Below are 54,423 nucleotides of genomic sequence, written 5' to 3'. Positions count from 1 at the left end.
TTCGGCGACAGTTCAGACGAGTATTCGCTAAGGCCCGCGCAGCGGGCCTTTATTTTTCCACCCGAACTGACGCGATCGGTCTACTGCCGACGAGAGAAATCGATATGCTATTCTTTTAACTGGCGCGATGCTGCTGTTATTCCTTTGATATTTTGTGAGGGGTCTGAATGACAGACGAGATGAGTTACGATGCAAAACCGACCTCAGCGCTAACGGCGGAAGTGGCTCAGATGCTGGTTGCTCGGGGCTGGCGGCTAACCACGGCAGAGTCCTGCACCGGGGGCAATCTGGCGGCGGCGCTCTGTGCTCAGGCGGATACCGCGGCGTTTTATGATACCGGCGTCGTCACTTTCAGCGATGAAGCCAAACGAAACGTGCTGCAGGTTCGTGCGGAAACCCTGGCGGTACACAGCGCCGTCAGCGAAGCGTGCGTCCAGGAGATGTCGGCCGGTATTCTGGCAATGGCTGACGCCGATATCGCCATCGCCATCAGCGGCTACGCGGGACCGGAGGGCGGGGAAGATGGTACCCCCGCCGGCACGGTATGGTTTGCCTGGAATTTTCGCGGCCAGACTGAAACCAAACGGATGTGCTTTGCCGGCGACTGTGAGACCGTGGTGGCGAAAGCGGTACGATATGCCCTGGCGGCACTGAGCGAAAAGCTTGCCCACTGGCAATGACGATGCCCGGGTGCGCGTCCTTACAGGTCCGTTGCCTGGCGCGCTACCGGCCAGCAGATCTCCCCGATGCCGTTAAGGCAGGGTCGGGAAAAGAGAAATCCCTGAAACAGGCGAATGCCTACCGACTGCAGCCAGCACCACTCCTCAATGGTTTCGACGCCCTCGGCGACCACGGTGATGCCGAGATCTTCACAGCAGCGCACGACCGAGGCGACAATCGCCTGTTTGGTGCCGCTAATATGAATATCGCGCACCAGCTCCGCATCCACTTTGATTTTATCAGGCTGAAAGCGGGTCAGGAGCGACAGACCGGAGTAACCGGCGCCAAAATCGTCGATGGCCAGTTTCATGCCGGCCACGCGCAGCGCTTTGAGTACTTTGCGGAACTGGTCGAAACAGGAGATAACCTCCGTCTCAGTCACCTCGATCAAGACCTGTTCTGGCCTGAGACCTGCCGCCAGCAGGTTGTCCATCAGCCAGCCTACGGCGTCAGGATGGTTATACAGCGAGCCTGGCAGCAGGTTGACCGCCAGTTGCTGTTTGCCGAGCGGAAGGCGGGCGGCGAGAGAGAAGGCAAACGCTTTGCTCTCAAGGTCGAAACGGTAGCGATCTTCCGCTGCAATGGCGGCAAACATTTCCACGGGTGAGCCGCCGGTTGGGCTGCGGATCAGGGCTTCAAAGGAAGAGACCCGCCTTTTGGCCGGCTCGACGATGGCCTGCAGGGCGAACTGGCAGGGCTGATCCGTCAGGTTGCGCGGCGAGGCATTGCCCACTGCGGGAGTCATCGACCAGCGAGAAGGCTGCAGAGACTCGGGCAGGCAATAGCGCCCGCCGTCGGCGATAAAGGCGCTAATCAGTCTGAACATGCGGTCATTGATCGGCTCAGTTTCACCAAAGGTGCTGAAGCGCAGGATCTCTTCTACCGCAGCATCATTCTCATGATAGCGGAGATCCAACATCCGCATACCGACGTCCCGAAAACGGCGATAGGCCGAGTAGTCGCGCATCAGCTCCACCACGTCGCGATGGCGGGGGTCGCATTGTATTGCGCTGAATAACGACTCGAGGATTTCCTCATTTCCTTCCAGCACCTGGAAGAACTGCTGGCCATTAAACAGCAGAATGCCGGTTATCCCGAGGGGCATATTTTTCCCGCTGGCGCGATGAATAAGGGCGTCAAGATCGATCAGTGGCCAGGCAGGATCAACCTGGCTGCGGTAAATCAAGGTGGTTAGCATAGTCATTCCGTTCGCTGTAGCAGAGCCCGATGGCCTGTACAGAGCGAAAATAGGGAGGTAGGGCCATACCCTCAAGGAGGAGGCCAGCATTTTCTGACATTCAACCAACCGTGATGTCCGCTACGCGGAACGGGAGATTCACATGGTGATTCCCTCCACTCTACAGGGAATCGGATGTTTAGCTATCTTTTTCTCAATATCGTTGCTAAAAGACAATAACAGGCCATACATTTCTTCTAAAACTCGGGGGCGGAGACTGAACTTAGCGATTAAATAATGGCTGTCAGGAATTATCCTACCACGCTATGACGTGTTCTGGAAAAAAAGAAATGAGCTTGCATGGATAATATGAGGTCAATATTATCTACGCCAATCAAATTATTTTTATTTTTCGAGGTTGTCATGGGTGATTTGCTTATTGTTTTATGTTTGATTTTTTGCCCCATTATTTCTTTGTGGAGCGGTATTTCCTATATTAAAGAGAGGCGTAAAAGACGTTATGTCTTCCGTTCCAGAAGATAATGAGTTAGCATAATAATATTTTACGAGGTTAACGTCTGGCGAGTATCTGGACAAGATTGTTGAATTGCTGACGACTCTTTAAATGGAACTTATTCATAATGTTCTTTTTATGCGAATGGATCGTTTTGTGACTAATTTTTAGTACAGTGGCAACTTCATGCGGACTCAGGCCAATGCTGAACGCGTAGATGACTTTGGTTTGCGCGTCGCTCAATGACTTACAGGGACAATTTATGCAGCGACGCAGACGATTAAAGGGAGAGCCATGCTGTTCCGTTAAGGGGCGTTGAATTGCATGACCTATCACCTCCTTAAGAAGATGAACGGCGGTGTGCGGGTGTATAAATACCGCATGCTTAAAACAGTTGGGTAAGTGATCGATGACGGTAACCTCTTCATCATTCAGGAAAATAAAAAGTTGATAATTCTCTGTAGCGTGCTGTAAAAGTTCATGGCATAAGTACCATTCTCCCGCCACCATTTCCGTGAATATGACATCGGCTTGTGCAATCGACGCCGGCTTCCATTGCTGAGAAAACTGATAATGCGATCGCTCGCACGCCTGCATCGTTTCATTAACCAGTTCGGCAATCGCAACCCGCAGATAGTGATTTTTTATATTGAACAAAAAATTCGTCATATAACTTCCCTGTTGGGTATTAAAATGATATCAGGATAAATTAAAACATATAATGGCAATGCGCCGAATATTTTTAGACGAGATAATCTAAGGGATGTTTTACACTAATGCAATAATCGCTGGAGAAAGTGGGATAACGGCAGATGAGCATACGAAAGTTCCTAATAAACAAAACGTTAAGCATATGTCTGTTAGGGTTTTTCACTGATAATTATTTTTTTATTTTTGCCGTGCATAAAAAGCTTAGTGCTGTCCGCCGCCTGTTGTTAAAATTAGAGGAGGATAAGACTACAGGAAGTATGCGGTATCTATGAAACAGATGCTCTATTTAAAAATGCTGGCGTGGCTGGAAGATAATATCTACTGTAACCCGTCTATCGATGACCTGGCGCAGTATATGGGGTATTCGCGCCGGTTTGTCTATGAGGTGTTTTATCAGTATGGTCAGTTACCCATCGGGCAGTATATCCGGCTGCGGCGGTTGACCATCGCGGCGGTGAGTCTGCGATTAACACGGCAACCGATCGCCGCCATTGCCTGGCAGTTAAGCTATGACTCGCCGCAGACTTTTTCCCGGGAGTTTAAGAAGCGCTTCTCGCTCTCGCCACGGGAATACCGTTGCGCCGTGCACTGGGACACGGCTTTGCTGTTAAAGAAATTCGACCCGGAGGGTGAGAGCCTGCCTCAGGCCCGTTTCTGTTCACTGCCCGAGAGGGTCTATCGTGGCTCTCCAATGAAGTATGAGCTGCGCCTGTCGGATATGGTATTGCAAAGCACGTCGAAGACGGCTGTCAGACAAAAGGTTGACCGTTTTTTTACCGCCGGCGGTGGCCGTCTCTCTGTGTTATCCGATTATTATGCGGCGAGTAACAATGAGCTTAACGTCGAGGTTAACGCTTTTGTCGGTTGTCATCGGGAGCGAGGGGCGCTGCCCGCGCTGACGACGAACAGCACGTTGACGACAAGGCCTGGGCTGTATGTTGGCGTTGAATTCTATGGCAGTTGGGCGCGTTACGCCCGTTTATCCAGCGATCTGTATATGGAGTTGCTGCCAGCGCTGGGAGCAAGCCGCCGGGAGGAAGTCGACATTGAATGCTTTCTCGAGCGTCATACGGAAGGTGGGCCAGCGGCGGAAAGGCGCTATCGCGTACGCTATTTTATTCCGGTGACGCTGTCTGGTGAGGTGACAGCGCGGCCAGCGCCCGGCTAACTGACAGATGACAAATAAAGGTGGCCCGGTGGCCACCTTTCACGAATATCACAACACAAACCACAGCAGCCAGGTGATCAGAAAGCCCGTCACCCCCATGATGGTCGTCAATACGGTCCAGGTTTTTAACCCGTCCGGCACCGAGAGCCCGAGATAGCGCGTGACGACCCAGAACCCGGCATCGTTGACGTGCGATAACCCGAGCGAGCCGAAGCAAGTCGCCAGCGTTACCAACACCAGCTGAATCGGATCCAGCCCGATGACCGCCTGAGACAGCAGACCGGAGGTGGTGAGGATCGCCACGGTGGCCGATCCCTGCGAGGCCCGGAGTACCAGCGAGAGCAGGAAGGCGGCGGGCATCAGCGGCAGATGAATTGTCTCCAGCGCCTCGGCTAAGGCATTGCCGATACCGGAGGCGACCAGTACGCCGCCAAAGGCGCCGCCAGCGCCGGCGACGAGGATCACATCCGCCGAAGAGGGGATCGCGCTGCCGGTGACTTCGCCCAGCTTTTTCAGGCTCATCCGCCGACGGATGCCCAGCGTCCAGCTGGCCAATCCCAGGGAGATCAGCAGGGCGACCGGTGGGGTACCAATGACGGTCATCAGCTGGCGAACCGCGTTTTCCGGCAGCAGCAGTGCCTGACACAGCGTCCCGGAAACAATCAGCATAATGGGCACCACGATCAGTCCACCGATAACCAGCGCATTCGGCGGTGGCAGACGGGTCTGCTGCGCGTTAACGGAGAGGTCCGGCACTTCAGCTGTTTGCTGCTGTTCCAGCACGTTAATCGACAGATGATAATGGCGCCGATTGATAAACCGGGCGACAAAATAACCCACGATACCAACGACTATCGATACTCCAATCCCCGCCAGCATCAGCCAGCCCACATCGCTATGCAGAATGCCTGCCGCGGCCGCTGCGCCAGGATGGGTGGGCAGCGCGACGTGCACGGTTAACATCACTCCGGCCATCGGCAGGCCAAACTTCAGCGGCGACACGTGGGCGACTTTGCTGAAGCCGTAAATTAACGGAATGATGATGATAAAGCCGACTTCAAAAAAGACCGGCGTGCCGAGAATAAAAGCCACGATGGTTAAGGCGGCAATGGTCCGTTTTGCGCCCAGTACGCCGGTCAACGTTTTCGCCAGCGATTCGGCGCCGCCGGACATTTCAATCAGCACCCCCAGCATTGAGCCCAGAATAATAATGCTGGCGATGTGACCAAGCAGGCCGCCCATGCCTTTTTCAATGGTGGTAATAATTTTATCTGCCGGAATACCGGTGGCGAATGCCACCAGCAGGCTGACGATCAGGAGCGCCACAAAAGGATGCGCTTTCGCTTTGATCACCAACAGGAGCAACAGCACTACGCTGGCTAACGCAATAAGTAACAGCGCCGATGTCGACATAGGTTTGCCTCGGGTATTAACAGGTGTACAGAGAGTTATTTTTTTAGAAAACGGTGTTTATTTTTTCCGGTAGGGCGAGAACCACCCCAGCCCGGAAAGCGTGTCTGCTCGGGGGATATATTCGCAGCCGATCCAGCCGTCATAACCGGTTTTATCCAGTAGCGCATAGAGCCACGGATAGTTTATTTCGCCCTCATCCGGTTCATGACGGTCGGGCAGGGAGGCAATCTGAATATGGCGATACTGGCCGGCATATTCGGTAATGAGATGGCTTAAATTGCCGTCCACCTTCTGCGCGTGAAACAGATCTAACTGCACCGCGACGTTCGGCCTGTCGACCCGTTTCACCATCTCCAGCGTTTGATATTGGCTGTGGTAGAGATAGCCCGGTTTGGTCTGGGGATTCAGCGCTTCGATGAGTATCCGCTTGTCGTGGCGGGCAAAGCACTCCGCCGCGTAGCGCAGATTATCGATAAGCACGGCCTCGCAGGCTGCGCGATCCATCCCCGGCTGTACCACGCCGGCCATGATATGCACCTGCGGGCAATCCAGCTGGCAGGCATACTCCAGCGCCAGCTGGATCTGCTGGCGGGCCTCGGCGCTTCTGCCTGGCACCGCGGCGAGCCCCCATTCTCCGGCGTTGACGTCGCCGGGTGGGGTATTGAACAGCACCAGCTGCAGCTGGTTCTCCTGCAGGCGCTGTTTAATTTCTCCGGCCTCATACTCATAGGGAAACAGAAACTCCACGGCTTCAAAACCCGCGCGGGCAGCGGCGGCGAACCGGTCCAGGAACGGCAGTTCGGTAAACAGCATGGTTAAATTAGCAGCAAATTTTGGCATGGTTTTATCTCAGTTCATCCACTTCGTCAGTGGTCAGGTAGCGGATCTCACGGTTGCCGAGGGTAAATATCAGCCGCGCGGTCTCTTCCAGCTCTTCGGTATTGTTGGTGGCTTCGCGCAGCGATGAGCCGGTGACCACCGGACCGTGGTTGGCCAGTAAAAAGGCGTTATAGCGGGGCGCCAGACCGGCCAGCGCCTGGGCAATACGGTCATCGCCCGGCCGGTAGTAGGGAACCACCGGGACGTCGCCGACACGCATCACCACATAGGGGGTAAAGGGACGAATACAGTTGTGCGGATCGAGCCCCTGCAGGCAGGAGAGCGCGGTCAGATAGTGGCTGTGCAAGTGGACGATCGCCTTGCAGGCCGGGTTGTGCAAATAGACCGCCCGGTGAAAAGTGACCTCTTTCGACGGTTTGTCGCCGGAGATCCATTCACCTTGCAGCGTCACCACCGACAACCGCTGCGCCTGCAGTTCGCCGAGGCAGGAGCCGGTCGGCGTCGCCAGCAGATTGCCGTCCGGCAGCAGCAGCGACAGATTGCCGGCGGAGCCGGTGGCATAGCCGCGGCTAAACAACGAGGCGCCAATCTGCACCATTTCATCTCGCAGCTGTTGCTCAGTCATGACGAAACTCCTGCTGGGCACGGGCAAAGAAGTGGATATCGCCGAAGTTACCTGACTTCAGCGCCAGGGAGAGCGGCTGGCGAGTGTCACGCACCCAGGGCACGCCGGGGGAGATGGTCGGCCCAATATGGAACGCCTCGACCCCCAGCGTCTGCGCCACAATGCTCGATGTTTCCCCTCCGGCCACAATAAACCGGGTAAATCCTTTCGCCTTCAGGGCGGCGGCAAGGGCGGCAAACAGCTGTTCCACCCGTTCGCTGCTGGCCTTGTCGCCATACTGCGCCTGGATCCGCTGCAGCGTTTGCGGCTCGGTGGTGGCATAGATCATCGGCGCCAGCGGCGCATCGCGCTGCGCGTCCACCCAGTCAGTCAGCGTCCTGACGTAGCTCTCCAGATCGGTAAAACAGGCGCTTAAGTCGACGGCGCGGGCGGGGGCCTGTTCACGATAGGCCGCCACCTGGCTGTTGGTCATCACCGAGCAGGAGCCCGAGAGCACCACCGCCGGGCCGGTCAGCGGCATGCCTGCCTGAGCGCTTTCACCCCTGGCGCCATGACGCTGTGCCCAGTCGCGGGCGAGGCCGATGGCGAGACCGGAACCGCCGGAGACCAGCTTCATCTCTCGCAGCGCCACGCCCTGGGTGAGCAAATCCTGTTCACTGAGGGCGTCGAGCACCACATAGCGCACCGCCGGATCGCTGATTGTCGCCAGCGCGGTGGCGACCGCCTCCGGCCCCTGGTCGACGATCGGCCAGGCAATCAGCGCGGCTTTTCCGCGCCCCTGGCGCTCAATCAAGCGGCCCAGGTGCGCATCCTCCATCGGCGTCACCGGATGGTGGCGCATCCCGGACTCATTCAGCAGTTGCTCGCCGACAAACAGATACCCCTGATAGACCGTGCGGCCGTTCACCGGCAGCGCCGGGGAAATCACCGTCCGCGTCTCACCCAGCTCGGCCAGCAGGGCATCCAGCACCGGGCCAATGTTGCCCTCCGCAGTGCTGTCGAACGTGGAACAGTACTTGAAGTAGAATTGCTGACAGCCCTGGGCCTGCAGCCAGCGCAGCGCGGCCAGCGACTGGCTGACGGCGCTTTCCGCCGGGCAGGAGCGGGTTTTCAGGCTGATGACCACCGCCTCGCTGGTCAGCGGAAGATCGCGGGTCGGCACGCCATTCAGTTGCACCGTCGGCATGCCGTTGCGCACGAGGAAGCTGGCGATATCCGTGGCGCCGGTGAAGTCATCGGCAATGACACCAAGCTGCATGTTATCTCTCCTCACTGTTTGTGGCCCGGCAGGGTGATGCCGTTGAAAATCTTGATCACCGCGCTGTCATCTTCCCGGCCGAATCCGGCATTGCTGGCGGAGGTGAACATATTTAGCGCGGTGGTGGCGAGCGGCAGCGGGAAGGTCAGCGCCCGGGCGGTGTCATTCACCAGACCGAGATCTTTGACAAAAATATCGACGGCGGATTTTGGCGAGTAATCGCCATCCAGGACGTGCTGCATGCGATTCTCAAACATCCAGGAATTACCCGCCGCGTGCGTCACCACGTCATACATCGTCTCCAGCGGGATCCCGGCGCGGGCGGCAAGCGCCATCGCTTCGGCGGCAACAGCGATATGCACCCCAGCCAGCAGCTGATGAATAATCTTTACCGTCGAGCCAAGGCCGATGTCGCTGCCGATGCGGTAGACTTTGCCGGCCACGGCGTCCAGTACCGGCGCGAGGTGGGCAAAGGCGGCATCGCTTCCGGAGGCCATCACCGTCATGTCGCCAGCGGCCGCTTTCACTGCGCCGCCCGATACCGGCGCGTCAAGCATCAATAGCTGGTATTCCGCCAGCGCCACGGCTATCGCCTGGGCATCGGCGGAGGCGATGGTGGACGACACCATCACGACGGTGCCGGGCTTCAGATGGGCGGCGAGGCCGGTTTCGCCGAACAGGATCCCCCGCACCTGGGCGGCATTGACCACCAGCAAGACGACCGCATCCAGGTCAGCGGCGAAAGGCACCGCGCTGGGGCCCGCGCCTTTGGCGCCCGCCGCCAGCAGTGCGCGACAGTTGTCGGGGTTGATGTCAACGCCCCAGGTGTTCAGGCCCGCCTGCAGGCAGGCGCGGGCGGCGCCCATGCCCATTGAACCCAGTCCAATCACGCAGACGTTAGTGTGTGCAGCCATGATGGTCTCCTTGTGAATATTCGTTAATTAATGTGATTTAATGATAGAATAAAGCGTTATCATGTGAATTTATGTGAGAGCTATCACGAATAACCTACATGAATATAAAAAATTCACAGGCGGAAAGAGGCTGCACAACGGCGATTCTTGCCCTAAAATAGCGTAAAAACAGCGGCAAAGCGCGATAACAACACAGGGTGTCGCCAGGTCCGCAGCCCGAGTGGTGACGCCTGGTGTGAAAAAATGGTAAGGGGAGAGCGGTGATTCCAATAGAACGACATCAGCGTATTTTAGCCCTGGTGGAGCAGCGTGGGGCGGTAAGCATCAATGAGCTGACGGAGATCCTCGGCGTGTCCCATATGACCATCCGTCGGGACGTCAGTAAACTGGAGGAACAGGGGCTGCTGGTCAGCGTCTCAGGCGGCGTGCGCGCCGTCAGCAGGCTGGCCACGGAACCCAGTCATCTGGTGAAAAGCACGCTGCAGAGCGAGGAGAAACAGGCGATTGGCGCGCTGGCGGCGAGTCACATCGCCAAAAACAGCTGTATCTATCTCGATGCCGGGACCACTACCCTGGCGCTGGCGCGGGCGATCCTCGACCGGGATGATCTGCAGGTGGTGACCAATGATTTTGAGATAACCCAACTGCTGATCGATGCCAGCCAGTGCGGCGTGATCCACACCGGCGGCACGCTGTGCCGGGAGAATCGCTCCTGCGTGGGCGAATCGGCGGCGCGAACGTTACGCCACCTGGCTATCGATACGGCCTTTATCTCCGCCAGCGGCTGGGACAGCCGCGGTATTTTCACCCCTGATGAGAACAAGGTTACCGTCAAGGAGACCGTCAGCCAGGTCAGCGCGAGAAGCATCCTGCTGTGCGACAGTTCGAAATACAATCAGGTGGCCACGTTTATGGCGTTACCCTTGACCCGGTTCACCACTATTATTACCGATCGGCATCTGTCCGATGCCGCCGCCAGTCATATCGCCCGGCACGCCTGCGAGGTGCTGCGGGCCGGCTAACGCACGGTACCGCCGGGTTAGCGTTGCCAGTGCTCGATCAGCGCTGCGCCGATCCCGGCGATATGTTGATTACGCTCGGCCATGCTCGCCGGGGTATCCCGCAGATAGATCACCACAATGCGCTCCGGTTTGCCGTCCGGGCCGAGCAGGGCGACAATGCCGCGCGCACCCCGTTCGCCAGCCCCGGTCTTGTCGGCGATAAACCAGCCCGGCGGCAGCACGGCGCGGATCAGCGGGCCGGCAACCCGATCGTCCACCATCCACTGCAGGAGTTGCTGTTGCGAACGGGCGCTCAGATGCTGCGCGGTCAGTAGTTTGCGCAGCGTGGCGGCCATGCTGGCCGGGGTGGTGGTGTCGCGTGCGTCGCCGGGAAGCGCCTCATTCAGTGCCGTTTCCCAGCGGTCAAGACGGGTGACGTTGTCACCGATCTGGCGCAGAAAGGCAGTTAATCCCGCGGGGCCGCCGACGGTGGCCAGCAGCAGATTGCCAGCACTGTTATCGCTCAGGGTGATGGCGGCGGCGCAGAGTTCGCCGACCGTCATCCCGTCGGTAAGGTGTTTTTCGCTGACCGGGGAGTAGTCCACCAGATCCTGCTGGCGGTAGTGGATCCGCCGATCCAGTTGTTCGACCCCTGCATCCACCCGCGCCAGCACCGCGCCGCACAGCAGCACTTTAAAGGTGCTCACCATGGGAAAGCGTTCATCGGCGCGCCAGGCGGCCAGCGTGCGGCCGCTGGCCAGATCCATTTCCACCATCCCCACGCGGCCCGACAGCTGGCTTTCGCTTTGTTTAATCTGCTCAAGCGGCTGTGGACCGGCGTCTACCGCCAGTGGCAGGGTGGCTAACAGGGAGATAACACACAGGCGAACATAACGCATAACCGCAATACTTCCTTGAGTGAGGGCCGATAAAGGCGAGCAAAGGAGCGACAAATAAGAATAACCCGGCGTTTTGCTGATTCACAATTCCTCTTTTTTCCTTCATCATTTGTCATCTTTTATTTCGAATAATCAATATTTAGCCCAGCCTCAGCACGCTATTTTTTGACTCAAGGCCGCGATGAACTATAAGAAAGTACGTAATGCCGCACTCAGGCTGGCGCCGTTTGTTGACGACAATGCCCGCCGGACTCCGCGGTTCGCCAATGATATACGCCATCCCGGGAGGAACTGGTGCACCCGATAATTAAGGTCATGCTGGTGGGAGGTAAGGCCGACGGGCTGTTGGTCAGCGTCGCCGATGACGCGACCGAGGTCTCGGTGACGCCTGCGCAGTACGGTGCGCTATCCGGGCAACCGCTGAGCTATCGTATTGTCAGTCAAACCATTGACGATGAACGCTATTATTTTGGCGTCTTCAGTGAAGCCCATCAGGATAGCGACAAGCTGACGCGGGTCGCCCTGACCCGTGGAATGAAAAAAATGTTCTGTTAAACCCTGCCCGAATGAGGGCGTGAGAGGGTATCCCTGGCGCCGCTCTGCTACTGTGGCAGCCTTCTATTTCCAGGGCAGGACCTATGATGATTCAGTACATCCGTATTCAAAACTTTCGCTCGGTCAGGGATATCGCGCTGGAGCTCGGGCCGCTGAACATTGTCTTCGGCCCCAACGGCTGCGGCAAATCCAATATTTATAACGCCATCCACCTGCTGACCGCCGCCGCTGACGGCAAGCTGTCGGGGTTTATCAGCGAAGAGGGCGGTCTGGAGAATATGATGTGGTCCGGGGAGCGTTCGCCCGTTGATCGTCATCCCCGCCGTCTGCAAATCGCCTGCCGGACCGACAGCTTCGATTATGAGCTGCAGATAGGCTTCCCGGAAAAATTGCCCTATCCGACGCAGTTCATGCTCGATCCCATCGTTAAAGAAGAGAACATCTGGCTGGCCGGCTACTCCCGCCGGCCTTCCTCCCGCGTACTGCAGCGTAAGAATCAGGCGGCGTTTCTCGTCGATGTGACGGGGGAGAAAAGTACGTTCACTGAGAGCATCTATGAAAACGAGTCGGTGTTCGGTCAGCTCGGCGAACCGCATCGTTTTCCCGAGGTGTCGCGGGTGCGGGAGACCCTGCGCCGCTGGCGGTTTTACCATGAGTTCGCTATCGGCCGCCATTCGCCGCTGCGTCAGCCGGCCGTGGGGTACCGTTCGCCAGTGCTCGACAGCGATGGCCATAATCTGGCGGCCGCCTTTCAGACCATTGTCGAGATCGGCGCGGAAGAGATTTTGCACGAGATCCTCGCCGACGCCTTTCCTGGCTGCCAGTTTTACTGTGAAAACGAGCAGTCACGTTTCGCCCTGAAAATGCGTCGCGAGGGGATCCGCCGCCCGCTGCTGGCGGCGGAGATGTCTGACGGTACGCTGCGCTTTTTGTGCCTCGCCGTTGCGCTGCTCAGCCCGCGCCCGCCGGCCTTTCTGGCGATCAATGAACCGGAGAACAGCCTGCATCGCGACATGTTGCCCGCGCTGGCCCGGCTGATTATCGAGGCCTCGCGCTACAGCCAGATCTGGCTGACCAGCCACTCGGCAGAGCTGGCGGAGCTGATTGCCGCCGGGGCGCCTTGTCAGCGCTATGCCCTGGAGAATCGCGGCGGGGAGACGCGGATTGTCGAGTGAGTCCCGTCGTCCCTGACGGGAGCCGGAGTCAGGCGGGGGTCTGCGTCCCCGCTGCTGGCAGCAGATTTTTCCCGCCCCGTAAGGTAAAGAACGAGAGCAGGGTGAAGCTCAGGGTGATACACCCGAGGATCAAATAAGCCTGATGGAAGCCGACGGTGTCGTACATCCGGCCGACCCAGGCGGAAAGCACCACCCCGGAAAGCTGTTTCGACAGGTTAAAGCCGATCAGAAACAGGGTGGCCGAGAGCCGCGGGTTAAAGGCGGAGGAGATATATTTAAAGGTCCCGACCAGCAGGAAGGGGATCTCAAACATATGCAGCATCTTGAGGATCACCACCTCCACCGCCGATGAGGCAAAAGACGACCCGAGAATACGCACCGACATGATCATCCCCGCCGTCAGCAGGGCGTTTTTGGCGCCGATGCGGTTAACGATGGCCGGGGCGCAGAACATAATTAGCGCGTTGAGCAGCTCGCCGCCAGTGGTAACAAAGCCAAACACTTCGGTACCACGCTGCGGGCTGGCGAAAAAGCTTTTGAAAAAGTTGGCGAACTGCTGGTCAAACACGTCATAGACGCTGGCGACGCCGATCACATAGACGATAAAGCCCCAGAAGCGCGGCATACGCAGCAGCTCTGCCGCCGTGCGCAGCGAAAAGGCCTGGCGATTGGCGCCCAGCGCTTCGATAACCTCGGCGCTGTTGCTGCTTTCCGGTCGCGACAACCAGAGCAGCAGACCGAGCACCAGCGCAAAACCGGAGGCGATCCAGAAGGTGATGTTGGGATCGATGCCGAACAGCACGCCGGTTATCGAGGCGCACAGCGCCCAGCCGACGCAGCCTGCGACCCGCACTTTGCCATATTCAAAGCGGTTGGCCCGGCTGACGCGTTCGATATAGGCTTCCACCGCCCCGGAGCCGCTGGAGAAAACAATCCCCAGATAGATCCCGCCCGCCAGCGCCCCGGCGATAATATTCATTTGCAGCAGCGGTGAAAAAACGAAAATAAAGAACGGTGCGAACAGAATTAACAGCACCGTAATAGTCCACAGCAGATGTTTGCGCAGGCCGAGCTTATCCGACATCAGGCCAAACACCGGCTGAAAAATAATGGCGAATAACGAAATAGACGAGAAAACGATCCCGGTTTCCGTTTTGGTTAAATGGTTAACGTCCGCCAGCCACACCGGAAAAAACGGAAAGTAGGCCGACATAATGAAATAGTAAAAGAAAAAGAACAGCAGGAAATAGACAAAATTATGCCGTTCTCGTGGCGCCAGTTCAGAGAATTTCATCACCATGATCCCTTGCTATTCTGTTTGTAGGGTGGGGGCTGTCGCCCCCACGGATTAAAGGCAACGCAAAAAGACCTCGTACTGCCAGCGCGTTTGACTCAGGAGCCACTGCGGTAGCACGCTAGGGGTCCAGGAGTCATCGCCGCCCACCCCCATATGCAGGCCGTCGAGGGTGATCCACACGCCGTCTTCGGCCTGCATCTTGTGCCAGTGGTCGGTCTCCATCAGCTGACGGGTACTCCACGGCTGAACGGAGAAGTGGAAATGACCGCTGACGTGCCAGCGTCCCCAGTCCAGCGCCTGGGTATCACAGCGCAGGCCGTTTTCCGTCGGGAAGATGTAGGGCGTCGTCATCGCCGCCAGCGGCTGCTCCCAGCGGGCGAAGCAGGCGCTGCTCCGCCGGTCGGGGTAGTTCTCATGCGGCCCCAGCCCCAGCCAGCTCACCGGCGCCTGCTGATCCGCCACCTGGAAGTGCAGCCCGACCCGCGGCAGCGGCGGCAGGGTTTCTGCCCGTTCGCCGTCCACCGCCAGCCGCAGCGTACCGTCCGCGGTGAAGTGCATGCGCCAGTGGCTGACAATCACTACCTCTTCGCCGCGCAGATAGTGCCAGCGGCAGTCGACGAGGGTTTCATTTGCCAGGCGCTGCGCGTCGCACTGGACGCAGTGCGCCTCAAGATCGTACAGGCCGGCGCTTTTCCAGCGCTCCACCCAGGCGTTGGGGTCGATACGCTCTACTTCGCTGACCCCGATGTCGTTGTCGAGCGGCGCGCGAATAAACTGGTCACGCAGGGGGGTCAACAGCTGCTCCTGACCGCCAACCGACCAGCGGCTCAGCAGACCCGTCCGGCGATCGATGGTCCAGCATTGCGAACCGGCGCGGATCTGCCAGACCTCGTCGCTGACGATAAGATCCGGAGCGCCGGCAGGAACGGTGGGCGCCGGCAGCGCCAGCGGGGCGGGCAGGGGAAACTGTTGCCAGGCGACGCGGTGATCCGCTTCTGACCAGGCGGTCGCCCGGGGCTGGGTCACCTCCAGCGTCAGCCACACCGCGCGGGCGCCTTCAGGCAGGATCAGGCTGTCGAGCAGCGTTATCTCGTCGCTGCCCTCAGGGGTCAGCGCAAGGGTCAGGTTGCCGTGATACAGTGTTTCACCGGCCGACTGCACCTGCCAGCGCACCACTTCGTTATCGGTTGGACGGAACAGGTATTCGCTGGTGATGCGCACCCGCAGCGGCGAGGTCGACAGCAGCGTGAACTGAAAATACTGCTGGGCGTGCTTCGCCTCCACCAGCGACGGATGCGGCGTGCGATCGGGAAACACCAGACCATTCATACAGAACTGGCGATCGTTAGGCTTATCGCCAAAGTCGCCGCCATAGGCCCAGCCGACGCTGCCGTCGTCAAAGATTTTGCGGATCGCCTGGTCGGCCCAGTCCCAGATAAACCCGCCCTGTAATCGCGGATACTCGCGGAAGGCCTGCCAGTAATCGGCGAAGTTGCCGAGGCTGTTGCCCATCGCGTGGGCATATTCGCAAAGGATCAGCGGCCGCTGCTCGCCGGGCAGGCTGATCCATTTTTTGATCCCCCATTTGGGTACCGCCGGGATCGGCTGGTCGCGTTCGACGCGGGCGTACATCGGACAGATAATATCGGTGGCGGTGGTATCCGCGCCGCCGCCCTCGTACTGCACCGGACGGCTCGGGTCGTTGCGTTTCAGCCAGTGGTACAGCGCTTCGTGGTTGCCGCCGCCGCCGGACTCGTTGCCCAGCGACCAGATGATAATGCACGGATGGTTGCGGTTGCTCTGTACCATCCGGGTGACGCGGGCGCTGAAGGCTGGCAGCCACGCCGGATCGTCGGACAGCCGATTCATCGGCACCATCCCGTGGGTTTCAATATTAGCTTCATCGACCACGTACAGACCGTAGCGGTTGCAGAGTTCATACCAGCGCGGCGCGTTGGGGTAGTGCGAGCAGCGCACGGCGTTAAAGTTGTTCTGCTTCATCAACAGAATGTCCTGCACCATATCCGCCTCGGTGACCACCTGACCGCGCAAATGATGATGCTCATGGCGGTTAACGCCGCGGATCAGCAGCGGTTTGCCGTTGAGACGCAGCAGGCCATCGACAATCTCGATGCGGCGAAAACCGATGTCCCATGCTTCGGCCTCCAGCAGTTCGTCGCCGCGCCACAGGGTGACCACGGCGCGATAACAGTTTGGAGTTTCCGCGCTCCAGTGCGCCGGCGCCGTCACCGCCAGAGCAAAATCGACCCGTTCCGCGTAGTGGCCGCGTTCATCCACCGCCGGGGTGCCTAACGGCTGCCGCCCGGCGGCGACCTGCTCCTCGCCACGCCACAGGCTAACCCCGACGCTGAGCCCGGCAAGGGCCGCCTCTGTCGCTTCGACGGTCGCCTGGACCTGCAGAGTGCCATCGCGGTAGAGGGCGTCGAGGGCTGGCGTCAACTGCACGTCGCATAGCCGTTGCTGCGGCTTATTCAGCAGCCACACCGAGCGGAAAATGCCGCTCATTCGCCACATATCCTGGTCTTCCAGCCAGCTGCCGGCGCTCCAGCGCATGACCATCACGCACAGGCGGTTGTCGCCCGGGCGCAGGAAGGGGCTGAGATCGAACGCTGCCGGCAGGCGACTGTCCTGCGAATAGCCGACCCAGACGCCATTGCACCACAGATGAAACGCCGAGTTGACGCCATCGAAAATAATCTGCGTCTGTCCATCCGCTTGCCAGGTTTCTTCGATCTCAACGTGCAGGGAATAACAGCCGGTCGGGTTATCCTCCGGCACCCGCGGTGGCGTGGTATCGATGGGATAGCGGACGTTGGTGTAGATCGGCGCGTCATAGCCCTCCATCTGCCAGTTGGAAGGCACTGGCGTGCTGCGGCTGTCCGGCAGGTCCTGCGTCAGCCACTGCGCATCGACGGCAAACGGGCTGCGGGCGTAAGCGAACTGCCACTCGCCGTCCAGCTGACGACGGCGTGTGGAGGGATGGTTATCCCGGGCGGCAAGCTCATCGCGCCAGCTGGCGAAAGCGGGATGCGCCGGCAGGCGGTTAAGGTGGGTAATGGTCTGGTTCTGCCAGTCTTCACGGGCGAGGACGGCGTCAAAGTTGGGCATGTGGCTGTGGCCGGTATCGCTAATTTGCATTTTAATCCCCGGTAAGTCAGAAAATGTCGTTCGCTAAACAGGATGATTAACGTTATCGGGTAATTTGTTTTTTCCAGCAATCACGCTGAAAATGAAATGAACAGACGATCACGAAAGCGGGGGCAAAACGCTGTTTTTTGTCGTGCGTTAAACATAAAATGTTAGCGCACGACATTGTTATCGCTGAGGAGAAAAGATGCCGCGTCGTACCGCAACCCTTGAGGACGTCGCCCGCGCGGCGGGTGTGTCCCAACAGACGGTCTCCCGGGTGCTGAACCGTCCTGAGGTGGTGTCAGCCCGCACCCGGGAGCAGGTGATCCGCGCGATGCAGACGCTGCACTACGTGCCTAACCGCTCGGCGCAGCTGCTTGCCGGCAAGGCGGCGCCCTCCATCGGGCTGATTACCGCCTCGCTGTCGCTGCATGCCCCCTCGCAGATCGCCGCCGCGATAAAAAGCCATGCCAGCCTGCATCAGCTGGAAGTGGCGATAGCGATGCCGGCGCAGGCCGATTTTGTCGCGCTGCAGGCGCGGCTGGATGAGCTGCGCGCCCAGCATATTCGCGGGGTGATCGTCAGTCTGCCCCTGGAGAGCGCCACCGCCGAGCGGCTGGTGCAAGAGAACCCGGATATGGCCTGCCTGTTTCTTGATGTCTCTCCGGAGGCCGATGTCTGCTGCGTGCGCTTCGACCACCGCGACGGCTGCGGAGCCTGCGTACGCCACCTGTGGGAGCTGGGGCATCGCGAATTCGGCCTGCTGGCGGGGCCGGAAAGTTCGGTTTCCGCCCGTCTGCGCCTCGCCAGCTGGCGCGAGGCGCTGCACAGTCTGAATATCGCTCGCTCAACAACGGTGTTCGGCGACTGGAGCGCCGCCAGCGGCTGGCAAAAAACGTTCGAGCTGCTGCATCTGCAGCCGCGGATCAGCGCGATTGTGGTGGCGAACGATCAAATGGCGCTCGGCGTGCTCAGCGCGCTCGCCCAGCTTAATCGCAGCGGTAGCCGGGCGGTATCGGTGACCGGCTATGACGACACCGCCGACAGTCTCTACTTCCAGCCGCCGCTCACCACGGTGGCGCAGGACTTCGATCTGCTGGGCAAGAGGGCGGTGGAGCGGCTGATCGCCCTGATGGCGGCCCCGCAGCTGCGGATCCGCGAGCTGCTGCCGACCCGGCTTATTGTGCGCCAGTCGGCCTGGCCCGCCGCCGTCGCGGAGGATCAGCAGCAGACCCTCGCGCAACTGAAAGCGCTGGTGGAAAAACTTTAGCGCAGGCCGTTGAGGCTTTATTGAGGTTGACTCTGTTAACCTCGTCATCAAACGTAGAGAGGTCAGGATTATCTGTCTGCGAAAAATGCAAAACACAATCTATCCATGCAAGCATTGATTTACCGCCAGTCATATGGCGGTTTTTTTTTGCCGTCGCCCGCCTCTACCGTTTTCTTCCGTTCGCCTTTCCGCCTGGCATATCCTGCCGCGGCATGCTAGATCTTGCTTCCGGGGCTCCATCCGGGAGACGACGGGAGGCAAGGGTATGATGGTGATAGAGGGTAAAGAGGCGATCGCGCGGGTGGACTGGCAGCGGGTGCGAACCATTATCGCCGAGGCCGGATTGAATGAGCGCGATGTTCAGCAACTGGAGCAGGCGTTCCGCCAGAGCACCTTCTGCTGGTTTGGCTATGAGAACGGCCAGCTGATTGCCGTGGCGCGAGCCATCAGCGACTGTACCTGGAGCAGCTATCTGGCGGATGTGGCGATCGTCCCCGAACGTCAGGGGCAGGGTTACGGACAACAGTTGATGCTGGCCATCCGGGAGCAGTTGCTTCCCTTTGGCAAAATTTTTATCTATGCGGTCGCCGATAAAATTACGTTTTATCAGCGCTTTGGTTTTGCCATGCTGACCACCGGCATGGTCTGCGCCAGCGAGGAGGGCATGCAGAAAATGCAGGAGCAGGGCTATATCCGTCGGCCCTGAAAGCAGGCGCTTAGAAACGCCTGGCTTAAACGTGTAAACCAGGCGCAGGCTGTCAGAGGGGGCGTTCGAGCACGAAAAGATACGCTTCCCGCGACCAGAACAGGGCGGTGCGGCGGCGCTCCACCGACATGGTTTTCACTTCCCATCCTTCACGGGTATAGCTGCTGAGAAACTGGCTCATCTTGTCAGGGTCCGCCTTGGCTTCGCCAAAAAACAGGCTGCCCAGCAGCCCCTCTTTATAGATCACTACCCGACACTCTTTCTTCATCATCGACCCTCCTGGCGACCCGTTTACTGTGGCCGTCTATTGTCCGTTGCCGCGACGATTTTGCAATCGGAGAAGTAGCAAACTGTTTCCGGTACTGCAGCGGACTGAGCGCGAAGTGCTGGCGAAAATGGTGACGCAGGGTGCCGGCGCTGGCAAACCCGCAGCGCTCAGCGATCTGATCGATGGACATCGTGCTCTCCGTCAGGTGCTGGCGGGCGCGCAGCAGCCGCTCGTCCAGCAGCCAGCGGGCGGGTGTTTTACCGGTGGCCTCCTCAAAGCGGCGCAGGAAAGTGCGTGGTCCCATGCCGGCGCGCTGGGCGAGGGAAGCGACGGTATGGCTGGCGGCAAGATGCTGGTGCAGATAGTCAAACAGCTGCCCAAGGCGCTGGCTCTCCCGGCTGCGGGCTACCGGGCGCAGGACCTGCTGCGCCTGACCGCCGTCGCGATGGGGAGAGACTACCAGGCGGCGGGCGACGACGTTGGCGGCTTCGCTGCCGAAATCCTCGCGCACCAGATGCAGACAAAGGTCGATCCCCGCCGCGCTGCCGGCGGAAGTCATCAGCAAAGCATCGCCCACGTAGAGCACATCTTCCACCACCTGGATCTGCGGGAAACGCGACTGCAGCGCCGCGGTGTAGCGCCAGTGGGTCGTTGCCTGGCGGCCATTGAGCAGCCCGGCGGCGGCGAGAACGAACACCCCGGAACAGATGGAAATAATCCGGCATCCGCGGGCGTGGGCGGCAACGAGGGCGGCGCACAGCGCCTCGGGGACCGGGGCGTCGACACCGCGCCAGCCGGGGACCACAATCGTATCCGCCTGGGCGAGAAGTTCAGGCCCGCCGTCAGTCATCAGGCGGATGCCACCGGTAGCGCACAGCGGCCCTTCATCGACGGCGGCGACGGCAAAGTGGTACCAGTTGTCACCCATTTCCGGGCGCGGCAGGCCGAAGATCTCCACGGCTACGCCAAACTCAAAGGTGCACAGGCCATCGTAGGCGAGGGCGACCACCTGATGACGTGACGGTGTCACAGAAGGGGTTGTCAGGATGTTAGCGTTTTCTGTCATAGTTGTCGGCAGATCAGGGTGATGGGCGTCAGTAAAGTAGTGTTATCACAGACAAGGAGAAGACGCCATGAGTGTAGTAACCCAATTTCCCCCTGCCACCTCCGCTGAGGCTATCCGCTGGTTCCGCCATAAGTTGCATCTTGAGACCGACTGCGCCGATGTGCACAGCGCCCAGCGTGCCGGCGAGGTCGACTTTGTCCTGCTGCACGTGGTCGGCAGCGAGGAAGCCTTCGCCAGACGTCACTTACCAGGCGCGCAGCATCTCCCGCACAGCCAGATCACCGCCGAGCGAATGGCCGCCTGGCCGGCGGAGACCCTCTTTGTGGTCTACTGCGCCGGGCCGCACTGCAACGGTGCTGACGTTGCCGCGCTGAAGCTGGCTGAGCTCGGGCGGCCGGTGAAAATGATGCTCGGCGGACTCACCGGCTGGGAAGATGAGGGCTATGCGTTTGTTTCCGGTAAATGAAAATATTTCATGCACCATGAAATATTCTCGTTTGCGACCCACCACTCTGCATGCCAGTATCTGGACATATAGCCATCCAGAAGTCTAAAAATTCAAATAATGAACTATCACGGTGGGCAACTAACGCGCCCACCGCTAAGGAGACAGCATGCAACGTCAACAGGCCCCGTTCCGCGCAGACATCGTCGGCAGTTTTTTGCGCCCGGACAGCATTAAACAGGCGCGTCAGCAGCTGGCTGAGGGGATTATCGACGCCGGTCAGCTACGCGAAATTGAGAATAACGCGATCCGTCATCTGGTTCAGCAGCAATGCGACTGCGGCCTGCATGTGGTCACCGACGGTGAGTTTCGGCGCGCATGGTGGCATTTCGATTTCTTCGATGGCCTGCAGGGCGTTGAACGTTACGATGCCGAGCAGGGGATCCAGTTTAACGGCGTGCAGACCAAAGCGCACGGCGTTCGCGTCACCGGCAAGCTGGCGTTTGGCGACCACCCGATGCTGGAGGACTTCCGCTATCTGAAAAGCATCAGCGGCGACGCGCAGCCGAAGATGACCATTCCCAGCCCGAGCGTGCTGCACTTCCGCGGCGGGCGGAAAGATATTGATGCCACCGTTTACCCGGATCTTAGCGACTACTTCGACGATCTGGCCACCACCTGGCGCGACGCGATCCGCGCGTTTTATGACGCCGGCTGCCGCTATCTGCAGCTGGACGATACCGTGTGGGCCTACCTGTGCTCCGATGCCCAGCGTCAGCAGGTACGCGAGCGCGGCGACGATCCGGATGCGCTGGCGCGCATTTATGCCCGGGTGCTGAACCAGGCGCTGGAAGGTAAGCCGGCCGATCTGACGGTGGGCCTGCACGTCTGTCGGGGTAACTTCCGTTCAACCTGGATCTCGGAAGGCGGTTACGAGCCGGTGGCCGAGGTGCTGTTTGGCGGCGTCAATGTCGATGCCTTCTTCCTTGAGTATGACAACGACCGCTCCGGGGATTTCGCGCCGCTGCGCTTTATTCGTCCTGGCCATCAGCAGGTGGTTCTCGGACTGATCACCACCAAAAATGGCGAGCTGGAGAATCCGCAGGGGGTGAAAGCGCGTCTCGCTGAGGCCGCGCAGTATGTGCCGCTCGAGCAGATCTGCCTGAGCCCGCAGTGCGGTTTCGCCTCTACGGAAGAGGGCAATGCCCTCAGCGAAGACCAGCAGTGGCAAAAAGTCCGACTGGTGACGTCGATCGCCGCCGACGTCTGGTAATAACTTTCTTAGCGCAGCGTTGCACCGTGATGAGGCAACGCTGCCGTCCCCACCGTCTCCGCCGCCCACCTGTCCCGCATCCTGCTGTTTTCACAACCTGGCACCGTTTTTGCCTTATCACCTCTGGTTAGCTGTTAATTCTTTATTTTTGCGCTACTCAGGAGTGAATCATGCAACGTAGAACGTTATTAAAAGCTTTTGCACTCTCCGCCTCTGTAATGGCTATGGGTCTTTCATTCCAGGCCTATGCCGCCGACACCATCAAAGTCGGGATCATGCATTCGCTCTCCGGGACGATGGCGATATCCGAAACGCCGCTGAAGGACGTCGCGCTGATGGCCATCGACGACATCAACGCCAAAGGCGGGGTACTGGGCAAGAAGCTGGAGCCGGTGGTGGTCGACCCGGCCTCCAACTGGCCGCTGTTTGCCGAGAAGGCGCGCCAGCTGCTGGCCCAGGATAAAGTGGCGGTGGTGTTTGGCTGCTGGACATCGGTCTCACGTAAATCGGTGCTGCCGGTGTTTGAGGAGCTGAACGGCCTGCTGTTCTACCCGGTGCAGTATGAAGGGGAAGAGATGTCCCCCAACGTCTTCTATACCGGCGCGGCGCCTAACCAGCAGGCTATCCCGGCGGTGGAATACCTGCTAAGTGAGGATGGCGGCGGCGCCAAACGTTTCTTCCTGCTGGGGACGGACTACGTCTATCCGCGCACCACCAACAAGATCCTCCGCGCCTTCCTGCATGCCAAAGGGATCCAGGACAAAGATATCGAGGAGGTCTACACCCCGTTCGGCTACAGCGATTACCAGACCATCGTCGCCAATATCAAAAAATTCTCCGCCGGCGGCAAAACGGCAGTGGTCTCCACCATCAATGGCGATTCCAATGTGCCGTTCTACAAAGAGCTGGCTAACCAGGGTCTGAAAGCGACCGATGTGCCGGTGGTGGCCTTCTCGGTGGGGGAAGAGGAGCTGCGCGGCATCGATACCAAACCGCTGGTCGGCAACCTCGCGGCATGGAACTACTTTGAGTCCGTCGATAATCCGACCAACAAAGCCTTCGTCGCCGACTATCGCGCGTACGCCAAAGCGCACAAGCTGCCGAATGCCGATACGGTGGTGACCAACGATCCGATGGAAGCGACCTGGGTGGGTCTGCATATGTGGGCGCAGGCGGTGACCAAAGCGGGCACCACCGATGTCGATAAAGTGCGCGAGGCGATGGCCGGGCAGACCTTCAACGCGCCGTCCGGTTTTACCCTGACCATGGATGCCACTAACCATCATCTGCATAAGCCGGTGATGATCGGTGAAATTGAAGGCAACGGCCAGTTCAACGTGGTCTGGCAGACCGATAAACCCGTTCGCGCGCAGCCGTGGAGTCCGTGGATCCCCGGTAACGATAAGAAACCTGACCATCCGGTGAAAACCGTCAGCCAGTAAGCGCCAGGGCCGGCGGGGCTGGAGCATAGCGCCCGTCGGCCGCTGACCAGAGGAGAACGACATGAACGCATTGCGTCTCATGAATGTGTTGGCGCTACTGCTGATCCTGCTGCCATGGCGGGCGCAGGCCGCGGAGGCGGACGACTTCGTTGCCGCCAGTCGCAGCCAGCAGGCGCAGCTGTTGACCCAGTGGGCGGCAGCGCCGCAGGCGGATCGTCTGCCGCTGCTGCGGGCGTTGACCACCGAGAGCCTGGTGATGGACGACGGAAAACATGCTTTCCGCACCCGACAGGGCGGATTACAGCCATTGGGCGCTGTCGCCGCGCCGCAGGGCGAAACCCGACCGGTCCGTCTGACCAACAGGCTGCGCAATCTGGCTGCCGGCGCGCTGGCCAGCCACCTTATTTTAAGTGACAACGTCACGGAGAGAGCTTCCGCCGCACGAACGCTACAGCGGGAAGCGACCCCGGCCATGGCCGCGCTGCTGCAACAGCGGCTGCAGGCGGAAACCGATGATAATGTGCGGGGTCTGCTGGAGGTGGCGCTGGCGCGCCTGCAGCTCACTCAGCCTGAGGCCAGCGCGCGGCTGGCCGCCGTGACGCTGCTCGGCCATTCCGCGGACCCGGAAACCCAGGCGCTGCTGATCCCCTTTACCGATGCCCAGCATGAGCCGGATGCGGCGGTGCGCGAGGCGGCCAGCGACAGCCTGCAAAAGATCAAACATCGTCTGCTGCTCGGCGATCTGCTGGGCCAGGCCTTTATGGGGCTGTCGCTGGGATCGGTGCTGTTGCTGGCCGCGCTGGGGCTGGCGATCACCTATGGCCTGCTGGGGGTGATTAACATGGCCCACGGTGAGATGTTAATGATCGGCGCCTACAGCTGCTGGCTGGTACAGCAGGCGCTGGCGCAGCTCGCGCCGCAATGGCTGGCCTTTTATCCGCTGGTCGCGCTGCCGGTGGCGTTTCTGGTGACCGCCGGGATCGGCATGGCGCTGGAGCGCACCATTATTCGTCATCTGTATGGTCGGCCGCTGGAAACGCTGCTCGCCACCTGGGGGATCAGCCTGATGCTTATCCAGCTGGTGAGGATGCTGTTTGGCGCGCAGAACGTGGAGGTGGCAAACCCGGCCTGGCTCTCCGGCGGCGTGCAGGTCCTGCCGAACCTGATCCTGCCGTGGAACCGGCTGGCGGTGCTGGCGTTCGTCCTGCTGGTGCTGTGTTTTACCTGGCTCATCCTGAACCGTACCCGTCTGGGGATGAACGTCCGCGCCGTGACGCAGAACCGGGCGATGGCCGCCTGCTGCGGCGTGCCTACCGGGCGGGTGGATATGCTGGCCTTTGGCCTCGGCTCCGGTATTGCCGGGCTGGGCGGCGTGGCGCTGTCGCAGCTTGGCAACGTCGGGCCTGAACTGGGTCAGGGATACATCATCGACTCGTTTCTGGTGGTGGTGCTGGGCGGCGTCGGCCAGCTGGCCGGCAGCGTGGCGGCGGCCTTTGGGCTGGGCATTTTCAACAAAATTCTCGAACCCCAAATGGGCGCGGTGCTGGGCAAAATCCTGATCCTGGTGATGATTATTCTGTTTATTCAGAAACGCCCGCAGGGCCTGTTCGCGCTGAAAGGGAGGGTTATTGACTGATGAGCCAACCAATCACCTTAACGCTGGCGCAGCGCGCGCCGCGGCCTCTGCGCTGGCTGGGGATCCTGCTGGTGCTGGGGCTGCTGAGTATGCCATTCCTGGCGCTGCTGCCGGCCTCGCATCCGCTGGCGGTGCCGAGCTGGCTGCTGACGCTGAGCGGCAAAATCCTCTGCTACGCCATTGTGGCGGTGGCGCTGGATCTGGTCTGGGGCTATGCGGGCATGCTGTCGCTGGGGCACGGGATCTTCTTTGCCCTCGGCGGGTACGCCATGGGGATGTACCTGATGCGCCAGGCGGCGGGCGACGGTCTGCCGGCGTTTATGTCTTTTCTCTCCTGGAGCGAGCTGCCCTGGTTCTGGTGGGGCACGCAGCATTTCGCCTGGGCGATGGCGCTGGTAGTGCTGGTTCCCGGTCTGCTGGCCCTGGTTTTCGGCTGGTTTGCCTTTCGCTCGAAGATCAAAGGGGTCTATTTCTCGATCATGACCCAGGCCCTGACCTATGCCGGTATGCTGCTGTTCTTTCGCAACGAGACCGGGTTTGGCGGCAACAACGGCTTCACCGGTTTTACCACGCTGCTGGGTTTTCCGGTCACCGCCACCGGCACCCGCGCCACCCTGTTTATGGCCACGGTTTTGCTGCTGTTGCTGACCCTGTGGCTGGGCTCGGCGCTGGCGCAGAGTAAGTTTGGCCGGATCCTCACCGCGGTACGTGACGCCGAAAACCGGCTGATGTTCTGCGGGTACGACCCGCGCGGCTTCAAGCTGCTGGTATGGACGCTGTCGGCGGTGCTCTGCGGTCTGGCGGGGGCGTTATATGTCCCGCAGGTCGGGATCATCAACCCCAGCGAAATGTCGCCGACCAACTCCATCGAGGCCGCCATCTGGGTCGCGCTCGGCGGGCGCGGCACCCTGATCGGCCCGGTGCTTGGCGCCGGGCTGGTCAACGGCGCGAAAAGCATTTTCACCGTGGCGATGCCAGAGTACTGGCAGCTGTTTCTGGGCCTCATCTTCATCATCGTGACCCTGTTTTTACCCCGCGGAGTGATGGGCCTGCTGCGTCGAGGAGACCGCTAATGCAACCGGATGAAGGACTGTTTACCCGTCAGCTGTCCGGCGATCGCTTTCGCGAACAAACCGATCCGGTGCTGCAGCTGGAGAATATCAACGTCAGCTTTGACGGTTTCCGGGCGCTGACGGATCTGTCGCTGGCGATAGGCGTCGGCGAACTGCGCTGTGTGATCGGCCCCAACGGGGCGGGCAAGACCACCCTGATGGATGTGATCACCGGCAAGACCCGGCCGCAAAGCGGCAAAGCGCTCTATGACCAGTCGGTGGATCTGACTACTCTTGACCCGGTGGCCATCGCCCGCCAGGGCATCGGGCGCAAGTTTCAGAAGCCGACGGTCTTCGAAGCGCTGACGGTGGCGGAAAATCTCGCCCTGGCGATGAAGGGAGATAAATCGGTGTGGGCCAGCCTGCGCGCCCGGCTAAGCAGCGAACAGGACGATCGGCTGAATGAGGTGCTGCGCCTGCTGCGTCTCGACGGCGAGCGCTACCGCCAGGCCGGTCTGCTGTCCCATGGCCAGAAACAGTTTCTTGAGATCGGCATGCTGCTGGTGCAGGAGCCGCATCTGCTGCTGCTTGATGAGCCGGCGGCCGGCATGACCGATGCGGAAACGGAGTATACGGCGGAGTTGTTTCGTACCCTGGCTGGACAGCACTCCCTGATGGTGGTGGAGCACGACATGGGATTTGTCGAGACCATCGCCGACCGGGTGACGGTCCTGCATCAGGGCCAGGTGCTGGCGGAGGGATCGCTGCGGGAGGTGCAGGCCAATGAGCAGGTCATTGAAGTTTATCTGGGACGTTAAGGAGCGCCAATGTTACAGGTGAGTCAGCTACATCAATACTACGGCGGCAGCCATATTTTGCGTGGGGTGGATTTTTCCGCCCGCCAGGGCGAAGTCACCTGCCTGCTGGGGCGCAATGGCGTAGGTAAGACCACGCTGCTGAAATGCCTGATGGGGCTGATCCCGGCGCGCAGCGGTGAGGTACGCTGGCAGGATCAGAACATCACCTATCGCAAACCGCACCAGCGGGTGCAGGCCGGGGTCGCCTACGTTCCCCAGGGGCGCGAGATATTTCCGCGCCTGACGGTGGAAGAAAACCTGCTGATGGGGCTGTCGCGCTTTCCTGCCCGCGAAGCGCAGCAGGTGCCGGAGGAGATCTACCAGCTTTTCCCGGTGCTCAAGACCATGAAGCAGCGGCGAGGGGGTGACTTATCCGGCGGGCAGCAGCAGCAGCTGGCGATCGGCCGCGCGCTGGCCAGCCGTCCACAGCTGCTGATCCTCGATGAACCCACCGAGGGGATCCAGCCCTCCGTCATCAAAGAGATTGGCGAAGTGATCCGCCAGCTGGCGAGCCGGGGGGATATGGCGATCCTGCTGGTGGAACAGTTCTATGACTTTGCCGCCGGGCTGGCGGACCACTACCTGGTCATGTCGCGCGGCGCCATCGTCCAGCAGGGCAAGGGCAGTGATATGGAGAGCGACGGCGTGCGCGCCATGGTGACCATCTGACCAGGCCGGCGGCGTGCGCGCCGCCGGTTTGCGGGCTATTTGCGCAACAGCCGCTGCAGGCGCGCCTGGCGCCAGTTTTTGATCCATTCGCCGAACACGAACAGGCGTAATCCTCTCACCACCAGCAGGGCGCCCCAGATCAGGGCGACCCAGCCGGACCAGTAATACTGTGGATTAGTGAAGCGGTTAAGCACCGCCAGCAGCACGCAAACCACCAGCGCCACCGACAGCGAACGGAAAAAGCGGCTCTCCTGATGCACCCGCGCTTTGGCTTCCTCTATGCGCAGATCCAACGAGGCTTCCGGGCCCGGCGCACCCTCCCGCGAGGCTTCGCCGCCGATCTCGGCCACCGTGACCTCAAAGACCGCGGCGAGGGCGCTGAGGGTCTCCAGCCCCGGGCGTTCTCCATTCTCAATGCGCTGGATCGTGCGGACGCTGAGACCCGCCATTTCGGCCAGCTGCTCCTGGGACCAGGCGCGCTGTAGCCGTAATTGTTTGACTTGATTGTTGCTGTTCATATTCGTATGCTCCATGACGTTCTGCGGATGTAAACCTGTGATGGAGTATGGTGAACCGGGCCGCCAGCCACCACGACAGCGACCCGACAACGGCCCGACATCAACCCGACAGCCGCATGCCAGCTGGTGTCAGGCGTTAGCCAGCGGACAATCCGGCTGCCAGGGACGGGCATTCATCCCGCGGAAAATCATCAGCCAGGCGGCGACAATCGCCACGATAAGAATGACAAAAAGCGACCAGTGCGGCAGATGGGTGAGGATCATCCCGGTGAACATCGGGTTGAATGCCGCGCCCAGCCACCCCAGCGACTGGGCGGAGAAGTAGCTGGCCTTCATCCCCGGCGGGGCAATATGGTCAATCAGCATATACTCCCCGGGGGCATAAATCACTTCCCCGAGGGTGAAGATCGCCGCCGAGATCCCCCACGCCCACAGGCTGGCGCCAGAGAACATAAAGCCCACGAGGCCGATAACAAAGCAGACGGTGCCGAAGGTCATCAGCGGGCGAATATTTCTGGCGCTCAGCCGCCGGCCAACCGCGTACTGCAGAGCAACCACCACCGCGGCGTTAACCGGCAGCACCACGGCCACCACTTTCTCGGCGAAGTCGCTGCTGGCGACCACCAGCACATACTGCGAGAGGCAGGAGGCGAAAGCGCCGCTGACGAAGGAGGCCAGCAGCCCGGAACAGGTAAACCACAGCAGCGCCCGGTCACGCAGCAACACTGAGGGAGACCAGGCAGCAGCGCCCGGCTGGGCCGCGGCGGCCCCATCCCGCTGGAGAAACAGCTGAATAAACACCAGTGGAAAGGCGGCGCAGGCGGCCGCCAGCCAGAACGGCAAGTTGATGCTGTGCATCACCAGCAGCGTGCCGATGGGCGGCCCGACGGTCCAGCCGATATTGAGGATGGTATAGTTCAGCGAGAAGATACGCGCTTTTTTCTCCGGCGTCAGTCGGTCGGCGAACCAGGCTTTTAGCACGGTGGAAAACACCGAGTAGGCGCAGTTGATCAACGCAAAGAAGATCACCACCAGGATAGCGTTATTGACCAGCGGTATCGCGCTAAATCCCAGAATAAACACCAGCACTGACCACACCATATAGCGCTTTTTGTCGAACTTATCCGCGAGGATGCCAAAGCCCATGCTGAACAGCACGCCGACCACCAGCGCCAGCGACAACGCGTAGCCAATCACATCGACATCCAGCTGATAACGTCGGGTGAGGGAGATAGTCATAAACGGCAGTGTGGCCCCGCGGCCAATAGTTAGCAGTAACGACGATGCCAGCAGCGCGATGGTGGAGCGCCTGAGAGTGGTGATCATGATTTCCTTGCCTGTCATGTTGTTATAATTTTACGTCTTCGATCACAAATAACACGCTCATTACGCCTTGTACAGGTCAGCCCGGTCGCCGGTCGCACTTCCTGGCCTGCCAAAAATAATGATCTATCCTGGCGGCCGCTTTTTGGTTACTTTGATTTTGTTCACAAAAATTCTAATAACGACAGAGGCAGGGTATGACGAGGAAAGATGGACTGCTGGCGCTGCTGGTAGTGGTGGTGTGGGGGCTTAACTTTGTGGTGATTAAGCTGGGATTACACAATATGCCGCCGCTGATGCTGGCGGGGCTGCGCTTTATGTTGGTCGCCTTCCCGGCGCTGCTGTTTGTATCCCGCCCGGCTATCCCGCTGCGCCTGCTGCTGGGTTATGGCCTGACCATTAGCTTTGGTCAGTTTGCCTTTCTGTTCTGCGCTATCGGCCTGGGTATGCCTGCCGGGCTGGCTTCGCTGGTGCTGCAGGCGCAAGCCTTCTTCACCATCATTCTCGGCGCCTTCGTCTTTGGCGAACGTCTGCAGGGCAAGCAACTGGCGGGGATCGCCCTGGCGATCTTTGGCGTGCTGGTGCTGGTGGAGGGCAGCCTTGGCGGGGAGCATGTGCCGCTGGTGGGCTTTATGCTGACCCTGGCGGCGGCGCTCAGCTGGGCCTGCGGTAATATCTTCAACAAGAAAATCATGTCGCATGCCGCCCGGCCGCCCATTATGTCGCTGGTGGTGTGGAGCGCGTTGATCCCGGTGCTGCCGTTTATGCTGGCCTCATGGCTGATTGATGGCCCGCAGACCATGCTGGCGAGCCTGCAACACATCGATCTGCTGACGATACTGTCGCTGCTCTATCTGGCGTTTATCGCCACTATCGTCGGCTATGGTATCTGGGGATCGCTGCTGGGGCGCTATGAGACCTGGCGGGTGGCGCCGCTGTCGCTGCTGGTGCCGGTGGTGGGGATGGCCAGCGCTGCGCTGTTGCTGGGGGAGACGCTGAGCGGACTGCAGCTCACCGGGGCGGTACTGATTATGGCCGGGCTCTATATTAACGTCTTCGGCTTACGTCTGGTGCGGCCGGGTATGGCGCGCGGATAAAAAAAAGCCCCGAAGAAGGGGCTACACAATTATGCGTGTAATGGCATCACAGGTCGTGCTGCTGGTAGTACGGCACGCCCAGTTCGTCGGATTTATCACTGCCAGCCGCCATATGATTGAAATCAAATGGCGAATCGTTATGTTCCGAAGGGATAATCATTGTATCACGCTGGTTTTGACGCACCGGCGTGGTGTTTTGCTCCGCATAGCTGAGGCTGGAGACCAGCGACAGGAGTACGATAGCTGCGGCAGCGAATAATTTCATGATTTCCTCAATACGTCTTTGATAATACAGGCGATTAACATCAGTTATTTAGCGGATGCAGATAGCGGGATTCGCCAGGTACATTCGTTATGCGATACTTGTGGGGCGGAACATCGAAATAGTTCTTGAACGTTCGCGTCAGGGTCTGCTGCGACTCGAAACCGTAGCGTTCCGCCAGGTACAAAATGGGCTCATTGCTCTGCTTGAGCTTTTGCGCAATCTCCGTCAGCTTGCGGCTGCGGATGTACTGGCCGAGGGAATGGCCGGTCTCTTTCTTAAACATACGTTGCAGGTGCCACTTGGAGTAACCTGAACGCTCAGACACTTTTTCCAGCGACAGGGGCGATTCCAGGTTATCCTCGATCCACGACAAAATACTATGGATAGTGATGGCGTCATTATTACGTCTGGACATCATCTTACCTCTTCTTATTTTACGGCAGGACCTTCTTGAGTAGTTGCTCAAGCGCGACGACTTCGTCCGCCGACAGATTTTTTGTTAACTCCTGGTGTAACTTCTGACCCACAACCTGATGACACTGCTCGCAAAGGGCTGCGCCGTCCGGTGTCAACTGCACCAGCACGCCGCGCTTGTCAGCGGGGTTGGGTAACCGTTCAATCCAGCCTTTGCACGCCAGGCGGTCGAGCATACGCGTCATCGCGCCCGGGTCGACGGAAAGCACGGTTTTCAGCTCAACGGGGGTAATACATACCTCGCAACGAATGGAACAGAGCACGCGAAACTGGGTCGCGGTAATATCCATGGGTGAGAGGTAGTCGTTGAGCAGGCGATCTTTTTTCTGGTTAACCATCTGGATCAAGCGGCCCAACGGGATCATTTCATTAAACAGGTCGCTGGTACTTTTCATGATGGTTGCCCAGGCAAGTAATTAGTTGCAGGTGATACTATTGCCCAGGCAATCATAAGTCAACATTATGAATTGGCCGATGCCACGATTTGCTAAAATAAAAAAATCTGACGTGGGTCACTGTTTGTGGTTTTGCTAACGCTTGTTAATTTTTAGCGGAAGTGGTTTATCAGCAGGCTGGCGGCGAAAGTGTCGAAGCCGGTATACTCACGGAACGAAACAATACTTAAAAAATGAATATTAACGGGACTTTAATTAACTATGTTCGATTTGTTTAAAGCAATAGGGCTTGGCCTGGCGGTGCTTTTACCGCTGGCAAACCCACTCACAACCGTGGCGCTGTTCCTCGGCCTGGCGGGCAATATGAACAACGCCGAGCGGAACAAGCAGGCGTTGATGGCATCGGTGTATGTGTTCGCCATTCTGATGGTGTCGTGGTATGCCGGTCAGGTGGTGATGAATACATTCGGCATATCAATACCTGGGCTGCGTATCGCCGGGGGATTGATTGTGGCCTTTATCGGTTTCCGCATGCTGTTCCCCCAGCAAAAAGCCCACGATTCGATGGAAGCGAAGATCAAATCGGAAGAACTGCAGGATGAACCGACCGCCAATATCGCCTTTGTGCCGCTGGCGATGCCAAGCACCGCCGGTCCGGGAACCATTGCGATGATTATTAGCTCCGCCTCGACCGTTAAGCACGGCGTGGACTTCCCGGAGTGGGTGGTACTGGCGGCGCCGCCGATCATCTTTTTGCTGTTAGGGGTGATTCTGTGGGCTTGTCTGCGCAGTTCCGGCGCGATTATGCGTCTGGTAGGCAAAGGCGGCATCGAGGCCATTTCGCGGCTGATGGGCTTCCTGCTGGTCTGTATGGGCGTGCAGTTTATTATTAATGGCGTGCTGGAGATCATTTCGACCTGGCACCCCTGATCGCCCCGGATGGGATGAGAGACAACAGCCTGCCGGTAGCCATGCCGGCAGGCTTTTTTATCACGGTAACTCAGGAGTGGTGCGGTTGATGGTCTTCCAGCGATACCGGCCAGCGGCGGAAGATCATCAGAGACCATACCAGCGCGGCCAGCGCCGGGATGGCACCGATGTAGCCGATGGAAGCCATCGACAGATGCAGACTCACCTGGCTGCCCACCAGCGCGCCAGCGCCAATACCAATATTAAAGATGCCCGAGAACAGGGACATGGCGACGTCGGTGGCATCCGGCGCGGAAGCCAGCACTTTTACCTGCATACCGAGGCCGATAATCATGATCGCCACGCCCCAGAAGATACTGAGCAGCATCAGATGATGTGCATTGTCCGAGGCAGGCAGGAGCAACAGCAGGCAGGCCAGCAGCAGGCCGATAGCGATGCTAATCAGCCCGGAAGCGTGCTGGTTGCCGAGCTTACCGAACAGAATGCTGCCGATAATACCGGCCCCGCCGAGGATCAACAGCAGCACGGTAGCAAAGTTGCCGCTCAGGCCCGCCACCGTCTGGACAAAGGGCTCGATATAGCTGTAGGCGGTATAGTGGGCGGTCACCACCACCACGGTCAGAATATAAACGCTGACCAGCGCCGGGCGGCGGAACAGCACCGGCAGGCTTTTCAGCGAGCCAGAATGTTCGCTCGGTAGCGTCGGCAGCAGTTTTACCAGACAGGCAAGGGTGGCTAACGCGCCGAGGCCAATCGCCAGGAATGTCATTCGCCAGCCAAAATACTGGCCGATGATGCGGCCAATCGGAATACCGAACACCATCGCCAGGGCTGTACCGGTGGCGATCAGGCTCAGCGCCTGCGCCCGTTTGCCAGGCGGCGCCATACGGATGGCCAGCGCTGAGGTAATCGACCAGAAAACCGCATGCGCAAAAGCGATGCCAATGCGGCTAATCACCAGGACGTCAAAACTCCACGCAAAAAACGACAGAACGTGGCTGGCAATAAACAGAATAAACAGGCCGATGAGCAGCCGCCGGCGCTCCATTTTGCTGGTCAGCAGCATAAACGGCAGCGACATCAGCGCCACCACCCACGCATAAATGGTGAGCATCATGCCCACCTGGGCGGTTTCCATGCCGAAGCTGCCGGCAATATCGGACAGCAGACCGACAGGGGCGAATTCTGTGGTGTTAAAAATAAACGCGGCGATGGCCAACGTCACGACACGTAGCCACGCTACCTTGCGTGAGACCGTATTCGTAGTCATAAGCTCTGGACGGGTGATTCAAGGGAAGATGTGACGGTGATCTTAAAACGATTACTGGCGAAAAGACAATCATTTTGTGATCTGCATCTCATTTCGCTGCAAGTGGCTGGCCGCGGTTAAGCAATTAATTTTGCTATGGATAGTGTCAGGGGAGCGCTTTTATGTCATGTTGAAGGAAAGTAAAAAAAGTAAGGACAGTGTATGCAGGAAATTCAATTTTATCTGGTCGATGCCTTCAGCGATAAAAACTTTGGCGGTAATGCCGCGGCCGTTTGCCCGCTCAGCGAGTGGTTAGCGGACGATGTATTGCTGAAAATGGCCCAACAGCATAACCAGTCCGAAACGGCGTTTTTCGTCCACACCGACGAAGGCTATGAGCTGCGCTGGTTTACCACGCTGGGCGAGATCAACCTCTGCGGCCACGCCACCCTGGCGACGGCGCATGTTATTTTCGAGTATCTTGACCATCCCTCGGCGACGATTACCTTCAGCACCCGTTTTGTCGGTGAACTGCGGGTGACCCGCAGCGGCGACTGGCTGACGCTCGACTTCCCGGCGTGGACGACCACCCCGGTGGACAACCCGCCGGCGGATCTGCTGGCCGGACTGGGGCTTGAGTCTGCCGTCGAGGTGCGGGAAGGGCGTGATTATCTGGTCGTGCTGGCGGATCGCCAGCAGGTTGAAGCGGTGCAGACCGATATGGCACGTCTGCAGAAGCTCGGCAAAATGATCTGCGTCAGCGCGCCGGATGAGGAGTATGACTTTGTCAGCCGCTTCTTCTGCCCGGGTGAAGGGGTGCCAGAGGATCCGGTGACCGGCTCCGCCCACAGCATGCTGATCCCCTGGTGGGGCGAAAAGCTGGGGAAAACCACCATGATGGCGCGCCAGGTTTCCGCCCGCGGCGGCGACCTGCGCTGCCAGTGGCAGGGCGACAGGGTGCTGATTAGCGGCCAGGCCACCACCTATCTGCGCGGAACGGTTTACCTGCGTTAATCATCGCCACCGCGTCGCCCCGGGGAGCGGTAATCTACTTCCGCTCCCCGGGGCGACATAGCATCAGCCCAGCGATGCGCCGCCACACATCACCAGCTCCTGTCCGGTCATCGCCGATGCGCCCTCGCTCAGCAACCAGCTCACCAGAGAGACCACTTCCTGCGGAGTAATGAGTCGTCCAAGCGGCGGAAGCCGCGGCGGGGAACTTTCTCTGCCTGGCTGATGAAGCATCGGCGTATCGGTTGCCCCGGGAGCCACGACGTTGACCGTCACCCCGGCAGGCGCCAGCTCTGCCGCCCAGCTCCTGGCGAGAGCGACCAGCGCGGCTTTGGTGGCCGCATACTGCGAGCGACCAGCGGCGCCTCGTGACGTACGGCTTCCCAGCAGAACGATCCTCCCGCCTGGCCCCATGGTCGGGGCGAAGTGATTGACCAATGTCTGAGCAGCATCGACGTGTAAACGCCACAGCGACTCGCTGCGCTGAGGGTCCAGATTGCCCAGAGTGGCGGCCGCCATTGAACCCGCGGCGTGAATGATGGCCTGAGGGGGCTCAATCTGCTCCAGCGCCGCCAGCAGCGCGCTGCGCTGGCTGACGTCGACCATCAGATGGCGAAAGTTCGGCTGTGAGAAGGGCGGCAGCGAACGGCTCATGCCGATCACCTGCCAGCCGTCCGCCAGCAACTGCCTCACCACTGCGGCGCCGATCCCGGAGCTGGCCCCGGTTACCATTGCCCGCTTCATCGCGCCTCCAGCATCTCAGCGGGGATTTTGAATACCGCCTTTCTGACCGGCGCTGGCGTCGAAACCGCACACAGCGCCTGGTGCGGTTCGCCGGGGTAAAAGACCGCGAAGTCGCCGGGACGCAGCAGAATAGAGACACTCTCCGGGGCTGGCTGACATATATAGAGGTCGGGCTTAAGCTCATTATCTTCCGGGCGCATCGCGGGAGCCATGCCCGCCTGGATCCGCTCCTCGCCGGCCAGGATGACCTGAATATCCGCCCACTGGCGATGATATTCCGTATGCCGCTCGGCCGCAGGCTGGGTTTGCACCACGCTGAGGGTGCAGAACCACGGCGCACCGTCGGGCTGGAAGCGGCCATTCTCTCTGGCACTGAGGGCAGCCAGCGAACAGGCCTCGCTGCTCAATAGCTGCTTTAACGCCGGCGGCAGACCAGCCTGCTGCAGCGCCTGCAGATTACCGATAATCATGCGCTTTCTCCTTTTACCCACTGTGGCGAGACACGAACATACTTGATCGCCTGGCGATACCAGGTGTAGGCGATATGCAAATTACCGTCTGCTCCCTGTTTGATGCTGGGGTAGGAGAACTCCCGGTTCAGCTTCTGCTCCGAATTATTGGTCATGCAGTAGCCGTCACCCTCATCGAGATGGCGCAGCCACGGCCAGCTTTCACCGCCATCGGCTGAAATAGCGACGGTCATCGGCGCGCGTGGTGCGCCCCAGAAGGCGCTTTTCCCGGTCGCTTCCGGCTCCCTACGGCCATCGTCGTCAGCAATTTCATCATACAGCGAGGCGCGGCGTTCCGTGGCGCCGGCGGCGCTCATATTATTGAACACCAGCGCCAGTTCGCCATTGTCCAGGGTGGTCGCCTGAATGGACGAGTTGTTGTTCGGAAGCGTCGTCGGTACCGGCGCAGACCAGCTCTCTCCCTGGTCGCTGGACTGGCTGAACCAGATATGATCCGCCCAGCGGCTGCGGAAGAAGGCTGCCAGTCTGCCGTCCGGAAGCGGAGTGATACTCATATGGACACAACCCAGGCTCTCCGGGACCGCCACGTCACGCCAGCTTTTTCCGCAGTCTGAAGAGATCTTCACCGCGCTGACGTCATTGTTACCCACCCATTTCTCGCCGGGTTCGGTACGGCAGTAAAAGACCGGCAGCAGCCAGTTGCCGTCAGACATAACGCTTATTGGCTGGCGAATAAAGGTACCCGGTTGATCCAGCAGCGTATCGATGGCCCCCCAGCTTCGTCCGCCATCGTGGGAGAGGCGGTAGCGCACAATGGCGGTATCCTGGTTTCCGGCAAATTGCGCTGTCCACAACAGCCACAGCACGTTATCGGGCGCCTGAAATAGCACCGGGTTTTGTTCTGAGCGGTCTGGATCATCAGATAGCTTGACTGCCTCACTCCAGCGGTCACTGCCGGGGGCTAACCGCGATCCCCAGATAGAGATATCGGCTTTTCCCTCCTGGGAGCCGCCAAACCAGACGCACATCAGGCTGCCGTCATCCAGCGGCAGCAGATTGGCGGCATGGTTCTGCGGGCAGGCGCAGGGAAGCATTGCCCATGCGATGTGTTCATCTTGCTGGTGTTGGCGAATGACGCCGTCAAAAGGCGGAATTACGGTCATGTTTTATACTCCACGTTGCTCAACTGGGGCGGGGGATGGTTGTGATTTATTTGGGATCAGGCGGTCAATCACCATGATGATGGCCGGGGTTGCCAGGGCGACATACATGTTATTGATGCCGAACGGGTCGCCGAGTAAATACCAGACGGACGTCACCACACAGGCGCCGATCAGGCCGGCATTCGCGCCCCGAGTGCTTCTGAAGAAGGGGGCATAGAAGGCGATGACCGCCACCACGGTAATGGAGAGGCGAATGGCGCGGGTAAAGAAGGAGAGTTTCAGCACCTCCGGTACCAGCAGCACAAAGATCAGCGGCAGGAAGCCGATAATTAGCGACGCCCAGCGTGTGGCTCTGAACTCCTGGTCCGGCGTTGGGTTGCGCCATGGTACGTAAAAATCCTTCACCACCAGCGAGGCAATGGCCAGGGCTACGGTACTTACGCTGACGAAAATCGATGCTACAAGTGACGTTGTCACCAGACCTGCCAGCCACGGGTTCATGTCCTGCAGAAACACCGGGAGGGCATACAGGCTGTTGATCTCGGGATGCAGGTATTTCGCCGCGACGCCGATAATGGCGATGGCAAAGGCGATAGGCAGGCAGAAAAAGAAGGCGATCCAGGTGGAGCGTTTCGCTGAACGAACGTCTTTGGTTGAGCTAATGGCCTGAATGACAAACTGGGTGCAAAAAATGGAGCCGATAGTGCCGATGAGCCAGGCGAAGATCGTGCCAGCACCAATGTTGCCATCCCATGTCCAGTAATAATCCGGCATCTTCTCCATCATCGGCGAGAAGCCGCCGGTTTTGGACAGGGCAAAACCCAGAATGATCAGCAGACCGGCGTATTTTAACGCGCTGTGTAACATGGTGACCCAGGCGACGCCCTTCATGCCGCCGAACGCGAAATAAAAGGTACTCACAATGGCGGTAATAAAGGCGGCTACCGGTAAATTCACTTTTAATACGGTGGAGATGGCTGCGGCACCGCTGACGTAGTTACCCACGTTAACCAGCAGCAGCGCATAAATCATAATCAGGGAGATAATATTTTTGGTACTGTTGCCATATTTTTCAGCGATGGCGCCGGAAATGGTGATTTTTCCGGTGTTATAGATGCGTTTCACCAGGATTAAACCGAACAGCGGAAAGCCGATGGCTGCCCCCAGCACGGACCACGAGGCGGCAATTCCGCTCTCAAAGGCGGCCTGGGCAGTACCGATGGTCGATTTGGCGCCAATATATTCTGACATCAGTAATATACCGACAATAAAGGCCGGCATGGCGCGCGAGCCTTCCATAAAATCCCCGGAATTTTTACTACGAATACGGAATGTCAGCCAGGTGGTAAACAGAATATAGGCAATAACAATGCCGACAATAATAAAGGTATCTTCAGCGGTAAAATGATTCATCTTAGCCTCTCTCTGGGCGTACGAATCCTGGGCACGGCGGTACCCGGTCTGTTTTATTAAAAAAGCGCAGCAAGTATTACGCTAAATAACGAGCGATGATGTCGCGTATCTGCTGCAGCTGTTGGTCACTGAACTGCACCGCGTAGCGGCTGTCGCCCACCTCATGACCCATCAGTTGCAGGGCTTTTTTCACTACCGCGGGTGAGAACGCCACCTTATACAGATCGGTGCGCAGGCCCGTCACGCGCTCCTGCGCCTGGCGCGATCCGGCGATATCTCCGGCGTGAAACAGCGACCAGATCGCGTTGATTTCCGCGGGGGCGACGTTGGCAAGCCCTGAGATGCAGGCCGAACAGCCGTCGACATACCCCTGATGGATAACGGAGTCCGGCCCGTTCAGAACGTCGAAACCGTCAATGTCGCGTACCGCGTCAAGAAAGCCTTTCAGGCTGTCGTAGCTGCCGGCGCTGTCCTTAATGCCGACGATATTCTCGTGTCGGGCCAGCTGGCGTGCCGTCTCCGGAGCAATGGTGTTCCCGGTGCGGGCGGGAATGTTATAAAGAAAAAGCGGGACGCTCAGCGCGTCGGCGATCGCCGTATAGTGGTTAATCAGCTCTTCCTGCTTCAAGGGTACGAACCACGGGGTAATGGCCGATACCGCGTCAACCCCGAGGCGGGCGATCTGCTGGCCCAGCCGGCGAGTCTCACGGGTGGAAATCTCCCCGATATGCGCTACCACCGGCGCGCGTCCGGCGGCTTCTTCCACGCAGGTTCTGGCGACGGCGATCTTCTCCTCCTCATTGAGGACAAAAAACTCGCCATTGGTGCCGCCGCAGAAAATCCCGTTGCCTGCGGCGAGCTGGCGCTGCACCTGCTGGCGTAGCGCTGGCAGGTTAAGGGCTCCCTCGGCGGTAAAAGGGGTGACGATGGCGGTGAGTACGCCGCTAATGGCTCTCCTCATTTTCTTTCTCCTGTTAGGCATGTTCTGGAAACAGCGTTTGATAGATAGCCGCAATCTCTTCGCGGCTGACGCTGCAGGGGGCGTTGTTCATCAGGCGCTTGACGTTTTGCGCCGCTGCGCTGAGAGCAGGGATGCTCTCCCTGGGCACGCCGAGCGCGGCAAGGTTGTCCGGCAGGGGCAGTCGTTTCACCAGCGCCGCCAGCCACGCGACCAGCGCATGGGATTTCTCTTCCTCACTGAGCGTGCGATCTGCGTCGGGGATCAGATCCCAGACCTGAGCGAATTTTGCCACCGCGTGGGGGCGGACCACCCGCATGCAGGGCGCCAGCAGAATGGCGTTAGCCACCCCGTGCGGCAGGTGCCAGGTACCGCCAAGCGGATAGGAGAGCGCATGCACCAGATGGGTGCCGGCATGGTTGATCGCCGCGCCGCCGTACCACGAGGCCCAGAGCATCTCCAGCTTCGCCGTCAGATCCTGCGGCTGATCCACCGAGCGTTCGATATGCCGCACCAGCTTGTGTAAACCGATTAACGCCGCGTTGTCGCTCACCGGATTGGCGACGGTGGAGGTAAAGCACTCCAGCAGATGACACAGGGCATCGATGCCGGTCGACGCCGCGATGCTGGCCGGCATGCTGATGGTCAGCTCCGGCAGCAGGGCGACATAGTCCGGCAGCAGCACCGGGGAGATGATCCCCACTTTGGTCTGCTGCTCGGGGATCGCCAGAATGGCATTCGGCGTCGCTTCGGAGCCGGTGCCGGCGGTGGCCGGGATCAACAATGAGCTAATCCGTCGTTGCGGCAACTCGCCTGCCAGCATGGCCGTCAGAGAGGGCGCCTCAGTATGCAGGAGCACCGAGAGCAGTTTCGCCACATCCAGTACGCTCCCCCCGCCGATGCCCACGATCATCTGGGGCTGACTGGCGCCCAGTTGGCTGACAATCTGCGCCACATCGTGATGGCTGGGCTCTGCCGGTACTGTGTCAATGACCTCAACCTGACGCCCTTCGGCCGCCAGCAGGCGATGGATCGCCCGGGTCGCTTCCAGCGCGCCAACGTTCTGGTCGGTCACCAGCAGGATGCGGGTTTTACCTGACAACAGCGGCAGCAGGGCCGTTGAGGCGCCCGCCCCGCTGATGATTGTGCTGTGTATCGTCGCCACGCGTTTCTCCTTGGTAGTAATTGATTGAATTCAATCATTCATGAATCGTGTCACTCGTCTGGTGGGGAAAAGTTATAATTTATACGGCAGTTTAATAACTTGAGCTTGCTCACATTTAATCAAATATGATTGAATATAATCAGTTTCAGATTTTCATCGACCACAAGGCAGAACAATGAACGATGGTAATAACCAGGTGCTGGTGCTGGCAGATGACTTTACGGGAGCCAATGACGCCGGTGTCAGCCTCGCGGAGGCGGGCATGTCGGTGGAAGTGGCCTTCAGCGCCGGGCAACCATCAACCGCCCGGGCGTTAATTCTCAACAGCGACAGCCGGGCAATGAGCGCCGCCGCCGCGGCGGACAAGGTCACCGGTCTGCTGCGCGGCGCGGCAAGATTTGTCCCGCACTGGCAGGTAAAGAAGATCGACTCCACGCTGCGCGGCAACCTTGGCGGCGAACTGGAGGCAATGATGGCGGCGCACGGCTGCCGGCTGGCGGTGGTGGCCCCGGCGTATCCGGCGGCCGGGCGGCATACCCGGGACGGGCGCTGCTATGTGCATGGGGTGGCCCTCGATCAGACCGAATTTGCCAGCGATCCGAAAACGCCCGTGAGCCGGGCGGAGATTAGCGAAATTATCGCCATGCAGAGCCGTCTTCCCTGTCTGACGTTGAACGCTGCCCGGCTTCCAGCGGCATTAGCGACGGCGGGCGAGGAGAAGCGAGTGTTGATTGTCGACGCCTGGGAAGACAGCCATCTGGACCAGGTGATCGATGCCGTTGCGCCCCATGCGCGGGAGACCCTGCTGGTCGGCTCGGCGGGACTTTGCGAGGCGCTGGCACGCCGCCTGCGCCGCAGCGAGCAGGGGCCGCTACTGGCGCTGGTTGGTTCGATGAGCGAGATGGCGCAGCGCCAGGTCGCTGCGCTGCAGGCTCATTCCCGAGTGAGAAAGATCGAAATAGATGTCGAACAGGCCTTTAGCAGATCGCCGAAGGAGGAAGCCTCGCGGATCGCCGAGGTGCTGCGTGAGGGTCATCACTGCGTGGTGACCACCCGCCCGAATAACGCCGCCCGGCACGGGATTGAAGCCCAGTGTAACGAACGCGGTCTCAGCCGCGCAGCCTACGGGGAGCACATCTGCGCCTGGCTTGCCGACGTCACGGCGCAGGCGGTGGCGCTGTGCCCACCGGGCGCCCTGTACCTCTCTGGCGGCGATGTAGCCATCGCCGTCGCGCACGCGCTCGGCGCCACCGGATTTCAGATCCGTGGGCGGGTGGCGCAGTGTGTGCCTTACGGGCACTTTCTCGGCGGTCGCTGGTCACGGCCGGTGATGACCAAAGCAGGGGGATTCGGCACCGACACTACGCTGTTAAATGTTGTGAATTTTATTGAGGAGAAACTGAGTGTCTAACATGATTGCAGTGACAATGGGCGACCCGGCAGGGATTGGTCCGGAGATTATTATCAAATCCCTCGCCGAAGGGGCGCTGAGCGGCGCGCCGGTGGTGGTGGTGGGCTGCGCGCAGACGCTGCGGCGGATCCTGGCGCTGAATATTACGCCGCGGGCGGAGCTGCGCATCATTGACCATCCCGCCGAGGCGCGTTTTTCCCCAGCGACCATCAACGTTATTGATGAACCGCTCAGCGACCCGCAGGGGCTGCGCCCTGGCGAAGTTCAGGCCCAGGCAGGGGACCTCGCGTTTCGCTGCATCAGGCGGGCGACCGCGCTGGCGCTGGACGGCGCGGTCGCGGCCATCGCTACCGCGCCGCTAAATAAAGAGGCGCTGCATCTCGCCGGGCACGCTTTCCCCGGCCATACCGAACTGCTGGCCCACCTGACGCAGACCACCGATTACGCCATGGTGCTCTATACCGAGAAGCTCAAGGTTATCCATATCACCACCCATATCGCCCTGCGCCAGTTCCTCGATACCCTCAACCAGCCGCGAATCGAGACGGTGATTGGCGTAGCGGATCGGTTTTTGCGCCGGGTCGGCTATCAGCGTCCGCGCATTGCGGTTGCCGGCGTTAACCCGCACGCCGGGGAGAACGGCCTGTTTGGCGATGAAGAGATCCGCATCGTCGCCCCGGCGGTCGCCGCCATGCAGGCGCAGGGGATAGAGGTCACCGGCCCCTGTCCACCGGACACGGTGTTTATGCAGTGTCACGAAGGTATGTACGACATGGTGGTGGCGATGTACCACGATCAGGGGCATATCCCGCTGAAGCTGCTCGGGTTCTATGATGGGGTGAATATCACCGCCGGGCTGCCGTTTATCCGTACCTCAGCGGATCATGGCACCGCGTTTGATATTGCCTGGACAGGTAAAGCGAAGTCTGAGAGCATGGCAACCTCCATTGAGCTCGCCATGCACATCGCGCAGGAATAACATGAAGGGATATAACCGGTTAGAGCAGATTATGGACTTCCTGAAAAGCCATAATCTGGTGACAGTCGACCAGCTGGTGGCGGCGACCAACGCCTCGCCGGCCACCATTCGTCGCGACCTGATCAAACTCGATCAGGAAGGGGTGATCAGCCGTACACATGGCGGGGTGACGCTGAACCGGTTTATTCCTTCCCAGCCGACGACGCTGGAGAAAGCCCAGCGCAGTCCGCTGGAAAAGCAGGCTATCGCCAGCGCGGCGGCCGCGCTGGTGAAGGCCGGCGACGCGATTGTGCTTGACGCCGGCACCACCATGATTGAGCTGGCGCGGCAGATCACCCATCTGCCGCTGCGGGTGATCACCAGCGATTTACATATCGCGCTGTTTTTGTCGGAATTTAAGCAGATAGAAGTGACGATTATCGGTGGGCGCATCGATGACAGCAGCCAGTCGTGCATCGGCGATCACGGCCGCCGCCTGCTGCAGACCATCTGGCCGGACCTTGCCTTCGTCAGTTGCAACGGCTGGGACCTCGAGAAGGGGATCACCGCCCCGACGGAGGAGAAGGCTGCCCTGAAACGTGATCTGATGGCTAATGCCCGGCGGCGCATCCTGCTGGCGGACAGCTCCAAATACGGCGCCTGGTCACTGTTCAATATTGCCCCGCTGGAGTCGTTGACCGATATCGTCACCGACGCCCATCTGCCGGAGGCGACCCGCGAGGCGCTGGTGACCCTTTCCCCACAGCTGATCATTGCTGACTGACTTGCAGGCTGCCGTCAGGGCAGACGGGCGATATTGGCCTTGATCACCGCTATCGACTGACTGAACTTCGCCTGCTCCTCGGCGGCCAGCTGCAGTTCAATAATCTGCTCCACGCCACCCTGGGCCAGCACCGCCGGCACCCCAGCCGCCGCGCCGCTGACCCCGTATTCACCGTCAAGAATGCAGGAGACCGCCAGCGCGCGGTGGCTGCCGGTGAAGATATTGCGGCAGATCTCGGCGATGGTGCCTGCCACGCCATATTCGGTGCAGCCTTTACCCGCGTAGATCTCAAACCCCAGCTTGCGCACTTTTTCGGCCATTGCCTCGCGGTCGAGCGGGTGGCCAGTGCGCTGCTGGTAGAGGTCGGCGATCGGCGAGCCATACACCGAGGAGTGTGACCATACCGGAAACTGGGTATCGCCATGCTCGCCGAGGATAAAGGCGTCGATGCTCTGGGCGCCAATATCCAGCTCCTGCGCCAGCAGGCGACGCAGGCGGGTGGTATCCAGCCAGACCCCGGTGCCCAGCACCTGACTGCGCGGCAGGCCAGAGAGCTGCCATACCTGCCAGGTGATGATGTCGCAGGGGTTGGTGGCTACCAGAAAGATGCCGTTAAACCCGTTGGCCATCATCGCCGGCACAATGCTCTTCACAATCTTCGCCGTCGTGGTCAGTTCATCCAGCCGACTCTGACCGGGGCGCAGCGCGCCGCCGGAAACGGTGATCACCGCGATATCGACATCAGCGCAGTCGCTGGCTTCCCGGGTGGAGATGGTCATCATCCCCGGCAGATAGGCCGCGGCATCGCTGAGATCCTGGGCATGGGCCTCGGCGCGCTGTTGGTTGAGGTCGACGAGGATCAGTTCCTCGCAAATGCTCTGGTTGAGGAGGGCGTAGGCCGCCGACGCGCCGACATTGCCGGCGCCAATAATCATCACTTTACGGGCTTTGGTGTGCATATTCAGATCTCAAGTACGAACGGCAGGGGATAAAATTACTGTGTTTCAGTGAGTTAGCGCAAGAGGTGGGCAGCAATATAAGTTAATGCTATGGCGGAAACGGGCCGAGGGCGCGCTACAGTGGCGTAAAAAAAGGAGTTCACCTATGTATACCGTTACCGACATCGCCCCCACCGACGCAGAATTTACCGCCCTGATTGCCGCTCTCGACGCCTGGCAGGAGACACTCTATCCGGCAGAGAGCAACCATTTGCTGGACCTCAGCCAGCTGCCGCCGCAGACGGTGATCGCCCTGGTCATCCGCAGCGCGCAGGGCGAGGCCGTTGGCTGCGGGGCTATCGTCCTCAGTGAGGAAGGTTTCGGCGAGATGAAGCGGGTCTATATCGATCCGCAGCACCGCGGACAGCAGCTGGGAGAAAAGCTGCTGGCGGCGCTGGAAGCGAAAGCGCGCCAGCGCGACTGTCATACGCTGCGGCTTGAAACCGGTATCCATCAGCATGCGGCCATCACCCTCTACACGCGCAACGGCTACCAGACCCGCTGCGCGTTTGCGCCGTATCAGCCCGATCCGCTCAGCGTGTTTATGGAGAAACCGCTGTTTGCCGATCTTCGTTCAGCAGCGCTATAAACGCCTCCAGCTGGCGGGTTTTGGCGCCCCGGCGCCACACCAGCCAGGTGGTTAACCAGCGCCACTCTTCGGCCAGCGGCCAGGCGGAAACCTGCTGATGACCGGGCATACTCTCCAGCATACTGCGCGGGATCAACGCCAGGCCCGCGCCGGCGATCACGCAGGCCAGCATCCCATGGTAAGACTCCATCTCGTGGATCCTGCCCGGGGTTGCTCTGTCGGCATGGAACCAGCTCTCAAAATGCCGGCGGTAGGAGCAGTTGGCGCGAAAGGCGTAAACGTTGGCCCCGTTCACTTCGCTGGCGCGGGCGATGGGCGCGTGGCCGTACGGGGCGACGATCATCATCTCTTCCGGGAACACCGGCAGCCCCTCCAGACCCGGATGCACCAGCGGGCCGTCAACGAACGCGGCGCTCAGGGCGCCCTCCAGCACGCCGTCGATCATCGTCCCGGAAGGGCCGGTGGAGAGCGCCAGGTGAATTTTCGGGTAGCGCTGATTAAAGTGGGCCAGGGTGGTGGGGATCCGTACCGCCGCGGTGCTCTCCAGCGAACCAAGAGAAAACAGCCCCTGGGGTTCGTCGCCCGCCACCACCATCCGCGCCTCGTCCACCAGGGCGAGGATCTGCTGGCTGTAGCGCAAAAAGCTGTGTCCCGCAGGCGAGAGGCGCAGGCGCTGGTTCTCGCGGATAAACAGCTCAACGCCGAGGTCTGCCTCCAGCTGGCGGATGCGGGTGGTGAGGTTGGACGGCACGCGATGCACTTTCTGGGCCGCCTGGGTAATACTGCCGGTGGTGGCGACAGCGTTAAACATCTCTAGCTGAGTCAGGTCCATACTATTCTTCTTTTGTGAATGCGTTGCTTAATATTATTCATTTTCAATGAATGGAAAGGTAAGCCAGAATACGGTTACTTCGCAAGCAACGAGAGAGAGAATAACGATGAATTTATCTGCAACGCACGCGGTTTCCGTCAACCCGACTACCGGTGAGGTGGTCTCCTCGCTGCCCTGGGCCAGCGAACGCGAGGTCGATGCGGCTATCGCTCTCGCCGCGGCAGGCTATCGCCAGTGGCGTCAGACGCCGCTCGCCGAGCGCGCTGATGCGCTGCGCCGCATCGGGGCCGCGCTGCGCGCCCGCGGGGAAGAGGTGGCCCAGATGATCACCCTCGAGATGGGCAAGCCGATCGCTCAGGCGCGCGGCGAGGTGGCGAAATCCGCCAACCTCTGTGACTGGTACGCCGAGCACGGCCCGGCGATGCTGGCGACGGAAGCCACCCAGGTGGAAAATAACCAGGCGGTGATTGAGTATCGTCCGCTGGGCGCCATTCTGGCGGTCATGCCGTGGAACTTCCCGGTCTGGCAGGTGCTGCGCGGCGCGGTGCCGATCCTGCTGGCCGGCAACAGCTACCTGCTGAAGCATGCCCCGAACGTGATGGGCAGCGCCCGCCTGCTGGGCGAGATTTTTGCCGCCGCCGGCCTGCCGGATGGCGTGTTCGGTTGGGTGAACGCCACCAATGACGGCGTTTCGCAGATCATCAATGATGACCGCATCGCGGCGGTGACCGTCACCGGCAGCGTCCGCGCCGGCAAGGCGATTGGCGCCCAGGCGGGGGCGGCGCTGAAGAAATGCGTGCTTGAGCTGGGTGGCTCCGATCCCTTTATCGTGCTCAACGATGCCGACCTGGATGAGGCGGTAAAGGCCGCCGTCACCGGCCGCTATCAGAACAGCGGCCAGGTGTGCGCCGCGTCGAAACGCTTCATCCTCGAAGCCGGTATTGCCGAGGCCTTCACCCGCAAATTCGTCGACGCCGTGGCGGCGCTGAAGATGGGCGACCCGCGCGATGAGCAAAACTACGTCGGACCGATGGCGCGTTTCGACCTGCGCGATGAACTGCACCAGCAGGTGACCGCGACCCTTGATGAAGGGGCAACTCTGCTGCTGGGCGCGGAAAAAATCGAAGGGGCGGGCAACTACTATGCGCCAACGGTGCTGGGCAATGTCACCGCCGGGATGACCGGTTTTCGTCAGGAGCTGTTTGGTCCGGTAGCAACCCTGACCACCGCTCGCGACGCTGACCATGCGCTGGCCCTCGCCAACGACAGCGAGTTTGGTTTGTCTGCAACGGTCTATACCACCGACGAGGCGCAGGCCCAGCGCTTCGCCCGCGAGCTGGAGTGCGGCGGCGTCTTCCTCAACGGCTACTGCGCCAGCGACGCCCGCGTGGCCTTCGGCGGCGTGAAGAAGAGGGGTTTTGGTCGCGAGCTGTCACATTTTGGTCTGCACGAGTTCTGTAATGCGCAGACCGTCTGGAAAGACCGTCGCTAATCAACGTTAGCCCCCTGACGACCGTCGTCCACGTCTGCTATACTCGCCCACCAAATTTCGATGGTGGGCAAGGAGCTGCATGTGGCGGCGGTGATCAATAACGCAATGCTGGAAGCCATTCTGGCAGAAATCAGGCCGCTGATTGGCCGCGGTAAAGTGGCGGATTACATTCCGGCGCTGGCCAGCGTCAGCGGCGATAAGCTTGGCATTGCGATCAGTACGGTAGACGGGCAGCACTTCGCCGCCGGCGATGCGCATGAACGTTTTTCCATCCAGTCTATCTCCAAGGTATTGAGCCTGGTGGTGGCCATGAACCACTATCAGGAAGAGGAGATCTGGCAGCGGGTGGGCAAAGATCCCTCCGGCCAGCCCTTTAACTCCCTTTTGCAGCTGGAGATCGAGCAGGGCAAACCGCGAAACCCGTTTATCAACGCCGGGGCGCTGGTGGTCTGCGACATGCTGCAGAGCCGGCTCAGCGCCCCGCGTCAGCGGATGCTGGAGATTGTCCGCCGCCTGAGCGGCGTGGCCGATATCGCCTACGATCCGGTGGTGGCCCGCTCTGAGTTCGAGCATTCGGCGCGCAACGCCGCCATCGCCTGGCTGATGAAATCCTTCGGTAACTTCCATAACGACGTCGCCACCGTGCTGCAGAACTATTTCCACTACTGTTCGCTGGAGATGAGCTGCGTTGAGCTGGCGCGAACCTTCCTGTTCCTCGCCGATCGCGGTATCGCCCCGCACCTGGAGGCACCGGTTATCGCGCCCATTCAGTCCCGTCAGGTGAATGCCCTGATGATGACCAGCGGCATGTACCAGAACGCCGGCGAATTCGCCTGGCGCGTTGGCCTGCCGGCGAAATCGGGCGTCGGCGGCGGAATTGTGGCGATTGTGCCGCAGGAGATGGCGATCGCCGTGTGGAGCCCGGAGCTTGATGACGCCGGGAACTCGCTGGCCGGCGTGGCGCTGCTGGAAAAACTGACTCAGCGGATGGGGAGGTCGGTGTTCTGATGGTTGAGCAGGATCGGTTGTTTGCCCGTCTGGCGCGCTCGACGTTTCGTTCACGCTTTCGACTCGGGGTCAAAGAGCGGCAATACTGTCTTGATAAGGGGCCGGAGATCATCGACCAGCACGCTGGGGATTTTATCCGCCAGCGGCTGGCGCCCGCCGAACCGATGAACGACGGTAAGCAGACGCCGATGCGCGGCCATCCGGTATTTATCGCCCAGCATGCGACCGCCACCTGCTGCCGCGGCTGTCTGGAAAAATGGCACGCCATTCCCCACGGCCGCGCGCTGAGCGAGCAGGAGCAGCGCTATGTGGTGCAGGTGATCCATCACTGGCTGGTGCTGCAGATGAACGGCCCGTCTGTGCGGTAATCTGCATTTGATCGGCGCCGGAGTATGCCTGATAAATATTCTCATGTTATGATAATCCGCTAACTAATTATTAACATAATAATTGCCTGAAACAATTAGACGGATAATTACTGAATGTCTTCACTGTCGATTCGGTCATTTACGCTGTTTCGTGAAGAGCAGCCCGTGCGCGACGCACTGGTATTATTCACGTTAACGCTACTACTGCATTTTCTGGGGGCCATGCTGCGCCTGGTGCAGGAGCTCTCATTCTTCTGGCCGCTCAATGCCGTGATGGCCGGGATCTTTGCGCGCTATGTCTGGCTTAATCGCAGCTATTTTTATTCCGTCTGTTTTGCGGCAATGCTGGTTTATGACGGACTCACTTCGCGCTGGGGGATGGGCTTTGCCTCATTGCTGATTAATTTCTCCAATATTGTCTTTATTGTGGTGCTGGCGCAGCTGGTGCTGTGGGATAAGCGACGCGCCGACTCCATGCCCGGCCCGATTAATGCGCTTAATTTATTCTGTTTTTGCCTGTTTGCCGCCTTATTGTGCGCCGCCGTCGGCGCCCTGGGGTCGGTGGATGTTGAACGCGCCACCTTTATTCCCCAACTGGCAGACTGGTTTAGCGAACAGTTCTCGACAGCGGTGCTGATCCTGCCGTTTATTCTGACCCTGACGTTGCCTTCGGCATTAAGCGGTTTTCGTTTTCGCCAACTGCTGCCCGCGCTGGCGCTGGTGCTGTCGATAGCCCTCGGCGTGGCGGTGGGCGGCGCCGGCAGCATTACCTTCCCGTTGCCGGCCCTGATCTGGTGCGCCGTTCGTTATCCGCTGCCGCTGACCTGCCTGTTAACCTTTCTCACCGGCATCAGCGAGATATTGCTGGTCGCCAACTCGTTAATTCACTTTTCGCCGGATGCGCGAATGCAGCCGTGGCAGCTGTTCTCCACCCGCCTCGGCATTGCCGCTATGCTGATTAGCCCGGTGATTGTCGCTTCCAGTGTCGAAGCGATTAACACGCTGGTGAAACAGCTGGCCCTGCGCGCCGATTTTGATTTTCAGACCCGGGTGTATTCCCGTTCCGGACTGAGCGAGGCGCTGAAGCGTCAGGCGTTGCCCGCCGATAAGCTGCTGACGGTGATGGTGCTGGATATCGATGGCTTCAAACGGGTGAATGATGCTCTGGGCCATGAAGGCGGCGATTGCGTATTGACTCAGTTTGCCCAACAGGTTCGGCAGCTGGTGGACGAGCAGGGGATGGTTGCCCGCATTGGCGGTGAAGAGTTTGCGGTGGCGGCGGTCGTCGACAGTACCCAGCAGGGCTATTTACTGGCGGAAAAAATCCGCCACGGGGTGGAGTCGCAACCCTTCGGCCTGGGGCAGAATCCAATCCACCTGACCATCAGCATGGGGCTGGAGACGCGCGAGGTGGGGCACGCTCGCATCACGGAGCTGTTTAACCAATTGCTGATGGCGGCAGACGAGGAGATGGTCAAAGCCAAACAGACCGGTCGCAATCGCATCTGTATGCCAGCGCTAACCGAAAGCACACCATAAGAAAATCCTATACGGAATCCGCTTGTGTTAATTTTTGGTTAAAAACATAGTGATGTGGTCAATTACAGGGAGCTTCCATGACCACATCCTTTTCACTGCGCACGCTGTCGCGTGACGATATTCTGCATCACCTCCCGGCATTAAGCGATATCCTGGCAAGCTGCGTCAACGGCGGCGCCTCGGTAAGTTTTATGCTGCCCTTTAGCGCGCACACGGCCACCACTTTCTGGCAACATACCGCCGACAGCGTGGCGGCCGGGGAGCGCATCGTGCTGGCGGCCCTCGACGCGGATGAAAGGCCCGTCGGTACCGTGCAACTTATTACCCGCCAACCGGAAAACCAGCCCCATCGTGCGGATGTCGCCAAACTTTTGGTTCACCAAAATGCCCGTCGCCAGGGGATTGCCAACGCGCTGATGAGCGAGCTAGAGCATGTTGCCCGACAGGAAGGGAAAACGGTGTTGGTGCTGGACACGGCAGCCGGTAGCGGGGCGGAGCAGTTCTATGTCCGCTGTGGCTGGGAAAAAGTGGGGGAAATCCCGCGCTATGCGCTGATGCCTGACGGAGAGATGACCGCCACCTCACTGTTCTATAAGTTTTTGCCCTGACGGTCGCTATTGCAGAATGCTTTGATCAAAACGGGGTTTCACTGGTAGAAAAACCTGATAACTTATTGGACCAATTACTCAGGTTGTATGACTACTATTAGAGGGAACCCATTGTGAAAACATTAAACCGTCGTGATTTCCCCGGCGCGCAGTACCCTGACCGTATCATCCAGTTTGGTGAAGGCAATTTCCTGCGCGCATTCGTTGACTGGCAGATAGATCTCCTCAACGAGCATACCGACCTGAATGCGGGCATCGTGGTCGTCCGTCCTATTGCGACGGATTTCCCGCCTTCACTGAGCACCCAGGACGGCCTTTACACCACCATTATTCGCGGTCTGAACGAGCAAGGTGAGGCGGTGAGCGACGCGCGCTTGATCCGCTCGGTCAACCGGGAGATCAGCGCTTACGCTGACTTCGACGCTTTTTTACGTCTGGCGCATAACCCGGAGATGCGGTTTGTCTTCTCCAATACCACTGAGGCGGGCATCAGCTATCATGCCGGGGATCGTTTTGACGACGCGCCGCCGGTCAGTTATCCGGCGAAACTGACGCGTCTGCTGTTTGAACGCTACCAGCATTTCGCCGGTGCGGCCGACAAGGGATGGGTGATTATTCCCTGCGAACTGATCGATTATAACGGCGAGGCGCTGCAGGCGCTGGTGCTGCGCTATGCTGCTGAGTGGCAGCTGCCGCAGGCTTTTATCCGCTGGCTGACCTCGGCGAACACCTTCTGTTCAACGCTGGTGGATCGCATCGTAACCGGCTATCCGCGTGATGAAGTGGCGGCCCTTGAGGCACAGACTGGCTATAAAGATGCCTTCCTTGATACCGCCGAGCATTTCTACCTGTTTGTGATCCAGGGGCCTGCCTCGCTGGCGGCCGAGCTGCGTCTCGATAAACTGCCGCTGAATGTGCGCATTGTGGACGATATCAAGCCGTATAAAGAGCGCAAAGTGGCGATCCTCAACGGGGCGCATACCGCGCTGGTGCCGGTGGCCTTCCTGGCCGGGATCGACACCGTGGGTGAGGCGATGAACGATGCGGAGATTTGCGCGTTTGTCGAAAAAGCGATTTATGACGAGATTATTCCGGTGCTGGATCTGCCGCGCGATGAGCTTGAGTCATTTGCCAGCGCCGTGACCGGGCGCTTCCGTAACCCGTATATTAAACATCAGCTGCTCTCGATTGCGCTCAACGGCATGACCAAATACCGCACTCGCATTCTGCCGCAACTGCTGGCAGGGCAGCAAAAGAGTGGGCAACTGCCGCCGCGGCTGACTTTTGCCCTGGCAGCACTGATCGCCTTTTACCGGGGAGAGCGGGAGGGTGAACGCTATCCGGTACAGGATGACGCCGAATGGTTGACGCGATATCAGACGCTGTGGGCCCGGCATCGGGATCGCCAGATGAGCACCCGCGAGCTGGTGACTGCGGTACTCAGCGTAGAGGCTCATTGGGAACAGGACTTGAGCCAGATCCCGGGTCTGGTGGAGCAGGTGACTGCCGACCTCGATGCTATCCTGTCCCGCGGTATGCGCGATGCTGTACAGCCTTTGTGCTGATAGCGGACGTCATTCACCCGGCTGCGGCCGGGTTTTAAAGCTACCTCATTAGTTACAACATACTTTTTATCATAGTTAACAAGCCGGTCTGTTACTCCGCTGCGAAAAAAGCCTTTTAGTGCCAAATCGCCCCCTGCAAGGAGAGAATTGCCGCTATGCCGCTTGAACATGTGGCTGCACAGGAAAATAATGGTTTGAACCCATTTTCCCTGCCAATGTTCGCAGGCTAATTCATTCATCTGTAAGGAAACTCGCATGGTCATCGATATCCGGGAAATACGGCCGCACGACAAAGCCGAATGGCTTAATCTCTGGGAAGGCTATACCCGCTTCTATGGCAGCCCGCAGCCGGAAGAGGTGACCGAATGCACCTGGCAGCGAATGCTGGACATGAACTCCCCGGTGCTGGGCAGGGTGGCTGTGGTCGATGATACGGTGGTGGGGTTCGCCATCTGCATTCTTCACGAGGGAACCTGGGTCACCACGCCAATCTGCTATCTGGAGGATCTGTTTGTCGATCCTGCCTTCCGTGGACAAGGCATTGCCAGAACAATCATTAAGTCGCTGCAAACCGAAGGGGCAGACAAAGGCTGGTCGCGGCTGTACTGGCATACGCGTCGTGATAATCCGGCCCGTCATCTGTATGATGAGTTTACCCCGGCTGACGATTATGTGCGCTACAGGATCACGCTTGGGTCCTGAAGCGGTAAGAGGTTGTTAAGCTTTTCCCGCTATAACAGGGGAAACCGGCTCAGGAGAAGCAACGATGGAAAAACGTCTCGACACAGTGGTCAATCTGATTATGTTTCTTTCACTATTGGCTACGGCCTGGGATCTCTCACTGGTGCATCATCTCGCCTGGTAGCAAAGATATCGTGCTGAAACGCGGCGCCTCATGCGGCGCCGCCGGCGTTATTCAATAGCCATCCTCCCTGCGCTAAAACTCCAGTCCTCCTGCTGATTAAACTGGATAACCACCATCACGTCCTGCGGGC

Annotated in this window: 55 protein-coding genes and 2 pseudogenes; 29 read left to right on the top strand and 28 right to left on the bottom strand. The window is 59.5% G+C overall.

The window, feature by feature from the left end:
- Window positions 1-167 precede the first annotated feature (167 nt).
- On the top strand, window positions 168-680 hold the full coding sequence (locus HMPREF3142_RS04355) for a 2-oxo-tetronate isomerase (protein WP_032739867.1): 513 nt from the start codon (window positions 168-170) through the stop codon (window positions 678-680).
- A gap of 20 nt (window positions 681-700) precedes the next feature.
- On the opposite strand, the gene HMPREF3142_RS04350 is transcribed toward HMPREF3142_RS04355, so the two are convergent.
- Window positions 701-1,918 (bottom strand): diguanylate phosphodiesterase, encoded by a 1,218-nt coding sequence (locus HMPREF3142_RS04350; protein WP_016160979.1) that lies wholly within the window; start codon window positions 1,916-1,918, stop codon window positions 701-703.
- A gap of 339 nt (window positions 1,919-2,257) precedes the next feature.
- Here HMPREF3142_RS04350 and HMPREF3142_RS27370 point away from each other — a divergent pair, with 339 nt between their 5' ends.
- Entirely contained in the window at window positions 2,258-2,440 is a 183-nt protein-coding gene (locus tag HMPREF3142_RS27370) for a small membrane protein (protein ID WP_071599416.1), read from the top strand.
- A gap of 28 nt (window positions 2,441-2,468) precedes the next feature.
- Here the strand turns inward: HMPREF3142_RS27370 and kbvR are convergent, their stop codons facing one another.
- Window positions 2,469-3,080, bottom strand: coding sequence for a LuxR family transcriptional regulator KbvR (gene kbvR / locus HMPREF3142_RS04345; protein WP_008804989.1), 612 nt, complete (start codon window positions 3,078-3,080; stop codon window positions 2,469-2,471).
- Window positions 3,081-3,390: 310 nt separating this feature from the next.
- On the opposite strand from kbvR, the gene HMPREF3142_RS04340 reads away from it, so the two are divergent.
- Window positions 3,391-4,290: a helix-turn-helix domain-containing protein gene (locus HMPREF3142_RS04340; protein ID WP_070611670.1), complete on the top strand. Its 900-nt coding sequence runs from the start codon at window positions 3,391-3,393 to the stop codon at window positions 4,288-4,290.
- 48 nt (window positions 4,291-4,338) lie between these two features.
- Here the strand turns inward: HMPREF3142_RS04340 and HMPREF3142_RS04335 are convergent, their stop codons facing one another.
- From HMPREF3142_RS04335 to ltnD, 5 genes are read right to left on the bottom strand one after another with little or no spacing between them, the layout of a single operon-like run.
- On the bottom strand, window positions 4,339-5,703 hold the full coding sequence (locus HMPREF3142_RS04335; RefSeq protein WP_008804987.1) for a GntP family transporter: 1,365 nt from the start codon (window positions 5,701-5,703) through the stop codon (window positions 4,339-4,341).
- Between the two features lie 57 nt (window positions 5,704-5,760).
- Window positions 5,761-6,543 carry an HPr family phosphocarrier protein gene (locus tag HMPREF3142_RS04330; protein WP_022065599.1) on the bottom strand — a complete coding sequence of 261 codons (783 nt, stop codon included), beginning with the start codon at window positions 6,541-6,543 and terminating at the stop codon, window positions 5,761-5,763.
- Between the two features lie 4 nt (window positions 6,544-6,547).
- Window positions 6,548-7,168 (bottom strand): 3-oxo-tetronate 4-phosphate decarboxylase, encoded by a 621-nt coding sequence (locus tag HMPREF3142_RS04325; RefSeq protein WP_012541792.1) that lies wholly within the window; start codon window positions 7,166-7,168, stop codon window positions 6,548-6,550.
- The gene (otnK, locus tag HMPREF3142_RS04320) at window positions 7,161-8,426 is read right to left on the bottom strand and encodes a 3-oxo-tetronate kinase (RefSeq protein WP_070611668.1); all 1,266 of its coding nucleotides are present in this window, start codon (window positions 8,424-8,426) and stop codon (window positions 7,161-7,163) included. The genes HMPREF3142_RS04325 and otnK overlap by 8 nt, the downstream gene beginning before the upstream one ends.
- An 11-nt stretch (window positions 8,427-8,437) precedes the next feature.
- The gene (gene ltnD / locus HMPREF3142_RS04315) at window positions 8,438-9,340 is read right to left on the bottom strand and encodes an L-threonate dehydrogenase (protein WP_070611665.1); all 903 of its coding nucleotides are present in this window, start codon (window positions 9,338-9,340) and stop codon (window positions 8,438-8,440) included.
- A 260-nt stretch (window positions 9,341-9,600) separates the two neighbouring features.
- On the opposite strand from ltnD, the gene HMPREF3142_RS04310 reads away from it, so the two are divergent.
- Entirely contained in the window at window positions 9,601-10,362 is a 762-nt protein-coding gene (locus HMPREF3142_RS04310; RefSeq protein WP_008804982.1) for a DeoR/GlpR family DNA-binding transcription regulator, read from the top strand.
- 17 nt (window positions 10,363-10,379) lie between these two features.
- On the opposite strand, the gene HMPREF3142_RS04305 is transcribed toward HMPREF3142_RS04310, so the two are convergent.
- Window positions 10,380-11,240 carry a class A beta-lactamase LEN-17 gene (locus HMPREF3142_RS04305; protein ID WP_039103359.1) on the bottom strand — a complete coding sequence of 287 codons (861 nt, stop codon included), beginning with the start codon at window positions 11,238-11,240 and terminating at the stop codon, window positions 10,380-10,382.
- Window positions 11,241-11,534: 294 nt separating this feature from the next.
- Here HMPREF3142_RS04305 and HMPREF3142_RS04300 point away from each other — a divergent pair, with 294 nt between their 5' ends.
- Together HMPREF3142_RS04300 and HMPREF3142_RS04295 are read left to right on the top strand one after the other, a co-directional pair.
- Window positions 11,535-11,795 carry a hypothetical protein gene (locus tag HMPREF3142_RS04300; protein ID WP_012968279.1) on the top strand — a complete coding sequence of 87 codons (261 nt, stop codon included), beginning with the start codon at window positions 11,535-11,537 and terminating at the stop codon, window positions 11,793-11,795.
- Between the two features lie 86 nt (window positions 11,796-11,881).
- Window positions 11,882-12,970, top strand: a complete 1,089-nt coding sequence (locus HMPREF3142_RS04295) for an AAA family ATPase (protein ID WP_023322574.1) — start codon at window positions 11,882-11,884, stop codon at window positions 12,968-12,970.
- Between the two features lie 28 nt (window positions 12,971-12,998).
- Here HMPREF3142_RS04295 and HMPREF3142_RS04290 read toward each other — a convergent pair whose 3' ends face one another.
- A complete protein-coding gene (locus HMPREF3142_RS04290; RefSeq protein WP_008804978.1) occupies window positions 12,999-14,264 on the bottom strand; it encodes an MFS transporter in 1,266 nt (421 codons plus the stop codon).
- Between the two features lie 54 nt (window positions 14,265-14,318).
- Window positions 14,319-17,426 carry a beta-galactosidase gene (locus HMPREF3142_RS04285; RefSeq protein WP_070611664.1) on the bottom strand — a complete coding sequence of 1,036 codons (3,108 nt, stop codon included), beginning with the start codon at window positions 17,424-17,426 and terminating at the stop codon, window positions 14,319-14,321.
- A 196-nt stretch (window positions 17,427-17,622) separates the two neighbouring features.
- Here HMPREF3142_RS04285 and HMPREF3142_RS04280 point away from each other — a divergent pair, with 196 nt between their 5' ends.
- Complete coding sequence (locus HMPREF3142_RS04280) at window positions 17,623-18,687, top strand: LacI family DNA-binding transcriptional regulator (protein ID WP_008804976.1); 1,065 nt, start codon at window positions 17,623-17,625, stop codon at window positions 18,685-18,687.
- Window positions 18,688-18,694: 7 nt separating this feature from the next.
- Here HMPREF3142_RS04280 and HMPREF3142_RS30105 read toward each other — a convergent pair.
- Window positions 18,695-18,888, bottom strand: a pseudogene (locus tag HMPREF3142_RS30105) (hypothetical protein); the annotation flags it as partial.
- Window positions 18,889-18,952: 64 nt separating this feature from the next.
- On the opposite strand from HMPREF3142_RS30105, the gene HMPREF3142_RS04275 reads away from it, so the two are divergent.
- A complete protein-coding gene (locus HMPREF3142_RS04275; RefSeq protein WP_016160986.1) occupies window positions 18,953-19,393 on the top strand; it encodes a GNAT family N-acetyltransferase in 441 nt (146 codons plus the stop codon).
- 52 nt (window positions 19,394-19,445) lie between these two features.
- On the opposite strand, the gene HMPREF3142_RS04270 is transcribed toward HMPREF3142_RS04275, so the two are convergent.
- The gene (locus tag HMPREF3142_RS04270; RefSeq protein ID WP_004205985.1) at window positions 19,446-19,661 is read right to left on the bottom strand and encodes a DUF4177 domain-containing protein; all 216 of its coding nucleotides are present in this window, start codon (window positions 19,659-19,661) and stop codon (window positions 19,446-19,448) included.
- Window positions 19,630-20,727, bottom strand: a complete 1,098-nt coding sequence (gene ftrA, locus HMPREF3142_RS04265) for a transcriptional regulator FtrA (protein ID WP_032730305.1) — start codon at window positions 20,725-20,727, stop codon at window positions 19,630-19,632. Before ftrA ends, HMPREF3142_RS04270 begins: the two co-directional genes overlap by 32 nt.
- A gap of 67 nt (window positions 20,728-20,794) precedes the next feature.
- On the opposite strand from ftrA, the gene HMPREF3142_RS04260 reads away from it, so the two are divergent.
- The 7 genes from HMPREF3142_RS04260 (at window position 20,795) to urtE (ending at window position 28,101) form a co-directional block, all read left to right on the top strand.
- The gene (locus HMPREF3142_RS04260; RefSeq protein WP_023297584.1) at window positions 20,795-21,193 is read left to right on the top strand and encodes a rhodanese-like domain-containing protein; all 399 of its coding nucleotides are present in this window, start codon (window positions 20,795-20,797) and stop codon (window positions 21,191-21,193) included.
- A gap of 148 nt (window positions 21,194-21,341) precedes the next feature.
- Complete coding sequence (locus tag HMPREF3142_RS04255; RefSeq protein ID WP_012541782.1) at window positions 21,342-22,445, top strand: cobalamin-independent methionine synthase II family protein; 1,104 nt, start codon at window positions 21,342-21,344, stop codon at window positions 22,443-22,445.
- Between the two features lie 170 nt (window positions 22,446-22,615).
- Window positions 22,616-23,887 carry an urea ABC transporter substrate-binding protein gene (urtA, locus tag HMPREF3142_RS04250; protein ID WP_012968272.1) on the top strand — a complete coding sequence of 424 codons (1,272 nt, stop codon included), beginning with the start codon at window positions 22,616-22,618 and terminating at the stop codon, window positions 23,885-23,887.
- A 61-nt stretch (window positions 23,888-23,948) separates the two neighbouring features.
- Entirely contained in the window at window positions 23,949-25,523 is a 1,575-nt protein-coding gene (urtB, locus tag HMPREF3142_RS04245) for an urea ABC transporter permease subunit UrtB (protein WP_004179758.1), read from the top strand.
- The gene (urtC, locus tag HMPREF3142_RS04240) at window positions 25,523-26,596 is read left to right on the top strand and encodes an urea ABC transporter permease subunit UrtC (protein WP_008804969.1); all 1,074 of its coding nucleotides are present in this window, start codon (window positions 25,523-25,525) and stop codon (window positions 26,594-26,596) included. The genes urtB and urtC overlap by 1 nt, the downstream gene beginning before the upstream one ends.
- Entirely contained in the window at window positions 26,596-27,393 is a 798-nt protein-coding gene (gene urtD / locus HMPREF3142_RS04235) for an urea ABC transporter ATP-binding protein UrtD (RefSeq protein ID WP_070611661.1), read from the top strand. Before urtC ends, urtD begins: the two co-directional genes overlap by 1 nt.
- Before the next feature lie 9 nt (window positions 27,394-27,402).
- A complete protein-coding gene (gene urtE / locus HMPREF3142_RS04230) occupies window positions 27,403-28,101 on the top strand; it encodes an urea ABC transporter ATP-binding subunit UrtE (RefSeq protein ID WP_070611659.1) in 699 nt (232 codons plus the stop codon).
- 35 nt (window positions 28,102-28,136) lie between these two features.
- Here the strand turns inward: urtE and HMPREF3142_RS04225 are convergent, their stop codons facing one another.
- Together HMPREF3142_RS04225 and ydeE are read right to left on the bottom strand one after the other, a co-directional pair.
- Window positions 28,137-28,619, bottom strand: coding sequence for a helix-turn-helix domain-containing protein (locus HMPREF3142_RS04225; protein WP_012541779.1), 483 nt, complete (start codon window positions 28,617-28,619; stop codon window positions 28,137-28,139).
- Window positions 28,620-28,748: 129 nt separating this feature from the next.
- Window positions 28,749-29,945 (bottom strand): efflux MFS transporter YdeE, encoded by a 1,197-nt coding sequence (gene ydeE / locus HMPREF3142_RS04220; protein ID WP_070611657.1) that lies wholly within the window; start codon window positions 29,943-29,945, stop codon window positions 28,749-28,751.
- A gap of 194 nt (window positions 29,946-30,139) precedes the next feature.
- On the opposite strand from ydeE, the gene eamA reads away from it, so the two are divergent.
- Entirely contained in the window at window positions 30,140-31,039 is a 900-nt protein-coding gene (gene eamA, locus HMPREF3142_RS04215) for an O-acetylserine/cysteine exporter (protein ID WP_008804965.1), read from the top strand.
- Window positions 31,040-31,085: 46 nt separating this feature from the next.
- Here the strand turns inward: eamA and marB are convergent, their stop codons facing one another.
- From marB to marR, 3 genes are read right to left on the bottom strand one after another with little or no spacing between them, the layout of a single operon-like run.
- Window positions 31,086-31,304: a multiple antibiotic resistance protein MarB gene (gene marB / locus HMPREF3142_RS04210; RefSeq protein ID WP_008804964.1), complete on the bottom strand. Its 219-nt coding sequence runs from the start codon at window positions 31,302-31,304 to the stop codon at window positions 31,086-31,088.
- Between the two features lie 40 nt (window positions 31,305-31,344).
- Window positions 31,345-31,719 (bottom strand): MDR efflux pump AcrAB transcriptional activator MarA, encoded by a 375-nt coding sequence (gene marA, locus HMPREF3142_RS04205; protein ID WP_002904397.1) that lies wholly within the window; start codon window positions 31,717-31,719, stop codon window positions 31,345-31,347.
- Between the two features lie 19 nt (window positions 31,720-31,738).
- Entirely contained in the window at window positions 31,739-32,173 is a 435-nt protein-coding gene (marR, locus tag HMPREF3142_RS04200) for a multiple antibiotic resistance transcriptional regulator MarR (RefSeq protein WP_008804963.1), read from the bottom strand.
- A 261-nt stretch (window positions 32,174-32,434) separates the two neighbouring features.
- Here marR and HMPREF3142_RS04195 point away from each other — a divergent pair, with 261 nt between their 5' ends.
- A complete protein-coding gene (locus tag HMPREF3142_RS04195) occupies window positions 32,435-33,103 on the top strand; it encodes a MarC family NAAT transporter (RefSeq protein ID WP_002904403.1) in 669 nt (222 codons plus the stop codon).
- 70 nt (window positions 33,104-33,173) lie between these two features.
- Here the strand turns inward: HMPREF3142_RS04195 and HMPREF3142_RS04190 are convergent, their stop codons facing one another.
- The gene (locus HMPREF3142_RS04190) at window positions 33,174-34,373 is read right to left on the bottom strand and encodes a sugar transporter (protein ID WP_008804962.1); all 1,200 of its coding nucleotides are present in this window, start codon (window positions 34,371-34,373) and stop codon (window positions 33,174-33,176) included.
- 201 nt (window positions 34,374-34,574) lie between these two features.
- Here HMPREF3142_RS04190 and HMPREF3142_RS04185 point away from each other — a divergent pair, with 201 nt between their 5' ends.
- Window positions 34,575-35,366, top strand: a complete 792-nt coding sequence (locus HMPREF3142_RS04185; RefSeq protein WP_012968269.1) for a PhzF family phenazine biosynthesis protein — start codon at window positions 34,575-34,577, stop codon at window positions 35,364-35,366.
- Between the two features lie 63 nt (window positions 35,367-35,429).
- On the opposite strand, the gene HMPREF3142_RS04180 is transcribed toward HMPREF3142_RS04185, so the two are convergent.
- The 6 genes from HMPREF3142_RS04180 to HMPREF3142_RS04155 all read right to left on the bottom strand — a co-directional run bounded on the left by HMPREF3142_RS04180 (window position 35,430) and on the right by HMPREF3142_RS04155 (window position 41,276).
- Window positions 35,430-36,107: an SDR family NAD(P)-dependent oxidoreductase gene (locus tag HMPREF3142_RS04180; protein WP_004183978.1), complete on the bottom strand. Its 678-nt coding sequence runs from the start codon at window positions 36,105-36,107 to the stop codon at window positions 35,430-35,432.
- Window positions 36,104-36,577, bottom strand: a complete 474-nt coding sequence (locus tag HMPREF3142_RS04175; protein WP_008804960.1) for a NanQ anomerase/TabA/YiaL family protein — start codon at window positions 36,575-36,577, stop codon at window positions 36,104-36,106. Before HMPREF3142_RS04175 ends, HMPREF3142_RS04180 begins: the two co-directional genes overlap by 4 nt.
- Window positions 36,574-37,740 carry a sialidase family protein gene (locus HMPREF3142_RS04170; RefSeq protein ID WP_012968268.1) on the bottom strand — a complete coding sequence of 389 codons (1,167 nt, stop codon included), beginning with the start codon at window positions 37,738-37,740 and terminating at the stop codon, window positions 36,574-36,576. The genes HMPREF3142_RS04175 and HMPREF3142_RS04170 overlap by 4 nt, the downstream gene beginning before the upstream one ends.
- A gap of 3 nt (window positions 37,741-37,743) precedes the next feature.
- Window positions 37,744-39,153: a sodium:solute symporter family protein gene (locus HMPREF3142_RS04165; protein WP_004151621.1), complete on the bottom strand. Its 1,410-nt coding sequence runs from the start codon at window positions 39,151-39,153 to the stop codon at window positions 37,744-37,746.
- A 76-nt stretch (window positions 39,154-39,229) separates the two neighbouring features.
- Window positions 39,230-40,114: a dihydrodipicolinate synthase family protein gene (locus HMPREF3142_RS04160; protein WP_070611655.1), complete on the bottom strand. Its 885-nt coding sequence runs from the start codon at window positions 40,112-40,114 to the stop codon at window positions 39,230-39,232.
- Between the two features lie 13 nt (window positions 40,115-40,127).
- On the bottom strand, window positions 40,128-41,276 hold the full coding sequence (locus HMPREF3142_RS04155; protein ID WP_070611653.1) for an iron-containing alcohol dehydrogenase: 1,149 nt from the start codon (window positions 41,274-41,276) through the stop codon (window positions 40,128-40,130).
- A 175-nt stretch (window positions 41,277-41,451) separates the two neighbouring features.
- Here HMPREF3142_RS04155 and dtnK point away from each other — a divergent pair, with 175 nt between their 5' ends.
- From dtnK to HMPREF3142_RS04140, 3 genes are read left to right on the top strand one after another with little or no spacing between them, the layout of a single operon-like run.
- Window positions 41,452-42,687, top strand: coding sequence for a D-threonate kinase (dtnK, locus tag HMPREF3142_RS04150; protein WP_049156944.1), 1,236 nt, complete (start codon window positions 41,452-41,454; stop codon window positions 42,685-42,687).
- The gene (locus HMPREF3142_RS04145; RefSeq protein ID WP_008804955.1) at window positions 42,680-43,666 is read left to right on the top strand and encodes a D-threonate 4-phosphate dehydrogenase; all 987 of its coding nucleotides are present in this window, start codon (window positions 42,680-42,682) and stop codon (window positions 43,664-43,666) included. Before dtnK ends, HMPREF3142_RS04145 begins: the two co-directional genes overlap by 8 nt.
- Window position 43,667: 1 nt before the next feature.
- Complete coding sequence (locus tag HMPREF3142_RS04140) at window positions 43,668-44,429, top strand: DeoR/GlpR family DNA-binding transcription regulator (RefSeq protein WP_012968265.1); 762 nt, start codon at window positions 43,668-43,670, stop codon at window positions 44,427-44,429.
- Between the two features lie 14 nt (window positions 44,430-44,443).
- On the opposite strand, the gene HMPREF3142_RS04135 is transcribed toward HMPREF3142_RS04140, so the two are convergent.
- Window positions 44,444-45,388 carry an L-lactate dehydrogenase gene (locus tag HMPREF3142_RS04135; protein ID WP_012968264.1) on the bottom strand — a complete coding sequence of 315 codons (945 nt, stop codon included), beginning with the start codon at window positions 45,386-45,388 and terminating at the stop codon, window positions 44,444-44,446.
- 145 nt (window positions 45,389-45,533) lie between these two features.
- Here HMPREF3142_RS04135 and HMPREF3142_RS04130 point away from each other — a divergent pair, with 145 nt between their 5' ends.
- Window positions 45,534-46,016, top strand: a complete 483-nt coding sequence (locus HMPREF3142_RS04130; protein WP_008804952.1) for a GNAT family N-acetyltransferase — start codon at window positions 45,534-45,536, stop codon at window positions 46,014-46,016.
- On the opposite strand, the gene ptrR is transcribed toward HMPREF3142_RS04130, so the two are convergent.
- The gene (gene ptrR, locus HMPREF3142_RS04125; protein ID WP_012968263.1) at window positions 45,970-46,848 is read right to left on the bottom strand and encodes a putrescine utilization regulator PtrR; all 879 of its coding nucleotides are present in this window, start codon (window positions 46,846-46,848) and stop codon (window positions 45,970-45,972) included. The two genes, HMPREF3142_RS04130 and ptrR, sit on opposite strands and share 47 nt — an antisense overlap.
- Window positions 46,849-46,954: 106 nt before the next feature.
- Here ptrR and sad point away from each other — a divergent pair, with 106 nt between their 5' ends.
- The 7 genes from sad (at window position 46,955) to HMPREF3142_RS04090 (ending at window position 54,130) form a co-directional block, all read left to right on the top strand.
- Window positions 46,955-48,340, top strand: coding sequence for a succinate-semialdehyde dehydrogenase (gene sad, locus HMPREF3142_RS04120; protein WP_070611651.1), 1,386 nt, complete (start codon window positions 46,955-46,957; stop codon window positions 48,338-48,340).
- Between the two features lie 81 nt (window positions 48,341-48,421).
- Window positions 48,422-49,348 (top strand): glutaminase B, encoded by a 927-nt coding sequence (glsB, locus tag HMPREF3142_RS04115; protein ID WP_008804949.1) that lies wholly within the window; start codon window positions 48,422-48,424, stop codon window positions 49,346-49,348.
- Window positions 49,348-49,716 carry a DUF4186 domain-containing protein gene (locus tag HMPREF3142_RS04110; RefSeq protein ID WP_016160995.1) on the top strand — a complete coding sequence of 123 codons (369 nt, stop codon included), beginning with the start codon at window positions 49,348-49,350 and terminating at the stop codon, window positions 49,714-49,716. Before glsB ends, HMPREF3142_RS04110 begins: the two co-directional genes overlap by 1 nt.
- Before the next feature lie 114 nt (window positions 49,717-49,830).
- On the top strand, window positions 49,831-51,255 hold the full coding sequence (locus HMPREF3142_RS04105; protein ID WP_070611648.1) for a GGDEF domain-containing protein: 1,425 nt from the start codon (window positions 49,831-49,833) through the stop codon (window positions 51,253-51,255).
- A 77-nt stretch (window positions 51,256-51,332) separates the two neighbouring features.
- Window positions 51,333-51,863, top strand: coding sequence for a GNAT family N-acetyltransferase (locus HMPREF3142_RS04100; RefSeq protein ID WP_008804946.1), 531 nt, complete (start codon window positions 51,333-51,335; stop codon window positions 51,861-51,863).
- A 113-nt stretch (window positions 51,864-51,976) separates the two neighbouring features.
- Window positions 51,977-53,428 carry a tagaturonate reductase gene (locus HMPREF3142_RS04095; protein WP_008804945.1) on the top strand — a complete coding sequence of 484 codons (1,452 nt, stop codon included), beginning with the start codon at window positions 51,977-51,979 and terminating at the stop codon, window positions 53,426-53,428.
- A 255-nt stretch (window positions 53,429-53,683) separates the two neighbouring features.
- A complete protein-coding gene (locus HMPREF3142_RS04090) occupies window positions 53,684-54,130 on the top strand; it encodes a GNAT family N-acetyltransferase (protein WP_012968261.1) in 447 nt (148 codons plus the stop codon).
- A 210-nt stretch (window positions 54,131-54,340) separates the two neighbouring features.
- Here HMPREF3142_RS04090 and HMPREF3142_RS29760 read toward each other — a convergent pair.
- Window positions 54,341-54,423 (bottom strand): annotated as a pseudogene (locus HMPREF3142_RS29760) (tautomerase family protein); the annotation flags it as partial.

The sequence above is a fragment of the Klebsiella sp. HMSC16C06 genome, from assembly GCF_001808325.1.
GTDB classification, from domain to species: domain Bacteria; phylum Pseudomonadota; class Gammaproteobacteria; order Enterobacterales; family Enterobacteriaceae; genus Klebsiella; species Klebsiella variicola.
The sequence above is the reverse complement of the archived record's forward strand: the minus strand, read 5'-3'. Positions and strand labels throughout refer to the sequence as shown.

What these genes read in the sequence shown, in the direction of transcription:
- HMPREF3142_RS04355 (WP_032739867.1), top strand. Translation starts at nt 168, where the DNA reads ATGACAGACGAGATGAGTTACGATGCAAAACCGACCTCAGCGCTAACG.
- HMPREF3142_RS04350 (WP_016160979.1), bottom strand. Translation starts at nt 1,918, where the DNA reads ATGCTAACCACCTTGATTTACCGCAGCCAGGTTGATCCTGCCTGGCCA.
- HMPREF3142_RS27370 (WP_071599416.1), top strand. Translation starts at nt 2,258, where the DNA reads ATGGATAATATGAGGTCAATATTATCTACGCCAATCAAATTATTTTTA.
- kbvR (WP_008804989.1), bottom strand. Translation starts at nt 3,080, where the DNA reads ATGACGAATTTTTTGTTCAATATAAAAAATCACTATCTGCGGGTTGCG.
- HMPREF3142_RS04340 (WP_070611670.1), top strand. Translation starts at nt 3,391, where the DNA reads ATGAAACAGATGCTCTATTTAAAAATGCTGGCGTGGCTGGAAGATAAT.
- HMPREF3142_RS04335 (WP_008804987.1), bottom strand. Translation starts at nt 5,703, where the DNA reads ATGTCGACATCGGCGCTGTTACTTATTGCGTTAGCCAGCGTAGTGCTG.
- HMPREF3142_RS04330 (WP_022065599.1), bottom strand. Translation starts at nt 6,543, where the DNA reads ATGCCAAAATTTGCTGCTAATTTAACCATGCTGTTTACCGAACTGCCG.
- HMPREF3142_RS04325 (WP_012541792.1), bottom strand. Translation starts at nt 7,168, where the DNA reads ATGACTGAGCAACAGCTGCGAGATGAAATGGTGCAGATTGGCGCCTCG.
- otnK (WP_070611668.1), bottom strand. Translation starts at nt 8,426, where the DNA reads ATGCAGCTTGGTGTCATTGCCGATGACTTCACCGGCGCCACGGATATC.
- ltnD (WP_070611665.1), bottom strand. Translation starts at nt 9,340, where the DNA reads ATGGCTGCACACACTAACGTCTGCGTGATTGGACTGGGTTCAATGGGC.
- HMPREF3142_RS04305 (WP_039103359.1), bottom strand. Translation starts at nt 11,240, where the DNA reads ATGCGTTATGTTCGCCTGTGTGTTATCTCCCTGTTAGCCACCCTGCCA.
- HMPREF3142_RS04295 (WP_023322574.1), top strand. Translation starts at nt 11,882, where the DNA reads ATGATTCAGTACATCCGTATTCAAAACTTTCGCTCGGTCAGGGATATC.
- HMPREF3142_RS04290 (WP_008804978.1), bottom strand. Translation starts at nt 14,264, where the DNA reads ATGAAATTCTCTGAACTGGCGCCACGAGAACGGCATAATTTTGTCTAT.
- HMPREF3142_RS04285 (WP_070611664.1), bottom strand. Translation starts at nt 17,426, where the DNA reads ATGCAAATTAGCGATACCGGCCACAGCCACATGCCCAACTTTGACGCC.
- HMPREF3142_RS04280 (WP_008804976.1), top strand. Translation starts at nt 17,623, where the DNA reads ATGCCGCGTCGTACCGCAACCCTTGAGGACGTCGCCCGCGCGGCGGGT.
- HMPREF3142_RS04275 (WP_016160986.1), top strand. Translation starts at nt 18,953, where the DNA reads ATGATGGTGATAGAGGGTAAAGAGGCGATCGCGCGGGTGGACTGGCAG.
- HMPREF3142_RS04270 (WP_004205985.1), bottom strand. Translation starts at nt 19,661, where the DNA reads ATGAAGAAAGAGTGTCGGGTAGTGATCTATAAAGAGGGGCTGCTGGGC.
- ftrA (WP_032730305.1), bottom strand. Translation starts at nt 20,727, where the DNA reads ATGACAGAAAACGCTAACATCCTGACAACCCCTTCTGTGACACCGTCA.
- HMPREF3142_RS04260 (WP_023297584.1), top strand. Translation starts at nt 20,795, where the DNA reads ATGAGTGTAGTAACCCAATTTCCCCCTGCCACCTCCGCTGAGGCTATC.
- HMPREF3142_RS04255 (WP_012541782.1), top strand. Translation starts at nt 21,342, where the DNA reads ATGCAACGTCAACAGGCCCCGTTCCGCGCAGACATCGTCGGCAGTTTT.
- urtA (WP_012968272.1), top strand. Translation starts at nt 22,616, where the DNA reads ATGCAACGTAGAACGTTATTAAAAGCTTTTGCACTCTCCGCCTCTGTA.
- urtB (WP_004179758.1), top strand. Translation starts at nt 23,949, where the DNA reads ATGAACGCATTGCGTCTCATGAATGTGTTGGCGCTACTGCTGATCCTG.
- urtC (WP_008804969.1), top strand. Translation starts at nt 25,523, where the DNA reads ATGAGCCAACCAATCACCTTAACGCTGGCGCAGCGCGCGCCGCGGCCT.
- urtD (WP_070611661.1), top strand. Translation starts at nt 26,596, where the DNA reads ATGCAACCGGATGAAGGACTGTTTACCCGTCAGCTGTCCGGCGATCGC.
- urtE (WP_070611659.1), top strand. Translation starts at nt 27,403, where the DNA reads ATGTTACAGGTGAGTCAGCTACATCAATACTACGGCGGCAGCCATATT.
- HMPREF3142_RS04225 (WP_012541779.1), bottom strand. Translation starts at nt 28,619, where the DNA reads ATGAACAGCAACAATCAAGTCAAACAATTACGGCTACAGCGCGCCTGG.
- ydeE (WP_070611657.1), bottom strand. Translation starts at nt 29,945, where the DNA reads ATGATCACCACTCTCAGGCGCTCCACCATCGCGCTGCTGGCATCGTCG.
- eamA (WP_008804965.1), top strand. Translation starts at nt 30,140, where the DNA reads ATGACGAGGAAAGATGGACTGCTGGCGCTGCTGGTAGTGGTGGTGTGG.
- marB (WP_008804964.1), bottom strand. Translation starts at nt 31,304, where the DNA reads ATGAAATTATTCGCTGCCGCAGCTATCGTACTCCTGTCGCTGGTCTCC.
- marA (WP_002904397.1), bottom strand. Translation starts at nt 31,719, where the DNA reads ATGTCCAGACGTAATAATGACGCCATCACTATCCATAGTATTTTGTCG.
- marR (WP_008804963.1), bottom strand. Translation starts at nt 32,173, where the DNA reads ATGAAAAGTACCAGCGACCTGTTTAATGAAATGATCCCGTTGGGCCGC.
- HMPREF3142_RS04195 (WP_002904403.1), top strand. Translation starts at nt 32,435, where the DNA reads ATGTTCGATTTGTTTAAAGCAATAGGGCTTGGCCTGGCGGTGCTTTTA.
- HMPREF3142_RS04190 (WP_008804962.1), bottom strand. Translation starts at nt 34,373, where the DNA reads ATGACTACGAATACGGTCTCACGCAAGGTAGCGTGGCTACGTGTCGTG.
- HMPREF3142_RS04185 (WP_012968269.1), top strand. Translation starts at nt 34,575, where the DNA reads ATGCAGGAAATTCAATTTTATCTGGTCGATGCCTTCAGCGATAAAAAC.
- HMPREF3142_RS04180 (WP_004183978.1), bottom strand. Translation starts at nt 36,107, where the DNA reads ATGAAGCGGGCAATGGTAACCGGGGCCAGCTCCGGGATCGGCGCCGCA.
- HMPREF3142_RS04175 (WP_008804960.1), bottom strand. Translation starts at nt 36,577, where the DNA reads ATGATTATCGGTAATCTGCAGGCGCTGCAGCAGGCTGGTCTGCCGCCG.
- HMPREF3142_RS04170 (WP_012968268.1), bottom strand. Translation starts at nt 37,740, where the DNA reads ATGACCGTAATTCCGCCTTTTGACGGCGTCATTCGCCAACACCAGCAA.
- HMPREF3142_RS04165 (WP_004151621.1), bottom strand. Translation starts at nt 39,153, where the DNA reads ATGAATCATTTTACCGCTGAAGATACCTTTATTATTGTCGGCATTGTT.
- HMPREF3142_RS04160 (WP_070611655.1), bottom strand. Translation starts at nt 40,114, where the DNA reads ATGAGGAGAGCCATTAGCGGCGTACTCACCGCCATCGTCACCCCTTTT.
- dtnK (WP_049156944.1), top strand. Translation starts at nt 41,452, where the DNA reads ATGAACGATGGTAATAACCAGGTGCTGGTGCTGGCAGATGACTTTACG.
- HMPREF3142_RS04140 (WP_012968265.1), top strand. Translation starts at nt 43,668, where the DNA reads ATGAAGGGATATAACCGGTTAGAGCAGATTATGGACTTCCTGAAAAGC.
- HMPREF3142_RS04135 (WP_012968264.1), bottom strand. Translation starts at nt 45,388, where the DNA reads ATGCACACCAAAGCCCGTAAAGTGATGATTATTGGCGCCGGCAATGTC.
- HMPREF3142_RS04130 (WP_008804952.1), top strand. Translation starts at nt 45,534, where the DNA reads ATGTATACCGTTACCGACATCGCCCCCACCGACGCAGAATTTACCGCC.
- ptrR (WP_012968263.1), bottom strand. Translation starts at nt 46,848, where the DNA reads ATGGACCTGACTCAGCTAGAGATGTTTAACGCTGTCGCCACCACCGGC.
- sad (WP_070611651.1), top strand. Translation starts at nt 46,955, where the DNA reads ATGAATTTATCTGCAACGCACGCGGTTTCCGTCAACCCGACTACCGGT.
- HMPREF3142_RS04110 (WP_016160995.1), top strand. Translation starts at nt 49,348, where the DNA reads ATGGTTGAGCAGGATCGGTTGTTTGCCCGTCTGGCGCGCTCGACGTTT.
- HMPREF3142_RS04105 (WP_070611648.1), top strand. Translation starts at nt 49,831, where the DNA reads ATGTCTTCACTGTCGATTCGGTCATTTACGCTGTTTCGTGAAGAGCAG.
- HMPREF3142_RS04100 (WP_008804946.1), top strand. Translation starts at nt 51,333, where the DNA reads ATGACCACATCCTTTTCACTGCGCACGCTGTCGCGTGACGATATTCTG.
- HMPREF3142_RS04090 (WP_012968261.1), top strand. Translation starts at nt 53,684, where the DNA reads ATGGTCATCGATATCCGGGAAATACGGCCGCACGACAAAGCCGAATGG.